We start from the raw sequence: 54,288 nt of genomic DNA on the forward strand, positions 1-54,288 counted from the left end.
GGCGTTCTCGCCCTGGGTGATCGCAGCTACGGTCACTTCTGCGCCTTCGGTCACCAGCTCGACGACTGGCTGCGCCAGCACGGCGCACATGCCCTGTTCGACGCCATCGAGGTCGACAACGCCGATCCCGCTGCACTGCGGCACTGGCAGCAACTGCTCGGACAACTTGCCGGTGGCGCCAGCGAACTGCCCGACTGGAGCCCGGCCGAATATCAGCCGTGGACGCTGCTGCAACGCCGGCACCTCAATCCCGGCAGCCAGGGCGGACCGGTGTACTGGCTGCGCCTGCAGGCGCCTGCCATCGACGGCGTGCGCTGGCAGGCCGGCGACATTGCCGAGATCGGCCCGCAGCACGCGCGGCACAGCGCGCGGGCCTGGCTGGAATCACAGGGTTTCGATCCGCAGACGGTGCTCGAGGACGGCCAGACGCTGCTGGCCCGTGTCGAACGCTCGCACCTGCCCTCACTGGTGCCACCGGGTGATCTGCCCGCCCTGCTGGCGGCCCTGCAGCCGCTGCCGCATCGTGAGTACTCCATCGCTTCGGTGATGGAGGATGGTGCGGTGGAACTGCTGGTGCGCCGGCAGCTGCGTGCCGATGGCACGCCCGGCATCGGCAGTGCCTGGCTGTGCGACCACGCCGTCATCGGCGAGCCGGTACAACTGCGCCTGCGCCGCAACGACAACTTCCACGGTGCCGCCGTTGCGGCGCCGCTGCTGCTGATCGGCAATGGCACGGGCATCGCCGGCCTGCGTGCACACCTGCATGAGCGCGCGGCCGTCGGCGCGCACCGCACCTGGCTGCTGTTCGGCGAGCGCTCGGCCGCGCACGACTTCCATTTCGGTGACGAACTGCGGGCGATGCTGGCGGCCGGCACGCTGCAGCGTCTGGATACGGTGTTCAGCCGTGACGGCGGCAGCCACCGTTACGTGCAGGACCGCCTGCTGGCGGAGGCGGCAACGCTGCGGCAATGGGTCGATGAAGGTGCCACGATCCTGGTCTGCGGCAGCCTGCAGGGCATGGCGCCGGCCGTGGATGCGGTCATCGAGCAGGTGCTGGGTACCGACGGCAAGGAGGCCCTGCTGGTGGCCGGCCGTTACCGCCGTGATGTGTATTAGCCCAGGCAGCGCCCAGCGCATGCGCGGATGATGCCCATCGGCGCATGCGAATCATCAGTCCGCGGCGCTCACCCGTATCGCCAGCAGCTCGCCACTGCCCTGCAGCGCATGTCGCTGGCGCTCGCCGGCCGCCAGCCATGCAGTGTCGCCTGCCTGCATCGGCGGCAAGCCACTGTCCTCGGCAAAGCCGGCCTCACCCGCCAGCAGGTGCAGCGCCCAGGCCACGCCTGGCTCGCAGAAGAAGAACATCGGCCCCACCAGCGGCCGGTGCAGCAGCTCGGCGTGCAACTGCCCGCGCTTCCACATCAGGTTGAAATCATGGGTGGTGCCATCGACCAGTTCGCCGTGCAGTGCCTCCTCGCCGGCAAAGCGCACGCGACCATGCGGCGGCAGCACCTCCGCCACCCGGCCATCGGCGAAGCGCAGGCGCACACCGTTGCCCTGCAGCAGTACCAGTTCGCGCTCCACGCCCGGAAATGCAGAGAACGCGGCATCCTGCTCGATCTCCGCCACGGACAGGCGCAGGGCCCAGTCGTCCCCGTGCGCCGGCAGCCGCAGGATTTCGCGGGTCCAGCCCAGGCCATTGCGCCAGCGTTCGCGGCGGTAATCCAGGCGGGCAATCACCTGGCTCGGAGTCTTCAGCAGCGCATCGATATCCATGCCTGCATTGCACCACGCCACGTGCAATCGCGCATCAGCGCGTGGCGACCGTACCCTGCGCGCCGCACTGGCCACCCAGCAGCTGCGAATGCTTCAGCCAGTCCTGGTCGGGGTAATAGGCGAACACCATCGTGCCACCACGCAACGCGTCGATCAGCGGCCTGGCCACCGACAGCCGCACCGCCGGACACCCCAGGCTGCGGCCCAGCCGACCCTGCAGCTGGGCGGTCGCCGGATTCACGTAGGGGGCGCCATGAATGACGATCGCACGCTCGCGCGCGCGGTCGTTAAAGCCCGGTTCCAGCCCGGCCAGCCGCAATGAGTAGCCGTTGCCGCCCATGTAGGTTTCCTGCGCGGTGAACACACCGAGGCTGGACATGTAACTGCCGTCGCGATTGGAAAAATGCTCGGTCCGGTTCTCACCACTGTTGCGGCCGTGCGCCACCCATTCCTCGAACAACAGCCGCTGGTGCGCCAGGTCGAACACCCACAGGCGCGGCTCGGTGGAGGGCCGCGAATAGTCGATCACGCTCAGGCGTTCGCCGCTGATGCCCAGCTCCGGTCGCAACAGGGCGCAGCGCATGGCCTGCGCCGCCAGCTGCAGCACATGGCGATCGGCCTTCGGCGCGGTACGTGCCAGCAGGGCGGCCAGATCCTCGGCACGGGTCGCGATGGCGGGCGTCTGCGCCAACGCGGGTGCGCTGGCCGAGGTTGCAAGCAGGCCAAGCGTGGCCAGCCGGCACAGGCGGGATGCGGTCATGGACGGGACACAGGACTCAGTTGCCTGTGAGAGTGGACCCTGCCGGCTCGGATTCCAAGACCGGCTGCAGGCCGGATTCAGCCGGGCTTGGGCGCACGGCGGGCAGCGAGGTCACCAGCAGCGTCGTGCCCGGCACCAGCACCTGGTACAGCTGCCGGGCGAAATCGGCCGGCAGCGCCAATGGCAGCGACGGCGTGGCCAACAGGTCCGGGGTCGCCTGCGCACGGTCCTGGCCCAGCAACGGATAGGCCGTCCATTGATGCAGGCGCTGCTTCGCATCGAGCGGGCTGGGAACATCGCTGTAGCCCTGCCCCATCACGAACAGCGTGGTGCCCTGGAAGGCTGGCAGCGCGTCGGCTTTCAGCGGCGATTCGCCAATCATCACGCCGTCGCGCAGGACGTACAGCCGCTGGTCGTGCAGGCTGACCAGGATGCCGACCTGCCCGGCCGGCGCCGCGCTGTCGTTCCACCAGGCCGCCGCCACACTGCCGTCGCCGGTCTCGGGCAGGGCCTCGCCGCGCGCGTTGACCGGCGCCAGTACGGCGGGATAGGCCAACGTCATCGGCGCGCTCTTGGCATCGGCCACCACTACCGTATCGCCGCGCCGGGTCTCGCTGAACAGCTTCTGCGCGAATGCCTGCGGCAGCCGTACGCAGCCGTGCGAGGCCGGATGCCCCGGCAGGCTGCCGCCATGCAGGGCGATGCCGTCCCAGGTCAGCCGCTGCATGTACGGCATCGGTGCGCTGTTATAGAGGTTGGAGCGGTGGTCCTTGTCCTTCTGCAGGATCGTGAACACCCCGGTCGGCGTCTCGTGTCCCGCCTTGCCCGAACTGATCGTGGTCAGCCCGATGGCGATCCCGTTGCGATACACGTAGGCGCGCTGCTCGTCCAGACTGACGACCAGCACGATCGGGCCGGCCGGGGAAATCTCCGGATGCCAGAGGAATTCGCCCGGCTTGAGATCGGTAGGCCCGCGTTCGGCGGCCACCGGCCCGGACGGGTCGGTCGAGTGCGAAGACGGCGGCCCGGCCTGCACGGTCAGCGGCAGTGCCAGGACAAGGGAGAGCATCAGGGACGGACGGTGCAGACGCATCCAGCGGAGGTTCCATTCCATGCGAAGCGGTCACCGTACACCATCGCGCCGTAGCGAACGCGCCAAAAGAGAATGCCCGGCGACACAACCCTGTGTCGTACCGGGCAATCGTCACGTCCTTGTCGGCCTGCTGCCTCCCCCGCGCGTCCTGCGAAGTGGGGGTGGCGTTGCATCCTGCACGCGGCCGCGTCTGTCCTGCTTGTATCTCAGCCCCTTCCACAGGTCTGTGATGCCACCGTCCTGGTGATTGGTGCCGCATCCTGCGACGGTCGGTGAACACAGCCTCCCTGGCGGTGCCCGGTGGACCGGCCTCCTGCGGGTCCCGACGATTCCTGTTGTCAACGCCTTGGTACGGTCCGCACCGGTACCGATCCGGGTACCGGATCCGCGGGCAACAGCCTGTCGCCTACGGTGATCCGCTGTCGATTCCGTTCGACGATCACTGTCCCTATCCCCTTCACCTGCGTCAGATCCTCGACGCGCTTGAAGGGCCCGTGTCTGCGCCGGTGCTCGACGATCGCCGCAGCCTTCCTGGCTCCGACCATCGTCAATCCCTGCTGCAGCGCCTGGACATCGGCCCGGTTGATGTCGATCGGTTCGGCGTCATGCGCCCCTGCGATCCCCATTGCCAGTACCAGTGCCCTCAACACGACTAACCAAGGCACGACGTATAACTCCTTGTGGTTCTGGCCGCCCCGACCGGCAATCCCGTCGGTAGGAACAGTGTCCGTCACCACATACACACAGACTATCGGTTTCGTGGATTTCTAAAAGCCAGCCAAATACCCGACGTGATGTAGGAAAAACCCTACCCCCGGCGCAGGCGTAGAATGGCTGGATCAGCCATGCAACCGGAGTTTCAGATGGACAGCGCCAAGCTCGGCCAATTCGTGAATGACAAGTGGGACAGCGAAATCGTCCCGCAGTTGGTCGACTACATCCGCATTCCCAACAAGTCGCCGATGTTCGACGCCAATTGGGTGCAGAACGGCTACATGGAACAGGCGGTCACCCTGATGGAGACCTGGGCCAAGGCACAGGAGCTGCCGGGCCTGAAGGTCGAAGTGGTCCGCCTGGAAGGCCGTACCCCGCTGATTCTTCTGGAAATTCCCGCCACCGGCAGTGAAACCGGCGACGACACCATCCTGCTCTACGGGCACCTGGACAAGCAGCCGGAAATGACCGGCTGGGACGACGACCTGGGCCCGTGGACCCCGGTCCTGCGTGGCGACAAGCTCTATGGCCGCGGCGGCGCCGACGATGGCTACGCGATCTTCGGTTCGCTGGCCGCCGTGCTGGCCCTGCAGGCCCAGGGCCTGCCGCACGCGCGCTGCGTGGTCCTGATCGAAGCCTGTGAAGAGTCCGGCAGTTACGACCTGCCCGCCTACGTGGACCATCTGGCCGACCGCATCGGCAAGCCGTCGCTGGTGGTCTGCCTGGATTCGGGCTGCGCCAACTACGACCAGCTCTGGTGCACCACGTCGCTGCGCGGTCTCACCGGGGGCAACTTCACCGTCAAGGTGCTCAACGAAGGCGTGCATTCCGGCGATGCCTCCGGCGTGGTGCCGTCCAGCTTCCGCCTGCTGCGCCAGCTGCTGTCGCGCATCGAGGACCAGGACACCGGCCGCATCCTGATCGACGGCATGAACGTGGAAATCCCGGCCGAGCGCCAGGAACAGGCCAAGCGTGCCGCCGAAGTGGTCGATACGGCCATCTTCGAGAAGTTCCCGCTGGTCGATGGCCTGCGCCCGATGAACGAAGACCTCACCGAGCTGGTGCTCAACCGCACCTGGCGCCCGGCGTTGTCGGTCACCGGAATCGGCGGCATGCCGCCGCTGGAATCGGCCGGCAACGTGCTGCGCCCGCAGACCTCGGTGAAGCTGTCGCTGCGCCTGCCGCCCACCGCCGATGGCAAGACCTGCGGCGAGCTGCTGAAAGAAGCGCTGCTGCGCGATCCGCCGAACGGCGCGCAGGTCACCCTGGATCTGGAAAAGGCCTCCACCGGCTGGAATGCCCCGGCCATGGCGCCGTGGCTGACCAAGGCCATCGACGAAGCCAGCCAGACCTTCTTCGGCAAGCCGGCGATGTACATGGGCGAAGGCGGCTCGATTCCGTTCATGGGCATGCTGGGCGAGAAGTTCCCCGGTGCCCAGTTCATGATCACCGGCGTGCTTGGCCCGCACTCGAACGCGCACGGCCCGAACGAGTTCCTGCACATTCCGATGGGCAAGAAGGTCACCGCCTGCGTGTCCAAGGTGATCAGCGAGCACTACGCCGCCAGCCTGCGTGGCGAGACCAGTGGTTCGCCGGTGGCCGCCGACAGCGGCACGCGCCATGGCGACCACGGCTGCTGCTGATCCGGCACACCGTGACGGACGCAGCCCGGCCTTGCTAGGCTGCGTTCTTCTCAAGCGGAACGCACACGCATGAATGGTCTGTTCGGCAGCAGCAGCTGGCTGTACATCCTGCTGGTCGGCTTCTTCGTCGGCCTGCTCGGGCGCTTCTTCATGCCGGGCAACAACCGAATGGGCTGCCTGCTGACCATCGTGCTGGGCATCCTCGGTGCCCTGCTGGCCGGCTGGTTTGGTCAGTACATGGGCTGGTACGCCCCAGGCGAACCGGCTGGATTCCTCGGTGCCGTGGTCGGCGCGGTGGCCGTGCTGGCGATCCTGCGCCTGTTCAGCGGTCGCCGCTGAAACGGCCCCACCTTTCCCTCCTGTCCCCGACGTCGGCGCGCCCAGCGCGCCCGGATATGCCCGCATGACCGAACCCGCCTCCGATCCCCAGCGCAGCGCGCAGCGACTGCAGTGGGCCCGTATCCAGCTTGGCGATGCACAGGCCGTGGTTGAACGTGCCTCGGTCGATGCGGGCATGCGCAGCTACTGGCGCGTCACCGGTACACGCGGCAGCCACATCGTGATGGATGCTCCGCCGGGACTGGAAGACCCCCGCCCCTGGCTGCGCATGCGCGGCCTGCTGCACGACCATGGCCTGCGTGTGCCGGCCCTGCTTGCGCAGGATCTGGACGCCGGCTTCCTGCTGCTGGAGGATCTCGGCGGTCCGACCCTGGCGAGAATCCTCGACGAGCGCAACGCCGATGAATGGTTCGGCCGCGCCATCGATCAGCTGCTGCGCCTGCAGGCGATCCCGGTGCCGGCCGACTTCGGCCAGTTCGGCGAAGCCCTGCTGCAGCGCGATGCCAGCCTGTTCGACGAATGGTTCCTGCAGCGCCATCTCAACCTGCAGCTGGACTGCGGCGAAATCGAGGGCCTGCAGCTGGTCCATCGCCGGTTGATGGACAACGCACTGGGCCAGGCGCAGCTGATGACCCACCGCGACTACATGCCGCGCAATCTGATGCCCGTTGCCGACGGTCCGGCCGTGCTGGATTTCCAGGATCTGGTGCGGGGCCCGATCGCCTACGATGCCGTGAGCCTGTTCAAGGACGCGTTCCTGAGCTGGCCGCTGCAGCGCGTGGACGAGTGGCTCGCGCAGTACCACGCGCGCGCGCGCGCTGCGGGCCTGCCGGTGCCCGACCGTGCGACCTTCCTGCGTGACGCGGACTGGATGGGCATCCAGCGCCACGTGAAGATCCTGGGCCTGTTCTGCCGCCTGCGTTACCGCGACAACAAGGGTCATTACCTGGACGATGCGCCGCGCTTCATCACCTATCTGGACGAAGTACTGCCGCGCTACCGCGAGCTGGCCCCCCTGCGGCAGCTGCTGGACACACGCATCAAGCCGGCGCTGGCCGAGCTCGGCACACCGATGCGCGTGGCCCGATGAAGGCGCTGATCTTCGCCGCCGGCCTGGGCGAACGCATGCGCCCGCTGACCCTGCACACACCCAAGCCGCTGCTCGCAGTGGCCGGCAAGCCGCTGATCGTCTGGCACCTGGAGCGCCTGGCCGCCTGCGGCGTGCGCGATATCGTGGTCAATACCGCGTGGCTGGCGGAACAATTCCCGGCGATGCTCGGCGATGGCAGCCGATGGGGTGTGCGCCTGCACTTCATGCATGAAGGCGATACCCCGCTGGAGACCGGCGGAGGCATTCTCAATGCTCTGCCGGCACTGGGTGAGGATCCGTTCCTGGTGGTCAACGGCGACATCTGGACCGATTTCGATTTCGCCACACTACCGCGCGAGCCGCAGGGCCAGGCGCATCTGGTGCTGGTCGACAACCCCACGCAGCATCCGCACGGTGATTACCGGCTGGACACACAGGGCCTGCTGCACCATGACCGCGAAGGACCGTGCCTGACCTATGCCGGCATCGGCGTGTACCGCCCTTCAATCGTGGCCGACTGGCGCACGGTGATTGGCGATGCGCCGGGCAGCGAGCGGCTGCCGCCGAAGTTCTCGGTGGTGCCACTGCAGAAGCACTTCATGGCGCAGGGGTTGATGACGGGGCAGCACCATCGCGGGCGCTGGACCGACGTCGGCACGGTGGATCGCCTGCGTGCGCTGGATGTTGAGTTGGCGGCGAACGGCTGAGCCCCTCATGGTTGGTCGCGTAGAGCGGATCGCGTGTTCGGCCGGGCGGGTGGGCCATGCAGGGGACGCTGCAAGTACGTCCCTGTAAGCTCGATGGCGCCATCCATGGCGCCAACGCCCCTGCATGGCCCACCCGCCCGGCCTCTGACAGTTTCCTTGCGCGTCCAGCCACGGAAGAAAGAAAGAAAAGCAGAAGCAGGTCGCTTCGCTCACGAAGCGAAAGCGCATCCACGCGTAGCGTGGCTCTACCGTGTCGACCAAGGTCGACACCCACCAACAGCAGTGCAGTACGCAATCCCGGCAGATTGCGGGAACCTGTCGAAGGCGGGGTGGCTCAGGTTGCGGGGGCGTGAGCGCCATGGATGGCGCGACCGAGGCTACATGGACGTACTTGCGCCGTCCCCCGCAACCTGAGCCACCCCGCCTCCCCTGAGGAAGCCAGCGTTTGACGTTGACGTTGCTCCGGCTTCGGCACTGGCTTCGGCGGGTGCAGGGCGGCAGCCCTGCAAAACAAACCCCAACCTCAGTAGCGAGGGCGGCCTTCTTCCAGCACCTGGCGCAGGAACGGCACGGTGATCCGACGCTTGGCCGCCAGCGATTCGCGGTCCAGCCAGTCCAGCAACGTGATCAGTCCGCCCAGCTCGCGCCCGGTGTGCGACAGCAGCCACTCGATCGCGGCCTCGTCGATCGCCAGCCCCCGTCGCAGCGCGCGCTCGCGCAGCACCGCCGCGCGTCCTTCCTCGTCCAGCGGCTGCAGCAGCACCCGCACGCACTGGCCCAGCCGCGAGCGCAGGTCCGGCAGCACCAGTCCGAGTTCGGCCGGCGCCTTCTGCGCCGTATAGAGCACGGTCACGCCGGCAGCGCGCGCACGGTTATGGAAATCGAACAGGGCAATCTCGTCCTCGCGGTTGCCGGCAATCTCGTCCAGTCCGTCCAGCGCGACCAGCTCGCGCGCCTCCAGCCCCTCCAGCGCTGCACGCACACGGCCGGCCGCACTGGCCAGCGGCACATAGGTCGGCAGCCGCCCGGCCTGCTCGGCGCTGGAACACATCGCCAGCGCCTGATGCGTCTTGCCCGTGCCTGCCGCGCCTTCCAGGTAGACCCAGTCGTGGCTGGCACCGACCGCGATCGCGCGCAGCTGCGCCAGCGCACCATCCGGTGCGCCGATGAAGGTCTCCAGGCGCTGGTCCCGCGGGTAGTGCAGGGCCAGCGGCAATTGCGGCACACCCATCACTTCAGGTCGGGGCCCTTGTCGTTCGTGTCGAGGATGATGTGGGGCGGCTCGACCACACCGTCAAGCACGATCGCCGATTTCTCACCCGCGTAAAGATCGCTCTGCCGATAGCGCTGGTGCGCATAGCGCAGCAGCACGTTGGACACGGCAGCCACCGGCAGCGCCAGCAGCATGCCGAGGAAGCCGAACAGCTGGCCGCCGGCCATCACCGCGAAGATCACCGCCACCGGATGCAGGCCGATCTTGTCGCCGACGATGCGCGGCGTCAGTACATAACTCTCCAGCAACTGGCCGACCGTGAACACCACGCCGACCAGTATCAGCAGTTTCAGGTCGAAGCCCTGCGCCTGCACCAGCGCGGCGATGATCGCCATCAGGATGCCGGTGGTCGCGCCCAGGTACGGAATGAAGCTGATCAGGCCCGCGATCATGCCGATCAGCAGCCCCAGCTTCAGCCCCACCAGCGACAGGCCGCCGGCATAGATCACGCCCAGTGCCAGCATCACCAGGAACTGGCCGCGGATGAAGGCCCCCAGCACCTCGTTGGATTCGCGCGCCAGCGCCGTGATGGTGCCGATGTGGTTGCGCGGAATGACCGAGGCGACCCGCTCCACCAGCTTGTCCCAGTCGCGCAGGAAGTAGAACGCCAGGATCGGCAGCAGCAGGATGTTGACCACCCAGGTCACCATCGTGAAGCCCGAGCGCGAGACATATCCCATGAAGGTCTTGGCGAAGCCGCCCGCCTGCTGCCAATGGCTGCGCACCCATTCGATCAGGCGATCCGGGTCCAGCCACTGCATCACCTCCAGGCCGGTCTTCTGCTCGAACCACGGAATGCCGGTCTGCATCAGCCAGGCCTGCGCCTGCGGCACGGCCGCCACCAGGGTGGTGATCTGCTTTTCGATCATCGGCACCAGCACCAGCAGCGCGGCGACGATCACCAGCACCATGGCCACGAACACCAGCACCACGCCGGTCATGCGCGAGCGCCCGGTGGCCTCGATGCGGTCCACCAGCGGATCACCCAGCCAGGCCAGCGCCAGCGCCAGCACGAACGGCGTCAGGATCGGCGCCAGCAGCCACACGATCCAGCCGATCAGGCCGGCAAGCAGGATGTATTTGACCCGGCGCAGGAACTGCGCGATTTCAGCTTCCGGCGTCAGGGTCATCGCAGTCGGTACTCGTTGCTGACCGGCGCCTGCACCGGCACGCCGGTGGTGTCATCGATCGGTGTCGGAAGGGCAGGCAGCGGGGCGTTCGGAACCAGTACGCCGCTGTCACCCAGCATGCGGTTGAAGCCGGCCAGGCCGGTGGTCATTTCGACGGTCAGCTCCAGCCGGCCCGCGCTCGCGTGCAGCGGAGTGACATTGCGCACCACCGGCACGTCGCGCAGGCCTGCGGCCAGTCGCAGGTAGTCATCGGCACTGTTGATGCCGGTGACCACCACCCGGTAGCTGCCCGCCTGGCCGGTGGCCACACCGGCCTTGGCATAACGCTTGACCAGCGCATCGGCCGCGCCATCGGCGCCCGCGGCCATCGCGCGCATGGCGTTGGCATCCTTGCTGGTCCATCTGTTCAGTTCACGGCCATCGTCGACGAACACCCAGTCCGCCTGCCAGCCGCCATTGGCACGGTAGAGCTTGCCGATCAGCTGCATCGGCGGCGAGTAGCGCGAAGAGGCGCGGGCCACGGCGGCGCTGTCCTGGCGCCAGATGGCACCGGCCAGCGCCTGTTCGGCAGCGCCCCCACTGGGCAGGCCCAGCTTGTAGCCGCGCTCGATGGCGCGGTTCAGCAGCGGGCGCGCGGCATTGGCCTGCTGCACGCTGACCAGGCGCGGGCCGCTGCCGTCATCGACGGCCAGCCACAGCACCGGCTTCGGTCGGGGCTGCGGCCACAGCGGCAGGCCCAGCGCGGCGACCAGCGAATCGACGTCATCCTCGCGGAAACGGGCCACCAGCAGGGTCCGGAAACTGGGCGCACCGCTGGCGCTGACGCTCTGGTCCTGCTTGTAGTCGTAGCTGGCCACGTAATCCTTGGCATTGCGCAGGGCCTGCACCACGCCTGGCCGGGACATCACGCTGCGGTCGCCCGACAGCTTGCCCAGCACTACGCTCAGGGCACGTGCCAGCCCGCCATTGCGGTCGGCCTCGGCCTGGCTGTTGACCGGCACTTCGGCCTCGTAGGCCCCACTGGCGGTGGCGACATCCCCCTCGGTGCGCAGGCCGCTCTGGGCCATCGTGGCCACCGGCAGGCTCAACGCAAGAAGCAGGGTGAGAATCAGGCTGCGGCGCATCAGGACATCCATTGGCTCGACGTATCCGGGGGGAATTGTTGCCCGAATACGGCCTGTGCGCCAATGCGGCCTGTTAAAATCGCCCGTTCAACCCCTGCCAGCGCCGACGCCCGTGACCAACACCCCGTCTTCCGCCCCCTCCCCCCTCACCTACCGTGACGCGGGCGTCGACATCGACGCCGGCAACGAGCTGGTCGAGCGGATCAAGCCCCTGGTCAAGCGCAGCTTCCGTCCGGAAGTGATGGGCGGCCTGGGCGGTTTCGGCGCCCTGTTCGACCTGTCCAACAAGTACCGCGAACCGGTGCTGGTGTCGGGTACCGACGGTGTCGGCACCAAGCTGAAGCTGGCCCACCAGCTGAACCGCCACGATACGATCGGCATCGATCTGGTCGCGATGTGCGTGAACGACGTGCTGGTGCAGGGCGCCGAGCCGCTGTTCTTCCTGGACTACTTCGCCACCGGCAAGCTGGACGTGGATACCGCCGCGGCGGTCGTGGGCGGCATCGCCAACGGCTGCACCGAGGCCGGCTGCGCACTGATCGGCGGCGAAACCGCTGAAATGCCCGACATGTATGCCCCGGGCGAGTACGATCTGGCCGGCTTCACCGTGGCCGCGGTGGAAAAGAGCGAACTGAAGGATGGCGCCAGCGTGGCGGCCGGCGATGTGCTGATCGGCATCGCCTCGTCCGGCCCGCACTCCAATGGCTACTCGCTGGTCCGCCGCATCTACGACCGCGCCGGGCGTCCGGCCGATCTTGAGCTGGAAGGCGGCGTGAAGCTGGTCGACGCGCTGATGGCACCGACCCGGTTGTACGTCAAGCCGATCCTGTCGCTGCTGAAGTCGCACGGCGATGCCATCCATGGCATGGCCCACATCACCGGTGGCGGACTGACCGAGAACATCATCCGGGTGGTCCCGGACGGCCTCGGCCTGGACATCCAGGCGGCCTCGTGGACGCTGCCGCCGGTGTTCCAGTGGCTTCAGAAGGAAGGCGCGGTCGCCGACAGCGAAATGTGGCGCACCTTCAACTGCGGCATCGGCTTCGTGCTGATCGTCGCGCCGGACCAGGTCGAGGCGGTGTCCGCCGCGGTCACGGCCCAGGGCCTGGATCACTGGACCATCGGCCAGGTCGTCACCACCGAAGGCGCCGAGCGCGTCCGCATCGCCTGACCCCTGCAGAGGAGCCCGCATGGACGCAATGCCCCCATCCCCTTCGAACCCGGTGCCGCCGCCGCTGCTGACGGCACCCGTATTCGGCCCGCAGGACGCCAGCCATCTGCGGGCGCTGTCCATCGGCCACTACGTGGTTGGTGCGCTCATCGCACTGTTCTCGCTGATCTTCATCATCCACATCGTGCTGGGCGTGAGCGCCCTGACCGGGGCATTGCCGCTGAGCTCGGAGGGGCAGCCCTCATCGCCCGCCGAGCAGCGGATGTTCGGCTGGATGTTCACCATCATCGGCAGCGTGATCGTGGTGGGCGGCGTCACCCTGGGGGCCTTCGTCGCCTACGCCGGGCGCTGCCTGGCGCAGCGCCGCCGTTACGTGCTGTGCCTGGTGGTCGCGGGCCTGTCCTGCCTGTTCACCCCGGTGGGCACGGTGCTGGGGGTGTTCACCCTGATCGCCCTGCTCCGCCCCCAGGTGAAAGCCGTGTTCGACACTCCGTCGGCAAGCGTTTGAGCCGCCTGGGTTGCCGGTAATGAACGCACCCCGCCGCATCGCCGTGCTCGCCTCCGGGCGCGGCAGCAACCTGCAGGCCATCCTGGATGCCATCGCGTCGGGCCGCCTGCCGGCCGACGTGGTGGGCGTGTTCTCCGACCGCCCCGATGCCGCGGCCCTGCAGCGGGTCGATCCTTCCCGGCGCTGGGCGCATGCAGCGAAGGAATTCAGCGATCGTGCCGCCTACGAGCTGGCCCTAGGCGACGCGGTTGCCGCCTCCGCCCCGGACTGGATCGTCTGCGCCGGCTACATGCGCATTCTCGGCGCTGGCTTCGTGCAGCGCTTCAACGGTCGCCTGGTCAACATCCACCCGTCGCTGCTGCCGCTGTACAAGGGCCTGCATACGCACGCCCGGGCGCTGGAAGCCGGCGATGCCGAGCATGGCGCAAGCGTGCATCTGGTGGTGCCGGAGCTGGACGCGGGTACGGTGCTGGCGCAGGCGCGCGTGCCGGTGCTGGCAGGCGACGATGCACAGACCCTTGCCGAGCGCGTGCTGGCGGTGGAACACCCGCTGCTGATCGCCAGCCTGCAGCTGCTGTGCGATGGCCGGCTGGCTGAACGGGAAGGACAGGCGTTCTTCGACGGTCACCCCCTGTTTAGGCCGCTGGCCCTAGATTCCGCCGGAAACCTGAACCGATAACGTTCTGCACACGCCCCGCTGACTGCGGGGCTGGCATCCTGCCCCACTCCTGCGGCCCCTGTCCCCCATGAAGACCACGACGCTGCTGTGCACGCCCCTGCTGTTGTCGCTTGCCGTGTTGCCTGGCGTCGGCTGGGGCCAGGTACAGCCCTCTGCCGAACCGGCAGCTCCGTCGCAGGCCCCGGCCGCACCGGCCGTGCCCATGCTGCCCGCGCTGGCCTGGGAACCGCCGCCGCTGCAACCGTTCACCGCTACCTACCAGGCCTTCTACAAGGGCAAGGAAGCCGGCGATGCCACCATGCAGGTCACCCATACCGGCGGCAACCAGTGGCGGGTGGACATGCAGGTGGTGGGCCGCCGCGGCTTTGCCAGCGTGCTCGGCCTGAACATCGAGCAGAGCACGGTGTTCGAGGAGCGCGGCGGCGTCTATGCGCCGCTGAGCCAAAGCACGGTGCGCAAGGGCCTGTTCCTGGGCAAGAAGGCCGTCGGCACCTATAACTGGCAGGCCGGCACCGCGCAGTGGACCGGCGATGTGAAAAAGGATCGCGCGCAGCCCATTCCGCTGCAGGCCGGCGATCAGAGCGCCCTGCTGATCAACCTGGCGATCATGCGTGATGCCCGCCCGGGCGTGGCCATGCACTACCGCTACGTCGACATGGGCAAGGTGCGCCAGCACGACTACCAGGCCGCGCCGCAGACCGAGAACGTCGAGGTCGGCGACCTGTCCTACAACGCGCTGCGGGTATACCGCAGCAACGGCGGCAACAACGAAACCATTCTCTGGATCGCCAACGGTGTCCCCACCCCGGTGCGCATCCTGCAACGCGAAGATGGCGAAGACCGCGTCGATCTCCGCCTGATCGAATACCAAGGAGTCTGAGCATGAACACCCTGTCCCGCCCCCTGACGTGGATCGCCGCTGCCACCCTGTCGATGGCCAGCCTGCCGGCGATGGCCCTGGAGCCGTTCAAGGCCGACTATCTGGCCAGCTACATGGGCATGCAGGCCAACGGCACCATGACGCTGGCCAGTGAAGGCAGCAACAAGTGGCGCTACAGCCTGCAGGTGAAAAACCAGCTGGCCGACCTGAGCCAGAGCACCGTGTTCGAGGAAGTGCGCGGCCAGCTGCGTCCGCTCAGCAGCCAGGACCGCTCGGCGCTGCTGGTGAAGAAGCGCAACGTGCAGGCCAACTACAACTGGACCAGCAACCAGGCCACCTGGACCGGCGACATCAAGCCGGACCGCGCCGGACCGATCGCCCTGAAGGCTGGCGACATGGATGCGCTGCTGATCAATCTGGCCATCGCCCGCGACCTGGCAGCCGGCAAGCCGTTGACCTACCGCATGGTCGACGAGGGCCGGATCAAGAACATGACCTACCGCGTGATCGGCAAGGAATCGATCACCGTGGGCGGCAAGAGCTACGAGGCGACCAAGGTGTCGCGTGCCGATGGCAACAAGGAGCTGATCGCCTGGATCGTGCCGGAGTTTCCGGTGCCGGCGCGCATGCTGCAGCGGGAAAGCGGCCGCGACGCGCTGGACCTGACCATCCGATCGATGAACTGAGTGCCGGGGTCGGATCCCATCCCCTCGGGGATGGGATCCGACCCCGGGCCCCGCACAAGGAAAACGCCCGCTTGCGCGGGCGTTTTTCATTTCTTCTCTTCGGCCGGTTTGAACTCGGTGCGGCAGTCCACCCGGATCTGCTCACCGCTTCCGCGCCAGACGAACGTGCGGCAATGGCGGTTGCCTTCCTGGCTGTCGTTCACCGACACGGCATAGAACGACTGGATGATCTCGTCACGCGATACCGTGCCGTCACCGTTCCAGTCCATGTCCTTCTGCTCGATGCCGCGGGTGATGGCGATATCGGCGTACCAGGCATACCCCAGCCACGCCAGCACGATCAGCACCAGCGCCAGCAGCGCCTTGCGACGCGGGCTGAATTTTCCGCGAAGGATCATGGCACGCGCCGGATGGTGGCACCGAGCGAAGACAGCTTCTCTTCGATGTTCTCGTAGCCGCGATCGAGGTGGTAGATGCGATCGATGGTGGTATCGCCGCTGGCCATCAGGCCGGCCAGGATCAGCGATGCCGATGCACGCAGGTCGGTGGCCATGACCGGCGCGCCGCTCAGGTGCTCGCTGCCACGCACGATCGCGGTATGGCCTTCGACCTGGATGTCCGCGCCCAGGCGCAGCAGCTCGTTGACGTGCATGAAACGGTTCTCGAAGATCGTTTCGTTGATCACGCCGACGCCGTCGGCCACGCAGTTGAGCGCCATGAACTGCGCCTGCATGTCGGTCGGGAATGCCGGATACGGCGCGGTGGTCAGGTTCACCGCCTTCGGCCGCTTGCCCTGCATGTCCAGGGTGATGCTGTCCTCGGTGGTCTCGATCCGGGCACCCGCCTCGACCAGCTTGGACAGCACCGCGTCCATGGTGTTCGGACGCGCACGGTTGACCGTGACCTTGCCGCCGGTCATCGCGGCGGCCACCAGGAAGGTGCCGGTCTCGATGCGGTCGGGCAGCACTTCATGACGGCCACCGGAGAGGCGCTCCACGCCTTCGATCACCAGGCGGGCGGTGCCGAGGCCTTCGATCTTCGCACCCAGAGCGATCAGGCAATGGGCCAGATCGGTCACCTCCGGCTCCATCGCGCAGTTGTCGAGGATGGTGGTGCCTTCGGCCAGCACCGCGCCCATCAGCACGTTCTCGGTCCCGGTCACGCTCACCATGTCGAAGGTGAAGTGGCCACCCTTCAAGCGCTTGGCCGAAGCCTTGATGAATCCGTTCTCGACCACGATGTCGGCACCAAGCGCCTGCAGGCCCTTGATGTGCTGGTCGACCGGACGCGAGCCGATGGCACAGCCACCGGGCAGCGACACTTCGGCCGCACCGAAACGGGCCAGCAGCGGACCCAGCACCAGGATCGACGCACGCATGGTCTTGACCAGTTCGTACGGCGCCACATGCTGGTTCACCGCACGCGGGTCGACCACGATCGCGCTGCCGCGCGACAGCGTGCCCTGGTCGATGGTGACCTTGGCGCCCAGTTCGCCCAGCAGCTTCACCGTGGTGACCACATCGTGCAGGTGGGGCACGTTGGTGATCTCCACCGGCTCATCGGCCAGCAGGGTCGCGCAGAGGATGGGGAGGACGGCGTTCTTGGCGCCGGAGATGCTCACTTCACCGTGCAGCGCAGCGCCGCCGGTCACAACGATCTTGGCCATGGGGTTCGGGATCTTCTGCGGTTCAGCCGGCTTCGGCCGGGGTCACGGTTTTCAGCGCCAGCGCGTGGATCGCGCCGCCCATCAGGTCGCCCAGCGTGGCATAGACCATGCGATGGCGGGCCAGCGGCATCTTGCCGGCAAAGGCGTCGCAGACCACGGTCGCTTCGAAATGCACGCCATCGTCGCCCCGCACATCGGCGCGGGCGCCAGGCAGGCCGGTTTCGATCAGGTTGCGGATGGTGTCGGCGTCCAACGGGCTTTCCTAATAAAATGAACCCTCATTCTACTTCCGCTGCGTGGCGTCCGCATGGCCGAGTCCCTCCCGCCCCCCCGTTCCGTCGAGCCGGCCGCCCTGGTGGCCAGCGGCCGCCGCGTGTTCGAGATCGAGCAGCAGGCACTGCAGGCGGTCGCCGAGCGCCTGGGCGAGCCCTTCCAGAAGGCCTGCCAGGTGATCCTGGGCAGCCGCGGGCGGGTGGTCGCCACCGGGATGGGCAAGTCAGGCCATGTGGCGCGCAAGATCGCCGCAACCCTGGCGTCCACCGGTACCCCGGCGTTCTACGTGCACCCGGGCGAGGCCGGCCATGGCGACCTGGGCATGATCACCGAAGCCGACGTGGTACTGGCCCTGTCCTATTCGGGCGAATCGGACGAAGTGCTGATGCTGCTGCCGGTGCTCAAGCGCCAGGGCAACGTGCTGATCTCCATGACCGGCCGCCCGCAGTCCAGCCTGGCGACCGCCGCCGACGTCCACCTGGACGTCAGCGTGCCGGCCGAGGCCTGCCCGCTGGCGCTGGCTCCGACCTCGAGCACCACCGCCTCGCTGGCGATGGGCGACGCGCTGGCGGTGGCCCTGCTGGATGCGCGCGGCTTCACCGCTGACGATTTCGCCCGCTCGCATCCGGCCGGCAGCCTTGGCCGTCGCCTGCTGCTGCATATCACCGACGTCATGCATACCGGTGCCGATCTGCCCAAGGTCGATGCCGGCGCCAGCCTCAGCGAGGCCCTGGTGGAGATGAGCCGCAAGCGCCTGGGCATGACCGCCGTGGTCGATGCCGAGGGCGTGCTGATCGGCCTGTTCACCGACGGTGACCTGCGCCGGGCACTGGACAGTGCGCTGGACGTGCGCACGGCAAAGATCGCCGATGTGATGACGCGCAACCCCCGCACCATCGGAGCCGACCAGCTGGCGGTGGAGGCCGCCCGCCAGATGGAAACCCAGCAGATCAACGGCCTGATCGTGGTCGATGACCAGGGCCGCGCCGTCGGCGCCCTGAACATTCATGACCTGTTGCGGGCCCGGGTGGTTTAACCGACAGTCCGTAGACCCCATTCAGTCTGTAACCCCACACCTGCCCTGATCGAGTTCAACGTCCTGATGCCCTGGTCCCCCCTGCCCGCCTTCCCCGCCCACCTGCATGCCGCTGCGGCGCGGATCCGCATGGCCTGCTTCGACGTGGACGGCACCCTCACCGACGGTCGGCTGTACTACGACCAGGACGGCAACGAGAGCAAGGCGTATTTCGTGCAGGATGGCCTGGGCCTGAAACTGCTGCAGCAGCACGGCATCCACCCCGTGCTGATCACCGCGCGCAACAGCCAGTCCGCGCTCAGGCGCGGTGCCGATCTCGGCATTGATACCCACATCGCCGTGGGCGACAAGCTGGCCAGCGTGCTGGCTCTGTGTGCCCAGCGCGGCATCGGCCTGGAACAGGTCGCCTTCCTTGGCGATGACCTGCCGGATCTGGCGCCCCTGGGTGCGGTCGGCCTGGCCGTGGCGCCGGCCAATGCCCATCCGTGGATCGCCGAACGCGTGCACTGGCAGACCCGTTCCGAAGGCGGGCGCGGCGCGGCGCGTGAGCTGTGCGACGTTCTGCTGGCCGCGCAGGGTCATGTCGCGTCGGTCCTGGCGAGGTACGGCGCATGAACGCACCGACCGTGAACTGGCGCACCGTGCTAGGCATCGGCCTGCTGCTGGCGGCCCTGCTCAGCAGCTGGGCCGCGCTGCGCAACCGCGACAAGGGCCCGGCCCAGAGCGGCCAGGAAGTCGGCGTGGATTACATCCTGCACGACTTCCAGATCGTCGCCCTGGACGAGCAGGGCAAGGAATCGACCACCCTGCGCGCGCCGCGGCTGGAGCGGCAGCGCGGCGACCAGACCATCAACATCGCCACGCCACTGTTCGAGATGCCCGACAAGGACGGCAGGCACTGGACACTGCGCGCGGAGACCGGCTGGCTGAGCGCCAAGGGTGACGAACTGAAGCTGCGCGGCAAGGTGGCGGGTGACAGTCCGGCTGCCCCGGGCATCGTGCCGACCACCTTCCGCACCGACCACCTGGACGTGTTCCCCAAGGAGAGCCGGGCCCGGACCGACGCCCTGGTGACCATGACCCGCCCCGGCATGGAGCAGTCCGGCGTCGGGTTCGAGGTGGATTCGAAGAACAACACGTATCATTTCCTCAGCCAGTCCAAGGGTCGCTACACGCCCAGACGCTGATTCCGCCGCCCGGCCCGCGACGTCCCTGGACAGGCGCGGCGCCGGCAGCCCCCACCCGCTGCTGCCCTCCTGACCGGGCAGCCACCACCGGCAGAACGGACCCCGATGAAGATCCCCTTTGCAGCCATGCTCGCACTCAGTCTTCTTGTCCCCGCCCTCGCGCAGGCGAAGTCGACCGACCGCAACGAGCCCATGAACATCGATGCCGGTGCACAGAACGGCATGCTCACCGGCGACGGCAAAACCGTGCTGTCGCAGGGCGTGATCATCACCCAGGGCACGCTGGACCTGCGCTCGTCCGAAGCGGAGATCTATCTCAAGGACGGCGAGCCGGTGCGTGTGGTGTTCACGGGCAAGCAGGCGAAGTTGAAGCAGCAGCTTGATGACGGCACCTGGATGGATGCGCTCGCCGACCGCATCGACTACGACATCAAGACCGAGATCATCACCCTCACCGGCAACTACAAGGTCACCAGCGCGCGCGGCACCAACGCCGGCCAGCGCATGGTCTACAACACCCGTACCGGCGAGATGAACTCCGGCGGCGACGGCAGCCGCGTGCGCACCGTTATCCCGCCCAAGAACAAGACGCCTGCCGCCACCACCACGCCGGCGCAGCCGGCCGGGAGCCGGAAGTAATGCTCGTCGCCAAGGGCCTGCGCAAGCGCTACAAGCAACGTGAGGTCGTCAAGGACTTCGGGCTCACCCTCGAAGCGGGCGAAGTGGTCGGCCTGCTCGGCCCCAACGGTGCCGGCAAGACCACCTGCTTCTACATGATCGTCGGCCTGGTTGCCGCCGATGCCGGCAGCATCGTGCTCGATGGCAAGGACATCACCGGCGATCCGATGTACACCCGTGCCAAGCAGGGCGTGGGCTACCTGCCGCAGGAGCCTTCGGTGTTCCGCAAGCTGACCGTGGCCGACAACATCCGCCTGGTGCTGGAACTGCGCGAGGATCTGGACTCGGCCGGCCGCGAGCGCGAGTTGAGCAGCCTGCTGGACGAACTGCAGCTGGGCCATGTGTCCGAACAGCTTGGCGCCAGCCTGTCCGGCGGCGAGCGCCGCCGCTGCGAAATCGCCCGCGCGCTGGCGGCGCAACCCCGGCTGATCCTGCTCGACGAACCGTTTGCCGGTGTCGATCCGATCTCGGTCGGCGAGATCCAGCGCATCGTCACCCACCTCAAGCAGCGCGGCATCGGTGTGCTGATCACCGACCACAACGTGCGCGAGACCTTGGGAATCTGCGACCGCGCGTATATCCTCGCCGAGGGCACCGTACTGGCCCAGGGTTCGCCGGAATCGATCCTGGACAATGCCGACGTACGTCGCGTCTACCTTGGGGACTCGTTCAAGCTGTGACCGCAGCTGCCGGGTTCCATTCCCCCTCTTCGGCACAGGCATGAAGACTCGGCTGCAGACATCGTTGGGACAGCAGCTGGTGCTCACGCCCCAGCTGCAGCAGGCGATCAAGCTGCTGCAGATGTCCAGCACCGAGCTGGAACTGGAGATCGCCCAGGCGGTGGAGAGCAATCCGCTGCTGGACTGGGCCGAAGGCAACGAGAGCGATGCCGCTGCCGGCGACGATGGCAACGGCGATGACGCCCCGCCCGAACGCACCGACGCCGGCCAGGAGGACGACTGGGCATCGGCCGAACCGGACTGGAGCACCGCCGGCAGCGGCGGCAGCTTCGACGACGATGACGACAGCGGCAGCGCGGCCGAACGCGTGGCCGAAACCGAGACCCTGGCCGACCACCTGCTGTGGCAGCTGCACCTGTCGCATCTGTCCGCACGCGATCGCAGCATCGGGGCTGCCCTGATCGACGCCCTGGACGACGATGGCTACCTGCGCGAACCGCTGTCCACCATCGCCGAGACCCTGCTGCCGGCGATCCACGCCGGCGAGGACGAGATCCTCACCGTACTGCACCAGATCCAGCGCTTCGATCCGGTCGGAGTAGCGGCACGCAGCTTGGGCGAATGCCTCCAGCTGCAACTGGACGTACTGGCGGCCGACACACCTGGCCTTGCCCTGGCACGCCAGGTCGCTGCCGGGCCGCTGGAGCGGCTGCCGCGCAGCGGCGTGGTTGGGCTGGCGCACGAACTCCGGCAGCCCCTGGCCGATGTCGAGACCGCCGTGGCCCTGCTGCGGTCGCTGGACCCGCGCCCAGGCACCCAGATCGCGCCGCTGTCGCCGGACACCTACGTGGTGCCGGACGTAGTCGTCTGGCGGCAGAACGGCGTGTGGCGCGCCGCGCTGGCCGGCCATGCCGGGCCGAAGGTGGTCATCCACCGCGGTTACGAACAGATGATCCGCCGCTGCGGTGAGGCCGACGCCGGCTACCTGCGCGCCCAGCTGCAGGAGGCGCGCTGGCTGCTGAAAGGTCTGCAGCAGCGTGGCGAGACCCTGCTGCGGGTGGTGCGCTGCCTGATCCTGCAGCAGTCCGGCTTCCTGGAGTTCGGCGAACAGGCACTGCGCCCGCTCACCCTGCGTGAGATCGCCGCCGAACTGGGCCTGCACGAATCCACCATTTCGCGGGCGATCGCCCGCAAGCATGTCCGGACCCCACGCGGCACCCTGCCGCTGCGCGCCTTCTTCGCGTCGGGCATCGATACCGAAGGCGGCGGTGAGGCATCCAGCACCGCCATCCAGGCAATGATCCGGCGCCTGATCGATGACGAAAACCCGCGCAAGCCCCTTTCTGACGCCAAGCTGGCTGACCTGCTCAAATCGTCGGGAATTCCAGTGGCGCGACGCACCGTGGCGAAGTATCGTGAAGCCATGAACATTTCCGCCTCGCACGAAAGGGTCAGAATCGCTTGACGCACCGCCGCGCCCGGCGGAGAGGTTCATTGGCACATCCGAACACAGGAGAAACCCGATGCGCATCGAAACGTTTGGCAAAGACGTCGAAGTCACCCCGGCCCTGCAGTCCTATGTAGAGGAGAAGCTGGCCCGGATCGGAAAGCACTTCGACCAGCACTGCGAAGCGCGGGTGACCCTCAAGCTGCAGAAGACCGAACACCACGTCGACGCCAGCCTCAACATTCCCGGCCAGACCCTGCACGCCGAGGCCGGCGGCCAGACCATGTATGCCGCGATCGACCTGCTGGCGGACAAGCTTGACCGCCTGGTGATCAAGCACAAGGAGAAAAAACAGCAGCACGCACCGCTGCCGGTGGGTGACAATGGCGGCTGATCGCCACCGTTCCCCGCAGACATGCCCCTGACTGACCTCCTGGCGGCCGTGCAGACCCAGCTCTGCACGGCCACCGACCGCGACAGCGTCCTCAAGGCCGCGGCCGGGTTGCTGGCCTGCCGCCAGGCCAATGCCGAACAGATCTATCTGAACCTGTGCCAGCGTGAGGCGCTGGGCAGCACCGCGATCGGTTGCGGCATCGCCATTCCGCATGGCCGCGCGCCGACCCTGGACCGCCCACGCGGCGCCCTGCTGCGACTGGAGACCCCCGTCGACTTCGGGGGCGACGAGCCGGTCGACCTGGTGTTCGCGATGGCCGTTCCGGCCCACTACACCCATCAGCACCTGATGCTGCTGTCCGAACTGGCCGAACTGTTCTCCGCCCCCGCCATCCGCGAGGCGCTGCGCGCCGCCGGCGACGCGCGGGCACTGCGTCAGGCCCTGGATCTCACGCCCCCGGCGAGTGCCGCATGAATACCAGCATCACCGCACGCGAACTGTTCGAACAGCAGCGCGAACGCCTGGGCCTGCGCTGGGTGGCGGGAAAATCCGGCGAGAAGCGCGAGCTCGAGGCCGGCAACACCGTCTCCCGCCGGCCCTCGCTGGCGGGCTACCTCAATGCGATCTACCCCAACAAGGTGCAGATCCTGGGCACCGAGGAACTGTCCTGGCTGGACGCGCTGGAACCGCGCCAGCGCTGGGAGACGATCGAAAAGCTCATGCAGTCGCACCCGCTGGCGCTGGTGATTACCCGCAACCAGCCCTGTCCGGAAGACCTGCGCGCGGCCGCCGACGAGTCGGGCACGCCGCTGTGGGTATCTCCCAAGCGCGGCCACGAACTGCTCAATCATCTGTCCTACCACCTGGCACGCACGCTGGCGCCGCGCGTGATCCTGCACGGCGTGTTCATGGAGATCTACTCCATCGGCGTGCTGATCACCGGCGAAGCCGGGTCGGGCAAGAGCGAGCTGGCGCTGGAACTGCTCAGCCGTGGCCACCGCCTGGTGGCCGATGATGCACCTGAATTCACCCAGATCGCGCCGGACGTGCTCGACGGCACCTGCCCGGAACTGCTGCAGGACCTGCTGGAAGTACGCGGCCTGGGCGTGCTGAACGTGCGCGAGATGTTCGGCGACACGGCTGTAAAGAAGAACAAGTACCTTCGGCTGATCGTCCACCTGACCAAGCCGATGACCGAGCCCACTCCACATGGCTACGAACGCCTGACCGGCGATTCCGGTACCCGCCATGTGCTGGACCTGGACGTGCCGCTGATCACGCTGCCGGTGATGCCCGGCCGCAACCTGGCCGTGCTGACCGAGGCGGCCACCCGCCTGCATATCCTGCGGACCAAGGGCATCGACCCGGCCGCGATGTTCATCGCGCGCCACAGCAACCTGCTGGAACGGCGAACACCCTGATTTCCCTGGCCTTCGAAGAGTCTGTCCATGAGCACCGCTGCCCCCACCGCCCCGACCCTGATCATCGTCAGCGGCCTGTCCGGCTCGGGTAAATCCGTCGCCCTGAAGACGTTCGAGGACCAGGACTACTACTGCTCGGACAACCTGCCGATCCAGCTGCTGCCGGACTTCGTGCGCAGCCTGCTGGCCCACCATGACGGCGCCGCGCCGCGCCGGCTGGCGGTCGGCATCGACGTGCGTGGCCAGGCTGACCTGAGCCAGCTGGCCAACTGGCGGCAACTGGCCACCGATGCTGGCGTGGAAACAAAGGTGCTGTTCTTTGAAGCCAGCGACGAGGCGGTGCTCAAGCGCTATGCCGACACCCGTCGCCGCCATCCACTCAGCCAGCTCGGTCTGTCGCTGCCGGAAGCGATCGCCCGCGAGCGCGAACTGATCGCACCGCTGCGCCAGGAGGCCGACGCGATCATCGACACCAGCGCGCTCAACGTGCACCAGCTGCGCCGCCGGATCATCACCGAGTTCACGCTGGACCATGCAACCCGCCTGTCGCTGCTGTTCGAATCGTTCGCCTACAAGCGTGGCGTGCCGGCCGAAGCGGATTTCGTCTTCGATGCGCGGGTGCTGCCCAATCCGCACTGGGATCCCGAGCTGCGTGCGCTCAGTGGCCGCGAGCCGGGCGTGCGCGACTACCTGGAAGCCCAGCCGGACGTGCAGTGCTACCTCGCACAGCTGATGGGTTTTCTCGACACCTGGCTGCCGAAGCTGGGCGACGGCACACGCAGCTACGTGACCGTGGCCTTCGGCTGCACCGGCGGCAAGCACCGCTCGGTCTATCTGGCCGAACGGATGGCCCGGCATGCCCGCGAAATGGGCTGGGAAGACGTGGCCACCTATCACCGCGAGCAGGATTGAGAGGCCCGGCCGGGGTGCGCCCGACCGCCCCGCGGAGAGGCGGGATGGGCCGGCAGGCGGGGGACGCTGAATACGGGACACAGTGCCCCTCATCTGCGGCTATCGCCAATTCACCTTGACCTGTTAACGTGCAGTAATGACCTGTGGCATTCTCCTCGTAACACATCCCGGGGTCGGCGCCGCCCTGCTTGACGTGGCGACCCGGCTCCTGCGGCAGCTGCCGTTGAAGACCGAAGCTTTCGAAGTACCGTTCGACGCAGACCTGGATGCTCTGCTCCCCCTCGCCTCGGCCGCGCTGCGGCGGGTTGATGGTGGAGAAGGCGTGCTGATCCTGACCGACCTGTACGGCGCCAGCCCCGCCAACCTTGCCGGGCAGCTGGCCCGGCTGGGGACCCCGGTTCGCCGGGTGTCGGCGCTGAGCCTGCCGATGTTGCTGCGGGTGATGAATTATCCGGAACAGGGACTGGATCAACTGCCCGCCACCGCTGCGGCGGGTACCCGTAATGGAGCGATAGTCGACGATGCTTGAACGAGAACTCACCGTCAGCAACCGCCTGGGCCTGCATGCCCGGGCCACCGCCAAGCTGGTGCAGACCCTGGCACCGTTCCGGTGCAACGTGACCATGGCTGCCAAGGGCCGCGAGATCAACGCCAAGAGCATCATGGGCGTGATGCTGCTCGCTGCCGGCCAGGGCACCCCGGTCACCGTGCGCATCAGTGGCGAAGACGAAGCCGCCGCGATGGACGCGGTGGTCGACCTGTTCGAACGCCGCTTCGACGAGGACAGCTGATCGTGCCGCGCGCCCGCGCCGGCCAGCTCCCTTCCGGCCAACGGCCGGTCCAGCTGCTGGCTGGTCATGGCGCTGCGCGGGGTTCGGCGATGGGGCGTGCACGCGTGCGCCTGCCGCATGCGCTGGACGTTGCCGAACAGCGCGTGGCACCGCAGCAGATCGAAACCGAGCTGACGCGCCTGCATCACGCCGTGGATGCCGCGCGCGCGGAGATGCATGAGCTTCGGCAGCGCCTGCACGGCGCACTGAACCAGGAAGTAGGCGAATTCCTCGATCTGCACGCGCTGCTGCTGGACGACCCGGAGCTGCTGTTCGGCCTGGATGAGCTGATCCGCAGCGGCCCGTACAGCGCCGGATACGCCCTGCGCCTGCAGCGCGACCGCCTGGCCAAGGTCTTCGATGGCATGGACGATGCCTACCTGAAGAGCCGCATGGACGATCTGGATCATGTGATCGGCCGCATTCACGCCTTCCTGCAGCCGGAGCGCGCGCCGGTGATGAAGGGGCTGGCCGGCGAGATCCTGGTCTGCGACAACATCGCGCCGTCCGAGCTGGCACAGCTGCAGGCACAGGGCGTCGTGGGCATCGTCACCGCCGCCGGCAGCGCGCTGTCGCACAGCGCCATCCTCGCCCGCAGTCTGCACCTGCCACTGATCGTCAACGTTCCGCAGCTGCTCAGCCGCGTTGCCGATGGCGACGTGCTGATCGTCGATGGCGCCGACGGCAGCATCACCGTCAACCCGCAGGCCGACAACCTGCGTGACTATCGCGCACGACTGAAGGAACACGCCCGCGAGCAGCGGGAGCTCGGACGCCTGCGCAGCAAACCCAGCCGTACCCGCGACCAGGTCGACATCGCCCTGCTGGCCAACGCCGAATCGCTGGAGGACGTAACCCAGGCCCACGCCCTCGGCGCGCAGGGACTGGGTCTGTACCGCACGGAATTCCTGTTCCTGCAGCGCAACGAACTGCCGGACGAGGAAGAACAGTTCCGGACCTACCGCGACGCCGCGCTGGGCATGAGCGGGCGGCCGGTGACCATCCGCACCCTCGATCTGGGTGCGGACAAAGCGGATCGCACCGGCCTGACCCTGAGCAACGAAGAGAACCCGGCGCTTGGCCTGCGGGGCGTGCGCCTGTCGCTGGCACGGCCGAAAGTGGCCGACACCCAGCTGCGGGCGATTCTGCGTGCCTCGGCCTATGGCAAGCTGCGGGTGCTGGTGCCCATGATCAGCACGCGCGAAGAGCTGCTGGCCGTGCGCCGGCGCATGCTCAAGCTGTCCGAACAACTGCGCGCGGAAGGGCACATGGTGGCCGACCACGTGCCGCTGGGGGCGATGATCGAAGTACCCGCCGCTGCTCTGGCGCTGGAGAGCTTCATCGACCTGGTCGACTTCCTGTCGATCGGCACCAATGACCTAGTGCAGTACCTGCTCGCGGCCGACCGCAACAACGAGGCGCTGGGCGAACTCTACTCGCCGCTGCACCCGGCGGTGCTGCGCCTGCTGCAGATGGTGATCGAGACCGGCGCACGCCATCGTGTGCCGGTGGCGGTGTGCGGCGAGATCGCGGGGGACGCACGCATGGCGCCGCTGCTGCTGGCACTGGGCCTGACCGAGTTCAGCCTGCATCCGGGCACGCTGCTGGAAGTCCGCCGCGCGATCCGCGAGGCCGACCTGGCATCCCTGCGCGCCCGCGCTCCGAAGCTGCTGGCCGCGCGGGACCGTCGCGGCATCGAGCGCTGGCTGGCACTGGTGGCCGATACGCCCTGACGGCCGCGCTGCGCGCTCGCCGGGCATGGCCCGGCGCTACCACCCCACGCATCCCGCTCGCCGGGCATGGCCCGGCGCACCACCGCGTGTACCTTCCCGGTAGCGCCGGGCCATGCCCGGCGGAATTCATGGACCCCGCTGGCCGCAGACACCGGGGTATGCGTTGAAACATCCCCTTGCGATAATGACGCGCTGAACACCCTTGTTGCCGCATCCTTGCCAGGATCGCGGCTTTTCTTATCCCGCGGGAGCTGCGATGGCTGAAGCTGTACGCCACGACAAGACTGCGCGCCAACTGCGGATGCTGTCCGATGCACTGGACAGTGGCCGGCTGGGACCGGTGCGTCGCCTGGTCAATACTCTGGCCCCCGCCGAGATCGGCAACCTGCTCGAATCGCTGCCGCCGGGAAAGCGCGAAGTCGTGTGGGGCCTGGTCGATCCGGAAGATGACGGCGAGGTGCTGGTCCACGTCGGCGACGACGTGCGCGAGAGCCTGCTCGCGGACATGGACCCGGACGAGATCATCGCCGCGGTCGAAGACCTGGACATCGACGACCTGGCCGATCTGGTCGAGGACCTGCCGGACACGGTCATCGACGAAGTCCTCAAGTCGATGGACCGCGAGAACCGCGAGCGCCTCGAGCAGGTCCTGTCCTACCCCGAGGACAGCGCTGGCCGCCTGATGAACCCGGACGTGGTGACCGTGCGCGCCGACGTCAACGTCGACGTGGTGCTGCGCTACCTGCGCCTGCGCGGCGAACTGCCGGACCATACCGACCACCTGTTCGTGGTCAGCCGCCGCCATCAGTATCTTGGCCGTGTCTCGCTTGCAGCGCTGGTCACCCATGAAGACACCACGCCGATCAACCGGTTGATCGACGACGAACAGCCGGCGATCGATGTCGGCGAGAGCGACCAGGAGGTCGCCCGCCAGTTCTCCGACCATGACTGGATTTCCGCGCCGGTGGTGGACGACAACAACATTCTGGTCGGCCGCATCACCATCGATGACGTGGTCGACATCATCCGTGGCCAGGCCGAGCACCAGGCGCTGGGCGCCGCCGGCCTGGACGAGGACGAGGATCTGTTCAGCCCGGTGTGGCGCGCGATGCGCCGTCGCCTGATGTGGCTGTCGGTGAACCTGTGTACCGCCTTCCTCGCCTCCAGCGTGGTCGGTCACTTCGAAGGCACGATCGACAAGCTGGTGGCGCTGGCGGTGCTCATGCCCATCGTCGCCGGCCTCGGCGGCAACGCAGGCACGCAGGTGCTGGCGTTGATGGTGCGCGGCCTGGCGCTGGGCCAGGTGGGCGCATCCAATGCACGCACCCTGCTGTGGAAGGAAGTGCGGGTGGCACTGCTCAACGGCCTGTTGCTGGGTTCCGTGCTGGGCCTGATCGTGCTGGCCTGGTTCCATTCGCCGGGGTTGTCGGCGGTGATCGCCATCGCGCTGACCTTCAACCTGCTGTTCGCCGCGCTGGCCGGTGTGCTGGTGCCGCTGACCCTGAAACGTTTCGGCTTCGATCCGGCCTTGGCCAGCGGTATTTTCCTGACCGCCGTGACCGATTCGATGGGCTTCTTCACCTTCCTCGGCCTGGCCACCCTGGTGCTGCTGCACTGACCGACCTGCGCCCTGCCCCCGGTCGGGGCGCGGGGCCCATTCCCACTGGAACACCCCATGGCAACCACGATCGAAAACTACTTCCAGCCGGGTTGGCGCGACCAGCTGCATACCTGTGCCGCGTGCGAATGGAAGGGCAGTTCGCGGGCAATGGTGATGGAGCTGGACGAGGACGCCACCGAGTACGACTGCCCGGTGTGCGAGAACCCGCTGCTGGTGGTGCTGCACCCGGATCTGGCACAGGTACGGGCCGCCGCCGCCGAAGGCAACGCTGAAGCGCAGGAGCAGCTGGACATCGTCGCCAGCGCCCCCCGGCCCGAGTGACGCGCTGCACGATGCTGGCCAGGCGCGACTGGACTACCATGAAAACGATTCCAGATCAGGAAACGCGCTCATGGTTCGTCTGCTTGCACGCTGGTTGCCGCTGCTGCTGGTCCTGATGGTAGGAGGCTGCGCCAGCACCGCCGAACGGACGCACGGACGCTTCGAGGCGCGTGCGGTGAAGGTGGATGGCCGGACGGCCTATTACCAGGTGTTCATTCCCGCGGGCCTGCAGCCGCGTGGTCCGGCGCAGCAGGGTGCCGCGCCGGTCGATGTGCCCGTCATCCTGTTCCTGCACGGCTCTGGCGAGCGTGGCGGCGATGGCGTGAAGCAGACTCACGCCGGGCTCGGCCCCTACCTGCGCGACCACCGCGACTTCCCGGCGCTGGTGGTGTTCCCACAGGTTCCCGGGCACGAGGAATGGAGCGGCCGCAACAACCGGGTGGCCCTGGCCGCACTCGACGCCACCCTCGCCGAGTTCGGTGCCGACCCGGCCCGGCAGTACCTGACCGGCATGTCGATGGGCGGCTACGGCAGCTGGAACATCGCACTGGATGACCCGCGCCGTTTCGCGGCGATCGTGCCGGTCTGCGGTGCGGTGCTGGCCCCCCGCGCGGTGCGGCCGACCCTGTTCGTGGAGCAGGTCGCCAACGAAGCCGATCCGTATGCCGCGATTGCACAGCGCCTGCGGCACACGCCGATCTGGATCTTCCATGGTGCGCTTGACGATGTGGTGCCACCAGACGACGACCGCCGCCTGCACGCCGCATTCCAGGCCACCGGCGCCGCCGACGTACGCTACACCGAGTATCCGCAAGGTAACCACAACGCCTGGGATGCCACCTACGCCGATGCGGCGATGTGGACGTGGTTGTTCAAGCAGAAGCGCTGAGCCATAGCTTCGGTAGTTGCCAACCTTGGTTGGCACTGGCCTACCTGAAACCAACCCATTCCCCGATGTTCACTGGAAGCAGGCCCGTCCATGCTTGCTCCATGCAGAACACACGTCTCCTGCTCGGTCGTCGCTCCAGCATCGGCCTCAGCTATATCCTCACCACCGTCGTCCATGACCGCGCGCCGCTCTTCACCAACGCCGCAGCGGCCGCCTTGGCAGTCCGCGAATTCCAGCGACTGGATCAGGAAGGCTTCACCCGCTCGATTGCGTACGTGGTCATGCCCGACCACATCCACTGGCTGGTCGAACTACGTGCGGGAACGCTGGAAACCGTCATGAAGCGTTTCAAGTCGCGCACCGCCCAGCAGGTAAACCGGTTGCTGGGGCGAGTCGGGCGCTTCTGGCAGGCCTGCTATCACGATCATGCGATCCGCTCTGACGAATCGTTGCACCGGCATGCGATGTATCTGATGGGAAATCCGATCAGGGCCGGGCTGACGACGCGGCTTGGGCAATATCCCCATGCATGGTGCGAATGGGAGCTTGGCGCTTCGTGTGATCCGCTCGACAACTTGGGCGCGGATGGATAGTGCCAACCAAGGTTGGCACCTGCCAAAGCGGGGTTCAGCCCAGCAGGGTTTCCAGCACGGCCATGCGCACGGCGACGCCGTTGGCGACCTGGCGCAGCACCCACGACTGTGGGCCATCGGCCACATCGTCGGTCACTTCCACGCCGCGGTTGATCGGGCCGGGGTGCAGCACCGCGGCGTCCTTGCCGGCGCGGGCCAGGCGTTCGCGGGTCAGGCCGTACTGGTCGTGATACTGCTCCAGCGACGGCACCAGCCCTTCTTCCATGCGCTCGCGCTGCAGGCGCAGCATCATCAGTGCGTCGACCCCTTCCAGCATCGCGTCGAAATCCTCGCCCACCACGCAGCCCTTCAGGGTTTCGTCGTCCGGCAGCAGCGACTGCGGGCCACACACGCGGATCTCGCCCACGCCCAGCGTGCGCAGTGCGTGCAGGTCGGTGCGGGCGACGCGCGAGTGCTTCACGTCGCCGACGATCAACACCTTCAGCTTCGAGAAATCCGGGCCCTTGGCCTGGCGCAGGGTCAGCATGTCCAGCAGGCCCTGGGTGGGGTGCGAACTGCGTCCATCGCCGGCGTTGACGAGGGCGGTGCCCTCGCCCGCCGCTTCGGCCAGTGCCGCCACGGCACCATCATCGGGATGGCGCACCACGAAACCGCGCACGCCCATCGCTTCCAGGTTGCGCAGCGTGTCGCAGGCGGTTTCGCCCTTGCGCGTGGACGAGGTCGACGCATCGAAGTTCAGCACGTCGGCGCCCAGGCGCTGCGCGGCCAGCTGGAACGAACTGCGCGTGCGGGTGGACGGTTCGAAGAACAGCGTGCACACCGCGGAACCGGCCAGCACGTGCCGCTTGTTGCCGACGCGGCCGACCGCCGCGTCGCGGATCTGCCCCGCGCGGTCGAGCAGCTGCAGCAGGGTGTCGCGGGGCAGGCCCTCAAGAGTCAGCAGGTGGCGCAGGCGGCCGGAGGCATCGAGTTGCTGGGCGGTCATGGCGGGAATCGTGCAGTCAGGGAATGGGAGTGGCGTCGTCCGGCGAGGACAGCCAGCGGTCGATGATCACCGCCGCAGCCACCGCATCGAGCGCGGCCGCATCACGGCGGCGCTTGCGCCCTTCGGCGCGCTCGACGGCGAAGCGGCGGGCGGCTTCCACCGAGCTTGAGCGCTCGTCGATCATCACCACCGGCAGCTTGAATCGTTCCCGCAGCTGGCGGGCGAAGCCCTGCGCGCGCTTGCGGTTGGGTTGGTCCTGGCCGTCGAGCGTCAGCGGATCGCCGACCACCAGGCCATCGGGCTTCCATTCCTTGATGAGGCGTTCGATCGCCGCCCAGTCCGGGCCGTTGCCGTGCACGTCGACCACGGCCACGGCACGCGCGTGCGCGGCGAAGGCACTGCCGATGGCCACACCGATCCGTCGCGCGCCGACATCGAAGCCGAGCACGGTGCCATCGCGACGGAGGGCGGCCGGCTCAGACATGGCCGCTGTAATCGGTGAGCCGGAACAGATCCACGCCGATGCGCGAGGCCGCGCCCTGCCAGCGCTGCTCCAGCGGCAGCTGGAACACCAGTTCGGCGTCGGCCGGCACGGTCAGCCAGCTGTTCTCGGAAAGCTCGCTTTCCAGCTGCCCAGCGCCCCATCCGGCGCAGCCAAGGGTCACCACGGCATTGGCCGGGCCTTCGCCGCGGGCCATTGCTTCGAGAATGTCGCGCGACGTGGTCAGGTACAGGCCTTCGCCCACCGTCAGGCTGGAATCCCAGGGCCGCGCATCGTCGTGGATGACGAACCCGCGCTCGGGATGTACCGGCCCGCCGTTGAGCACCATGCGCGCCTGCAGGTCGCCATCGCTGGTGGCGATGTCCATCTGCGACAGCACCTCGCCCAGCGTGTACTCGGACGGCTGGTTGACCAGCACGCCCATCGCCCCGTTCTCGTCGTGCTGGCAGATCAGCGCGACGCTGCGGGCAAAGGTCGCGTCGAGCAGCGACGGCAGCGCGACGAGCAGGTGATCGGCAAGGGAAGTGGGAGTTGCGGGCATGCCGCCATTCTAGCCGCTGGCCGCCCCCGATGCCTGCACCTGCCGGTCACGGCGCGCATAATGACCACCCCGTACCGCAGGAGTTCGCCTTGTCCGGATATTGCCTGATCGCCCCCGGCCACCCGGTGCACGACTACTACCACGCGCACGAGTACGGCTTCCCGCAGCGCGACGAACGCGAGCTGTTCGAGCGGCTGGTGCTGGAGATCAACCAGGCCGGCCTGAGCTGGGAGACCATCCTGAAGAAGCGGGAAGGATTCCGCGCGGCCTACGATGCCTTCGACGTGGACCGGGTCGCGGCCTATGCCGAGCAGGACATCGAGCGCCTGCTCTCGGACCCGGGCATCATCCGCAATCGCCTGAAGGTGCTTGCCGCGATCCACAACGCACAGGTGATCCAGCAGCTGCGTGCGGACCACGGCAGCTTCGCCGCCTGGCTGGACGCGCATCACCCACGCAGCAAGGCTGACTGGGTGAAGCTGTTCAAGAAGACCTTCCGCTTCACCGGCGGCGAGATCACCGGCGAATTCCTGATGAGCCTGGGCTACCTGCCGGGTGCGCACGCCGCAGACTGCCCGGTGCATGCGCGGCTGCTGAAGCTGTCACCGCCCTGGCTGCAGGCCGTCGCCCGCTGAACCGGACCCGCCGGGCATGGCCCGGCGCTACCACCCGCTGATCTGCATCCGCCGGGCATGGCGCGGCGCTACCACGTACCAGTTCCGGTAGCGCCGGGCCATGCCCGGCGAACGCGGAAGGCGCGCTTACACGCCCATGTAACGGCCGGGCCGGTGGTTGAACATCAGCACCAGGCTGAGCACCACCGCGCCGATCGCCGAATACATCACCTTGGACGGCGAAAGCACGAAGAACGCGGCGATCATCAGACAGGCATCGTAGGACATCTGCACCTTGCCGGCGCTCCAGCCACGGGTGCGCTGCAGGTAGACCGCCAGGATGCCAATGCCGCCCAGGCTGGCGCGGTGGCGGATGAAGAACAGGATGCCCAGCCCCGACAGCGCGCCGCCGACGATCGCCGAGTACAGCGGATGGATATGCGAGAAATCGATCCAGCGCGGCAGCAGATCGGTCAGTACGCCGCAGGCGGTAACCGCGGCAAAGGTCTTCAGGGTGAACTCCCAGCCCATGCGCCGCAGCGCCACCCAGTAGAAGGGCAGATTGACCAGCACGAACACCAGCCCGAAGTTCCAGCCCATGGAGTAGTGCAGCAGGAAGGCCATGCCGGCCATGCCGCCGATCATCAGCCCGCCCTTGGCAAAGATGGCCAGGCCCAGCGAGGCCACCATCGTCGCCAGCACCATGCCCTGCACGTCCTCGGCTACCGAGTGGCGCAGCGCTTTCTCGTCGGCGGTGGTACCGGCGCTGTCCGGCGGCGGAGTCAACGGACCGGCGGTGACCAGGTGGCCGTCAGCGTCGTCGCACGGCGCGGGGCCATGGGAAGGATGGGACATGCGGGTGGGGGGACAGCGGGGGGAGGCGGTATTAGACACGATCCACATGACAGTTGCAGATGAAATCGTTCAGCTGGATGCGCCGCCCTGCCTGAGGGCTCCCCGGAAAGCATCAGCCTGCGCGGCAGCGGGCAGCGGCGGCGCCGTATCATTCCCGCATGCCGCGCGAAAACCTCAACGACCTGCAGGCCTTTGTCCACGTCGCCCGCGAGGGCAGCTTCACCCGCGCGGCCGCCCAGCTGGGTGTCTCCCAGTCCGCGCTCAGCCATGCCATGCGCGGCCTCGAAGAGCGGCTCGGGGTGCGCCTGCTGACCCGAACCACCCGCAGCGTCTCCACCACCGAGGCTGGCGCCCGCCTGCTCGCCACGCTGGCACCACGCCTGGCCGAGATCGAGCACGAACTGGCCGCGTTGGCCGAGTACCGCGACCGCCCCGCCGGGACCATCCGCATCAACGCCACCGGCCACGCCGCTGAGTATCTGGCGTGGCCGCGGCTGGCCCCCCTGCTGCAGCGCTTCCCCGACCTGAAGATCGAATTGACCACCGACTATGGCCTGGCCGACATCGTCGCCGAGCGCTATGACATCGGCATCCGCCTCGGCGAGCGCCTGGCACGCGACATGATCGCCGTGCCCATCAGCCCCCCGCTGCGGATGCGCGTGGTCGGTGCCCCGGGTTACTTCCGTCAGCACGCCGCCCCCGCGCATCCGCACGACCTGGCCAGCCACAACTGCATCACCCTGCGCCTGCCCACCCATGGCGGACTGATGCCATGGGACTTCGGCCAGGATGGCCACGAACTGAGCGTGCGCGTGAGCGGGCAGTGGACCTTCAACACGATGGGCATGACCCGCAGCGCAGCACTGGCCGGCAGCGGGCTGGCCTGGCTGCCGGAAGACCAGGTCCTGCCGATGCTGGACGATGGGCGCCTGCAATCGGTGCTGGACGACTGGTGCCCGCCGTTCGATGGCTACTACGCGTACTACCCCTCGCGCCACCACGTGACCCTGGCGATGCGCACTGTGCTCGATGCCCTGCGCGGGCCGATGATGGACAGATGAGTGCGGGCCCAAGGCCCGCACCCACCACGATCAGCCCTTGACCTGCGCCGCACGCTGGGCGTTGTAGCGCTCGCCGACGATCGACACTTCATCCAGCGCCTGCGCGATGCGCTGCCGTTCTTCGCTCGACAGCTGCAGGTCCACCGCTCCCAGGTTCTCTTCCAGGCGATGCACCTTGGTGGTACCCGGAATCGGCACGATCCAGTCCGCCTGCGCCAGCAGCCAGGCCAATGCCACCTGTGCCGGGGTGGCACCGCGGGCGGCGGCAATGGCGCCGATCCGGTCCACCAGCGCCTGGTTCGCCCGGCGCGCTTCGACTTCAAACCGCGGCACGGTGTTGCGGAAGTCGTCGGCCTCGAACGTGGTCTCTGCATTGATCGTACCGGTCAGGAAGCCCCGGCCCAGCGGACTGAACGGTACGAAGCCGATGCCCAGCTCCTGCAGGATCGGCAGCAGTTCGCGCTCCGGCTCGCGCCACCACAGCGAGTACTCGCTCTGCACCGCAGCCACCGGCTGCACGGCATGTGCGCGGCGCACGGTGGCGGCACTCGCTTCGGAGAGCCCGAAGTGGCCGACCTTGCCTTCGGCAATCAGGTCGCGCACGGTACCGGCGACGTCCTCGATCGGCACGTTGGGATCGACACGGTGCTGGTAGAAAAGATCGATGTGGTCGGTACGCAGGCGCTTGAGGCTGGCTTCGGCCACGGCACGGATGTTCTCCGGGCGGCTGTCCAGCCCGGTATCGGCCTGGGCATTGCGGAAACCGAACTTGGTGGCGATCACCAGCCGGTCCCGATGCGGCGCCAGCGCCCTGCCCAGCAGTGCCTCGTTGGTGTACGGGCCATACACCTCGGCCGTGTCGAAGAAGGTAACCCCGCGCTCCACGGCTGCGTGCAGCAGCGCGACGCCCTGCTCCAGTTCCACGGGCTTGCCGTAGCTGTGGCTCAGGCCCATGCAGCCCAGGCCGAGGGCGGAAACCTTCAGGCCGCTGCGGCCGAGTTCACGTGTCTGCATTGTCATGCTCCAGAGGGGGAGCGCTGACGATACGCCTGCGGCGCCATCGGATTGAACCGGCTGCGCCGCAGTCGGTCATGACTGGATTTCATGAATCCGGCCGTCCCGGTGATCTTCCGCGGCGCCGGGCGACGCCCGGCTGCCGTCCTCTGCCGCTTCAGCGGATCTCGGAGATTTCCACGCCGTCCAGGCCCTGCGACAGGGTGCGCGCGTCACCGCCCTGGCTCAGCTTGATGCGCAGCCGCACTTCGTTCTGCGAATCGGCATACCGCAGCGCATCCTCGTAGCTGATCTCACCGGCCTGGTACAACTCGAACAGGCTCTGGTCGAAGGTCTTCATGCCCAACTGGACCGATTCCTTCATCACTTCCTTCAGCTTGTGGATCTCGCCGTCGCGGATGTAGTCCTGCACCAGCGGCGTGCCCAGCAGGATCTCCATCGCAACCTTGCGCGAGCGGCCATCCGGGGACGGCACCAGCTGCTGGGCGACCACGCCCTTGAGGTTCAGCGACAGGTCCATCAGCAGCTGGTTGCGGCGGTCTTCCGGGAAGAAGTTGATGATGCGGTCCATCGCCTGGTTGGCGTTGTTGGCGTGCAGGGTCGCCAGCACCAGGTGGCCGGTTTCGGCGAAGGCGATGGCGTGGTCCATGCCTTCGCGGGTACGCACCTCACCAATCATGATCACGTCCGGCGCCTGGCGCAGCGTGTTCTTCAGCGCGGCCTCCCAGCTGTCGGTATCGATGCCCACTTCGCGCTGGGTGATGATGCAGCCCTCGTGCTTGTGCACGAACTCGATCGGATCCTCGATGGTGATGATGTGGCCGGTGGAATTCTGGTTGCGATAACCGATCATCGCTGCCAGCGACGTCGACTTGCCGGTACCGGTCGCACCGACGAACAGGATGATGCCGCGCTTGGTCATCGCCAGCGTCTTGATGATCGGCGGCAGGCTCAGTTCTTCCACGGTCGGGATGCGCGTCTCGATGCGACGCAGCACCATGCCCACCTGGTTGCGCTGATAGAAGCAGCTCACGCGGAAACGGCCGACACCGGACAGGCCGATGGCGAAGTTGCATTCGTGGGTCTTCTCGAACTCTTCGCGCTGTGCCGGCGTCATCACGTTCAGCACCAGGTCGCGGCTCTGCTGCGGCGTCAGGGGTATCTGCGTGATCGGCGCGATCTTGCCATTGACCTTCATCGCCGGCGGCATGCCTGCGGTGATGAACAGGTCCGAGGCGCGCTGGTGCGCCATCAGCTTGAGGAAGGAGGTGAAATCGATGGTGGTGGCGGTGGTGTTCACGGCAGGCTCCCAGGAGGCATGTGCCAGGCTTCAGTCGATGGTCGGAACATCGCGGAGTCGCCGGCGCGGTCGCGCGCCGGGGCCCGCTTCTGCCTTGCCTTACTCGAACAGTCGCTTGTCCTTGGCGTACTCGCGCGCCTGGTTGCGGGTGATCAGGCTGCGCTTGACCAGGTCCTGCAGGTGCTGGTCGAGCGTCATCATGCCCTGCTGCTGACCGGTCTGGATCGCCGAGTACATCTGCGCCACCTTGTCTTCGCGGATCAGATTGCGGATGGCCGGCGTGCCCACCATGATCTCCCACGCTGCGGTACGGCCGCCGCCCACCTTCTTCAACAGTGCCTGCGAGATCACCGCGCGCAGCGACTCGGACAGCATCGAGCGCACCATCGGCTTCTCGCCGGCCGGGAACACGTCGATGATGCGGTCGATGGTCTTGGCCGCCGAACTGGTGTGCAGGGTGCCGAACACCAGGTGGCCGGTCTCCGCGGCGGTCAGTGCCAGGCGGATGGTTTCCAGGTCGCGCAGTTCGCCGACCAGGATGATGTCCGGGTCTTCTCGCAGTGCCGAGCGCAGTGCCTCGTTGAAGCCATGCGTATCACGGTGTACTTCGCGCTGGTTGATCAGGCACTTCTGCGAGGTGTGCACGAACTCGATCGGATCCTCGACAGTGAGGATGTGGCCGTATTCGCTCTTGTTGATGTAGTCGATCATCGCGGCCAGCGTGGTCGACTTGCCCGAACCGGTCGGGCCGGTCACCAGGATCAGGCCCTGCGGCTGCTGGATCAGTTCGCGGAAGATCGGCGGGCAGGCCAGATCCTCCAGCGTCAGAACCTCCGACGGAATGGTACGGAACACCGCGCCCGCACCCCGGTTCTGGTTGAACGCATTCACGCGGAAACGTGCCAGCGACGGGATCTCGAACGAGAAGTCCACTTCGAGGAATTCCTCGTAGTCGCGGCGCTGCTTGTCGGACATGATGTCGTACACCAGCGCATGGACCTGCTTGTGGTCCAGTGCCGGGATGTTGATGCGGCGAACGTCGCCGTCCACGCGGATCATCGGCGGCAGGCCTGCGGACAGGTGCAGGTCGGACGCTTTGTTCTTTACGGAAAACGCCAACAGCTCGGCGATATCCATGAGCGGCTACTCCCCAATAACGGCTTCGACTGGAAGGATCTTTCCCCGGGCGGCAGTATAGCCTCCTGATCGATTGGAACGCGTTACGTGGCCACTGCCCTGCCCCAGATCCTGAGCACCCTGCACGCTGCGGCGGAGGCCGCCGGACGTGCGCCGCCGCGCCTGCTGGCGGTCTCCAAGACCCAACCGGCCGAGGCCGTGGCCGCCCTTGCTGCACAGGGCCAGCGCGCCTTCGGCGAAAACTACGTGCAGGAGGCGCTGGCCAAGATGCAGGCGCTGCAGCACCTGGACCTGGAATGGCACCTGATCGGCCATCTTCAGTCCAACAAGGCCGAAGCGGTGGCCACGCATTTCGACTGGGTGCAGAGCGTGGACCGTCCCAAGCTGGTGACCGCGCTGGCCCGCCATCGACCGGCGGCGCGCGGAGCACTGAACGTGCTGATCCAGGTCAACATCGATGATGAATCAAGCAAGCACGGCTGCGCGCCAGAGAACGTCCAGGCCCTGGCCGAGGCCATCGCCGCCGAGCCTGGCCTGCAGTTGCGGGGTCTGATGGCGATCCCGGCGCCGTGGCCGGAGGCGGAACGCCGCCGCGACGCATTCGTGCGCATGCGCACACTTTTCCAGACACTGGCCGACCGCTTCCCGCAGGTCGATACCCTTTCGATGGGCATGAGCAGCGACTACACCGAGGCCATCGCCGAAGGCGCCACCCTGGTGCGCATCGGCACCGCCCTGTTCGGCGCCCGTCCGCGGCCGGCCTGACATTCCGAGGAGACTTCCATGGCAGCAGATTCCATCACCTTCATCGGCGGCGGCAACATGGCACGCAGCCTGATCGCCGGCCTGATCCGCCAGGGCGTGCCTGCCGCGCGCATCCACGTGGCCGAGCCGGTCGCCGCCGTGCGCGATGCGCTTGCCGGCGACTTCGGCGTGCATACCCACGACAGCGCCAGCGCGGCCGCCGCGCAGGGCCAGACCTGGCTGCTGGCGGTCAAGCCACAGGTACTGCGCGACGTCTGCCAGTCGCTGCAGCCGCTGGCGCAGGACAACCGACCGCTGGTGGTCTCGATCGCCGCCGGCATCACCAGCACGCAGCTGCAGCGCTGGCTGGGCGGCACGTTGCCGGTGGTGCGCGCGATGCCCAACACGCCCGCGCTGCTCGGTGCCGGCGTCACCGGCCTGTACGCAACACCGGCAGTGGATGCACCGCAGCGGGCCCAGGCCGAGCACCTGCTGGCCAGTGCCGGACGCACGGTATGGATCGACAGCGAGCCGTTGATGGATTCGGTCACCGCTGTCTCCGGCAGCGGTCCGGCCTATGTGTTCCTGCTCGCCGAAGCGATGGAAGCGGCAGGCATCGCCCAGGGTCTGCCCGCCGACGCCGCACGCACGCTGGTGGTGCAGACGCTGCTGGGCGCCTCACGCATGCTCGATGAAGCGGGCGAAAGTCCCACCGAGCTGCGCCGCCGCGTGACCTCGCCCAACGGCACCACCCAGGCTGCGATCGAAAGCTTCCAGGCCGGCGGCTTCGAGGCACTGGTGGATGCCGCGCTGCGCGCCGCACAGGTGCGCGGCCAGGAACTGTCAGCGGCAAACGACTGATTCCTTGGGGTCAGATCCCTCTGCCGGGGCAAAGGGATCTGACCCCATCTCCCCCGATGCTCATTGCCCCAACGTGGTCATGACGAAGTCGACGAAGCACTGCAGGCGCGGGCGCGGGCGACGGTCCGGCAGATAGATCAGGTGCATCGGCCGCGGCGCCGGCAGATGGTCGCGCAGCAGCGGTTTCAGCCGGCCCGCAGCGATCTCAGTGGCCAGCAGCGCCGTCGGTTGCAGAATCAATCCGGCACCCGCCACGGCAGCCTCGCGCAGCGCGAAGCCGTCATTGCTGGTGAGCCGTGCCTCCCAGTCCACATGCTCGCCACTGGCCAGCTGCCAACCGTGCCCGCCACGCCACGCCAGGTGGCTCAGGCAATCGTGCCCCTGCAGATCCGCGGGCGTCCGCGGCGTGCCTCGACGGCGAAGGTACGACGGCGCTGCGCACAGGCTCATCGCATAGGGGGGCAGCGGACGCGCCACGATGTCCGCCGAGGGCAGCGGACCGACCCGGATCGCCGCGTCGAAGCCGTCTTCGATCAGGTCCACCCGGCGATTGCTCAGATCCAGTTCGATGTTCAGCAGCGGCTGTGCACGCAGCAGTTCGGCCAACCGGGGCGCCAGCACGCAGCTGCCCCAGGTGGTGGGAGCACTGACCCGCAACACACCGCGCGGCTGCAGCTGCAGGCCGGCCACGTCCGCCTCGGCCTGCTGCACCTGTTCCAGCACCTGCCGGCAACCGGCCAGATAGGCGCTGCCCGCTTCGGTCAGGCGCTGCCGCCGCGTGTTCCGCTGCAACAGCGCGGTGCCGAGGTGGCTTTCCAGCTGCTGGATGTACTTGCCCACCATCACCGCAGACACCTGCAGGTGCTCGGCGGCAGCGGCGAAACTCCCGCGCTCGGCCACGGCGACGAAGGCCTGCATGCAGCGCAGCATGTCCATTGCTAAGTCCTGATTAGTAATCAGCGAATCATACGCGGCTTACCAAACCGCGTCGTCACGGCGCAGACTGCGCTTCATCTCCCCAAAGCAAGGAACCGTCATGAAGATTCTTCTCGTGGGCGCCACCGGCACGCTCGGCCAGGCCGTCGCGCGCCAGCTCGGCCAGCAGCACCAGATCCTGGACGCAGGGCGCAGCAGCGGCACGCTGCGCGTCGATCTGACCGACGATGCCAGTGTCAACGAACTGTTTGCCCGCACCGGCGCGGTCGATGCGGTGATTTCCACCGCAGGCAAACTGCATTTTGGTCCTCTACGTGAAATGACGCCCGAACGGTTCAACGTCGGCCTGCAGGACAAGCTGCTCGGTCAGGTACGGCTGGCACTGGCCGCCCAGCATCACCTCACCGCCGGTGGCTCGATCACCCTGACCAGCGGCATCGTCAGCGCCCAGCCGATCCGCGACGGCGTCAATGCAACCTCGGTGAACGCCGCGCTGGAAGGATTCGTGCGCGCAGCGGCCCTGGAGCTGCTGCCCCGCGGGCTGCGCATCAATGTCGTCAGCCCGAATGTGCTGGTCGAATCAATGGATGCCTACGCGCCCTACTTCCCCGGCTTTGAAGCGGTGACCGCCCAGCGCGCGGCACTGGCGTACCAGCGCGCGGTGGAAGGCATCCTGAGCGGTGAAACGATCACCGTCTGGTGATGCATGATCCAGCCTGGCGTGCCCTCCGATGTGCCGGGGCCTCAGCCCCAGCGCATCGGACCGTCACCCCGTTCCCCGAGGACATCGTCGGGGTTGGCCAGCCGGCAGCGCTTCAGTGACAGGCAGCCGCAACCGATGCACCCGGTCAGCTCGTCGCGCAGCAGCTGCAGCATGTGGATGCGCTCATCCAGCTCGGTCCGCCAGCGTGCGGACAGCGTGGCCCAGTCGGCCTTGGTCGGTGCCCTGCCCTGCGGCAGGCTTTCGAAAGCGCGCGCCACCGCCTCCAGCGGCATGCCCACGCGCTGTGCAACGCGTATCACCGCCAGCCGGCGCAGCACGTCGCGGCTGAAGCGGCGCTGGTTGCCCGAGGTACGCAGGCTGCTGATCAGGCCCTTGCGCTCATAGAAGTGCAGTGCGGATACGGCCACGCCGCTGCGCTGCGACACCTCACCCACACTCAGTTCCTGCGACACCATTGCTTGACCTCAACTATAGTTCAGGTGTCATGCTGCGGTCTTCGCCGCCGGATGACAAGCGCGGCCTCCCAGACTTTCCGCATGACCCCGACTCCACCTGCTGCCGACGCCGCCCCTCCTGCCGAAACCTCCATCCTCTCCGCGCGCTATCGTGCGACCACCCTCGGCATGGTCGCCCTGGTTTCGCTGCACGCCTTCGAAGCGCTGGCGGTGGCCGCAGCCATGCCCACCGTCGCCGCCGCGCTTGACGGGCTTCGCCTGTACGCGCTGGCCTTCGGCGGAACCCTCGCCACCAGCGTCATCGGCATGACACTCGCTGGCCTCTGGGCCGACCGGCACGGGCCCGCGCGGCCGCTGTGGTGGGGCCTGGCGTGCTTCGTACTGGGCCTGCTGCTGGCCGGCCTGGCCACGCACATGGGGATACTGGTGGCCGGGCGGCTGCTGCAGGGCCTGGGCGCGGGCGCGATCTCGGTCTCGCTGTATGTGATGGTCGGCCGTACCTACCCCGAATCGCTGCGGCCGAAGGTGTTCGCAGCATTCTCCGCTGGCTGGGTGGTGCCGTCGATGATCGGCCCGGCTGCGAGCGGGCTCATCGTGCAGCACCTGGGCTGGCGGTGGGTGTTCCTGGCCGTGCCGCTGCTGGCGCTACCCGCTGCATTGCTGCTGCGACCTGCACTGTCACGCCTGCAGCCCTCGCCTGCGGGCGACAGCGGCAATCGCAGCCGGGTGGTGCGCTGGGCCAGCGGCGCGTCGCTGGCAGCGCTGCTGCTGTATCTCGGCGGGCAGCAGCAAGGGATGGCGGCAGTGCTGTGCATCGCTGTGGCGATGCTTGCGCTGCTGTTCTGCGTGCAGCGGCTGCTGCCTGCCGGCACCTTGCGCCTGCATCGCGGCCTGCCCAGTGTGATCGCCCTGCGCGGCATCGCCGCTGCGGCATTCTTCGCCTGCGAGGCCTACCTGCCACTGCTGCTGCAGCGCGAGCGCGGGCTGTCACCCAGCGGGGCCGGCGCGGTGTTGAGCCTGGGGGCATTGGGCTGGTTCGCCGGGTCGTGGCTGCAGGGCCACCAGCGCAATGGCTGGTCACGCCAGCAGCTGCTGCGCGCGGGAACGCCGCTGATGGCGATCGGTATCGCGGCCACGCTGGCGGTGCTGTTCCGCACGGTACCGCTGCCGGTGGCTCTGATCGGCTGGACGCTGACCGGCTTCGGCATGGGCATGATCTACGCCAGTCTTTCGGTACTGACCCTGTCCCTTTCGGCACCGCACGAACAGGGAGCCAACACCTCGGCGCTGCAGTTGAGCGAGGCGCTGGCGGTCACCACCGCACTGGCCGTCTCCGGCGCGCTGTTTGCCCTGTTCGTGGACGACAGGCCGCACATCGGCTACGTGCTGTGCCTGGCGATCACCCTGGGCCTGGCTCTGCTGTCCACGCTGATTGCACGCCGGGTGTAACGCCACCGGTTGATTCGGCCGGGCGTGGCCCGGCGATCAGTGCGGTCATGGCGTGGCCGCCGCGTCCACGTCATCGATGTCCCGGTGCAGGATGCGGCGCACCTCCAGCACGGCCTGCGGCGATTCCTGCACGCTGTGTCCGGAGATGATGACCTTCTCCGACAGCGCCCCCGGCAGGTGCGCGCTCCAATACGGCACCAGCCCATCGTCGGATTTCTCCAACGGCAGTTCCGGTTTGCGCTGGGCGATGATCGAGTGGTACTTCAGGCCCGCTTCGATCGGCAGCTGTGCGGCCGCCTTCACGAACGGATCGCTGGCCTTGAGGTTGTCGATGCTGTTGGGAATCTTCGGCTTGGCGGTGCCGTCAACCTGCTGCTCGGCCTGCGCCAGCGCCAGGAACACATCCTCGAATTTGCCCAGGATGGTCAGCGGCAGGCGCACCAGGCGGCCGATCAGGCGGCCAACCCTGTTGCCGGCGATGTCGGTGCCCTGATGCGGGGCGGCGATGAAGATCGCCCGTTCCACATTCGGCTGCGCCTTGAAGTGCAGCAGCGGGCCCAGCTTGTTCTGCACCCGCTTCAGTCGTTCACCCTTCAGGTCATAGTTGGCCAGCAGGTCGTTCCACAGCACGTCGCCCGAGTCGCTCACCAGCAGGCGGGCCAGCACGCCGCCCATGCTGTGACCGATGTAGACCATGTCCTTCGATGCGCGCGTGCTGCCATCCGGGTCGAAATGCTTCAGCGTGTCGTTGAATGCAGTAGCGATCTCATAGCGGTTCAGCGCGATCGGCGCGTTGGTCGGGTAATACGCCTGCCACACCTGGAACTGCTGGCGCAGCTCGGGATCGCCCATGATCTCGTTGGCCAGGTTCACCCACGCTTCCGGGCTGCTGGCCAAGCCATGCAGCATGAAGATGATGCGGCGGTTCGGATCCCACGGCTGCATCAGGTAGATGTGCGGCTCACCGATACCCTCGCTCATGCCGAACAGCGTGCGCAGCGATTGCCGGGCGAAGCCACTCTGCGCCAGCCACAGGCCGTAGGCGGCAGTGAAGTTGCCGGCCAGCGGCACCTGCTCGCCGTGCAGGGTGATGCGCTCGGTCGCTTCGGGCGAATAGGCGTCCAGCTCGACCCGGCGGGTACGCATCACGTCCTCCAGCGTGCTGCCCTCGAAGCGCAGCAGCGCGGTGACGTTGATCGAGGACATCTCGCTGAACTCCGGCACCGCATCATCATGGCGATGGCGGCGACCACGACGCGCATCGCTGTCGTCGTCCTGCCCGCCGTCCGCCTTCGGGCCATCTGCGGAGACCGCCGGAGTGACCAGCTTCGGCGGGTCCATCACCATCACCAGCTCCGCACCGAAACCGTCGCGTCGATAGGTACTGCGCAGGCCGACGAAGCTGACCGTGCCAGCGGGTACCAGCTGCGCCGGAATGCTCTTCAGGGCCAGCTGCTGGTAGTTGGAGGCCAGCGACCAGCTGCCGACCGTGATCGGCTTCGTATAGTCCTCGCCGGCGAGCGCGGCGGCGCGCGCCCGCACGAACAGAACCACCGCGGCCTTCTCGGCTGCATAGTTGTAGTAGTCGCGCACCTGCGTCTGCCGGTCCTCGAACGCCCGATCGGACGGCGAACGGCCGCTGTAGAACAGGTAGGCGTAGGCATAGCGCGCCGCTTCCAGCCATGCGTCCAGTGCGGCATCGCTCATCGGTGGATCGCCCGCCGCCGTCTTCTTCGGGGTCAGCGCCAGCGCTGCCTTCACCCACAGCTCCGACAACGCGGACAGCCGCTGTTCGACGTTGAGATCGTCGGTCATCAACAGCGTGCTGCGACAGACCACGAAGTCCTTCTCGCACTGCGACTCATCCAGCCCGGCTGCACTCAGCGTTTCCCGGGCCGCCGGGCTGAGCTTGCCGGTGTTGAGCACATCGGCACGCTTGTTGACCAGCGAGTCACTGGATTTCACCTGCTTGACGGTGACCATCGCGCAGCCGCTGCCGGCCAGCAGCATGAAGATCGCCAGCGACGCCGGCAGCACGCGCTGCCAGCGGGAAAGTATGGACATGAGCATCACTGCGGGTCCTGCTCGGTGCCGGGCACGCCCTGGCGGATCACGGTGGAAAAGTTGCCGCCGTCACCCAGGTCCAGCGCGCGCTGGGTGATCCGGCCCTTGGCATGCAGCACTGCGTACGGCACCCCCGGCGTCAATGCCCCGACCTCCTGCGCGTACTCGGCCAGATAGCCGGACAGCAGCAGGCGGTAGTCCAGCGGCAGCCGCGGCGCGATATGCCTGGCCAGATCGAAGACGATGGTGGTGCAGTTGCTGGTCAGCGTGTTGTAGAAGCCGGGCTTCGCATCCAGCTCGCGCGCCTGCGCGATGTAGGCAGCGAACAGTTCCTTCAACTGTGCGCGGTCCATGCCATGCAGGCGGTACAGATAGACATCCTCGCCACGCGCGTTGGTACGCGTGCGGATGATGTCGGTCTCTTCGGAGGCCACCAGGGTCATCTCGAACTTGCGGAAGAATCCCCCCAGTGCCGAGAACGATTCCCCGCGTTCCTTGCGGATCTCCAGCGAGAACACGACATGGCGGCCATCGTCGAAGCCGAACGAGATCAGCGTGTGGGCGATCGCCGGCCCCATCCAGTACGAAAGCACCAGGTCGGCCGAACGCAGCTGGTCCAGGTCGTACGTGCGGCGCACCCAGCGCGCGTCATAGTCGGTTTCGCTGCGCCAGGTGAAATCGCGCACGTTGTCCAGCACCACATGCCGCCCATCGAAGGAGACCACGTGCAGGCGTTGCGCTACGTCATCGGCCCAGACGCGATCCTGGCGCGGGGTCAGCAGCATCCACCACCCCAGCGCCAGGGCCAGCGCCACGCCGAAGGCCATGCCGAGCCGTCGCGTGCCATGGCCACGGGCAACCCGCCAGGACGCCCACAGGGCGGACAGCACCCACAGTACCGCCACGGCCGACGCCAGCCAGCCCGGCCCCGGCAGCTGATAGAGCAGCAGGCCAGCCACCCACAGTGCCAGCAGTGCCATCACACTTCCTGTCATCCAACGTCCTGCGGCTTTCACTGGCGTCCTGTCGTGGTCCCGGGGGCGCATAGTTAGCCACAAGCGGGTTCGCCCTGGCATCTACGGCCCGTTCAGGCTGCTGGGTGCACCGTCTGCAACGCGGTTTTCCACATACCGTTCCCTCTTCCAGGAGCATCGATGGGCATTACCTCCGTGGCCGGTGTTGCGGTCCAACCCCAGCACAGCGCCCGCTGTCATTGCGGTACGGTCGAACTGCTGCTGGACCTGCCGGACGGCATCGTCGACCCGCGCCGCTGCGACTGTTCGATGTGCCGCCGCCGCGGCGCCATCGCCGCCAGCGTCGCCCTCGCAGGGCTGCAGGTGGTACGAGGGCGGGACCATCTGCGGCTGTACCAGTTCAACACGCATGTGGCCGAGCACTACTTCTGCGATGTGTGCGGCATCTACACCCACCACCGTCGGCGTTCGAACCCCGACCAGTACGGCTACAACGTCGCCTGCCTGGAGGGCATCGATCCCTTCGCGCTGGGCGTGATTCCGGTCAGCGATGGCGTGAACCATCCGGCCGACCGCCCGGCCTAGTGCCGGGTACGGCGTGTCGGCGCGGTGACCTTCTGCCAGGGCGCCATGCCGCTGCGGCCGGCCCGCGCGGGGCGTTTGCGCCAGGGCCGGCGTGGCGCGGGCTCCGCTTGAACGGGGCGCGGCGGAGGCCCGGGCCGGCGTGCAGTCCAGAGATGATCAAGCAGCCACATGGTCGGTCTCCGTGGGGGCGGGGACGATCAAGCGTGGACGCTGGCCTGCATAGCCGGCGTGAGGCATCGACGACACCACGATGACAGGCGGCGAAGCCCTGCGCGCGCACCACGCCGCAGCCGCATCGCGGACTGGGCGGCACCTCTTGACGCCTGCGCTACAGTGATAATTCCCCTCCTGCTGCAGGTGCCCCCGGATGCCTTCGTTCTCCGATGCCCAGGCTGCGGCCCGCTATCACGAGGGACCGCTGCGGCAGGTACCTGGATTCCTCGGTCTGCAACAGATGGCCCACCTGCTGCTGGCCGAGCACGTGCCCGAGCACGGCCACGTGCTGGTGCTCGGCGCCGGTGGCGGCCTCGAGCTGAAGGCCTTCGCTGACGCCCACCCGCACTGGCGCATGCTCGGAGTCGATCCGGCCGGCCCGATGCTGGCGCTGGCCCGCGAAACGCTCGGCACACGGATGAACCACGTGGAGCTGCTGGAGGGCTACATCGAGGATGCCCCGGCCACGATCTTCGATGGCGCCACCTGCCTGCTGACCCTGCACTTCCTCGATATCGACCAGCGCCGGCATACCCTGCGCGAACTGCGCAGGCGGCTGCGTCCGGGCGCGCCATTGGTGGTGGCCCACCACAGCGTCCCGCAGGAGCCGGAGGCGAAGCTGCGCTGGTTGAGGCGCTACGCGGCCTTCGGCGAGGCCTCCGGCATTGCCCGTGCGGATGCACAGCGCGCGATCACCGCCATCGCCGAGCGCCTGCCGCTGCTGTCACCTGAACAGGAGGTGGAGGTGCTGCAGGAGGCAGGCTTCAAGGACATCGAGCTGTTCTACGCCGGATTCACCTTCAAGGGCTGGGTCGCCTACGCGGCGTGATGAACCTGCAGAGCCGGCGCTCGCCCGGCCAAGCCTCGTACCTCGCACTTTTCCAGGGCCGTCCGGGAGAAGGGGCTCCCGTGCGTCGACCCGAATGCATGTTGTTGCATGTTCATGCACGAATATGCACACTTACCCCATGAACGCCGATTCCAGCCCCCTCCCCGCCGAACGTACCCGGCAGATCCTCGAAGAACTGCGCCAGCAGGGCCGCGTGATCGCTGCGGAACTGGCGCGCCGCTATGCCGTCTCCGAAGATTCGATCCGCCGCGACCTGCGTGAACTGGCCGCCCAAGGCCTGTGCCAGCGCGTGTACGGCGGCGCCGTGCTGCCGCCGCCGAAGGAGCGCCCGCTGCGCGAGCGCCTGACCCGCGATCGTGGCGACAAGGCCGAACTGGCCGCGCGCGTCTGTGCCCTGCTGCAACCTGGGCAGGTGGTGCTGCTCGATGCCGGTTCGACCAACCTGGCCATCGCCCAGCAGTTGCCGCCCGAACTGGCACTGACGGTGATTACCAACGCGCCGCAGATCGCCACCGCCGCCAGCGTGCATGAAGGCACTTCCGTGCAGCTGATCGGCGGCCGCCTGGCCAGCGGCGGCGGGGCGGTCGGTGCTGAAGCACTGGCCCAGGTGCAGCGCCTGCGCGCCGACGTGTACCTGCCCGGCCCGTGCGCGGTGGACGGCGACACTGGTGTGTGGGCGATGGATGCCGAAGAAGCCACATTGAAGCGCGCCATGGTGGCCTGCAGCAGCCGCGTCATTGTCGCCGCCACCACCGAAAAACTCGGTGCCCGTGGCCACTGGCAGATCGCCGGCCTCGACGAGATCGACGACCTGGTGCTGACCACATCAGCCCCGCCCGCACTGGCAGCCCGCTTCCTCGCTGCCGGTATTGCGGTGCACCCCACCCCGCCCTGACCGAACCGCCCATGTCCGTTGCCTACCGCGCGCGTGCCGAACAGCACGCGACCCGCGCTGCATTCTTCATTCCCGGTTTCGCCACGGCACTGTGGGCGACGCTGGTACCGTTCGCCAAGGCACGCGCGGACCTCAACGACGCCACGCTCGGCCTGGTGCTGCTCTGCCTGGGTGCCGGTTCGCTGCTGGCGATGCCAGTGGCGGGCGTTCTGGCCGCGCGGCTGGGCTGCCGCCGGGTGATGGTGGCCAGTACGCTGTTGATCTGCCTCACCGTGCCGGGCCTGGCCCTGGCCGGTTCAGCGTGGCTGCTGGGCCTGGTGCTGTTCGTGTTCGGTGCCGCGGTAGGCGCGATGGACTGCACGATGAACGTGCAGGCCGTGGTGGTCGAGCGCGAAGCGCGACGTGTGATGATGTCCGGCTTCCACGCCTTCTTCAGCATCGGCGGCTTCCTGGGCGCGGCAATGATGACCGTGCTGCTGTCCCTGCAGCTGCCACCGCTGGCGTCGGTGCTGATCGGCGTGGCCGCGATGCTGCTGGCGATGCTGCTGTCGGCGTCGTACTGGCACCGCGAGCGCATGCCGCAGGACACGCCGATGCTGGCCATGCCGCACGGCATCGTGCTGTTCATCGGCGTGCTGGCCTTCGTCGCGTTCCTCGGCGAAGGCGCGATGCTGGACTGGAGCGCGGTCTTTCTCAGTGACGTGCGCAGCGTCGATGCGCGCATGGCTGGCATCGGCTATGTGATCTTCACCCTGACCATGACCGTGGCCCGCCTGCTCGGCGATGCACTGGTGGCGCGGGTGGGACGCGAACGCGCCATCGTGTTCGGTGGCCTGCTCGCGGCCAGTGGCGTGCTGGTGCTGACGCTTGTCACGCCCTGGCAGGTCTCACTGGCCGGTTATGTGCTGGTCGGCCTCGGCTGCGCCAACATCGCGCCGGCGCTGTTCTCTCTGGCCGGCCACCAGACCCGCATGCCCGGCGCGCTGGCGATCACCGCCGTGTCCACGCTGGGCTTTGCCGGCATTCTTGCCGGCCCGGCACTCATCGGCTTCGCCGCCAATCATTTCGGCCTGATCGCTGCATTCATCGGTGTGGCCATCGCGCTGCTGCTGGTGGCGGTGTCCACGCGCTGGCTGCGGGTGTAGCGCGCGGCATCAACGGCGCCGACGCCGGACCTTCATCCGCAATCGCCGGTAACCGATCACCGTAGCCGTCGCGCACAGCGCGGTGCCGGCGGTGCTCAACAGCAGCAGCACGCCCAGCCGGGCCGTCTCCTGCCGCAGCATCGCCGGCAGGTCCCAACTGTGCAGGAAGTAGAACAGCCAGCGCCCGACGCGCTCACGATGCCCCAGGGTCAGCAGTGGATCGCCGCTGGCCAGATCGAAGTAGACGCGCGTCGCCTCGGCATCACCGAAGTCCGCCACCGCCACCGGAAGGCGGCGCACCGCCGCGCCGTTCATCGCCTCCGGCGCACGTGGATAGAAATAGGCATCCGCTGCATGCAGTAGTGCGAACCGATGCATCGGCGCGGCAGACATCGCCTGCGCCTTCTGCTGCAGCCATGCCACCGGCAGCAGCTGCATCATCCGGAGATGCCCTTCGTCTGCGGATACGATGCGCGTATCGCCCTGCCCGTCCAGCAACAGCGCGAACAGCTCACCGCCGATGCGCCGCCACTGGATCTCCACCGGCATGAACAGCCCACCATGGGCCGCAGCCAGCAGCGCTGCCGGTTCGCCCAGTGGGCCATTCACTGCCACCGCACCGCCGCGATACTGCGACGTGTCGATCGCCGCGCGCGTACTGCTGAACACGCCCAGCGGATTCATCGACATCAGCCCGCTGAAGATCCAGGTGAACACGAACGCGGCAGCCATCAGGCCGATCAGATGATGCCAGCGCATCCACGGCTCGACGTACGGCGTCTTCGCACCGGAACGATAGTGGCCAGCGAAGCGCCAGCGCCACACCCCCACCACGATGCCGCTCACCGCCACCACCGTGCACAGTGCGGACAGCACGATCACCACCCACGTCCACACCGGGTCCACCGACTGCATGCGCAGGAAGTACAGCCAGTGCAGCCAAGCGCCCACATAGTTCCAGCGCTGCTGCACATGCGGTGCATCCAGCACCACCTCGCCGGTGCGCGAAGACACATAGAGGTCACCCGGCCGCGCACCGCCCACCTCGACCCGGTACAGCGGCCGATGCGCATCCAGCGCACGCGAATGCGTCCAGCGGTCCTCATCCACGCGCATCGCACCCACGAATGCCGGGCCGCCGGCAAACTGCGCCGCCGAAGCTTCGGCGCGCTGTGCCGATACCGGCAGCAGGACCTGCCCGGTGCGCGCCGACCAGGCTCCCACGTGGCTGCCACTACGCACCACATAGGCGGGCTCGCCACGCAGCGTGGTCAGCGCCACGCTTTCCGGCTCAGCCTGCACGGCCGCTGGCAACGCCGACAGTCCCAGCAGCCCATGCGCGTCGCCCAGCACCGGCAACGCCGCCAGCCGCTCGCCGGGCGTCAGCTTCGGGTAGCCGACGAACAGCATCACCATGCCGCTGACAAACCACAGCAGCATCAACAGACATCCACCGATGCCCAGCCAGCGGTGCACCAGGTAGGTCCAGCGCTTGGCAGTGGATCGCAGCGACATGGCGTGCGTCCTCAGAAGCGGTGATCGAGGGTGAACTCGACGCGGCGATCCGCGCCCAGCAGCCACTGCGTGCTGGTGTAGTACGCCGTGGCGTAGTACGCCTTGTCGAACACGTTGAACACACGGGCTGTCACCCGCGTGCGCGGTGCCGCCTGCCAGGTCAGCGCCAGATCGGTGGTGCCGTAGCCCGGCAGCTCCAGGGTGTTGGCGTTGTCGGCGTAGCGCTTGCCGACGTAACGCACACCTGCGGCCGCGCTCCAGTCGGGCAGGAACTGCCAGCTCACCCATACATTGGCCAGCCGCTCTGCCACGTTCGGCGGCACATTGCCATCGCGCGAGACCAACACAGCCGGCGAACCGGTGGTTTCCAGGAAATCCTCGAACTCGGCCTTCAGAACCGTCGCGTTGGCATCGAGCGTCCATTGCGGCGCGAAATTCCAGTTCAAGGACGCCTCGATTCCGCGCGAAGTCTGCGCGCCCACCTGCACCCGACGATCCGGCAGCAGCGGATCACGGCTGAGCAGCCCGGTCTTGCGGATCCGGTACGCCGCCAGCGTCCACTCGCCACCGTCGAAGGCCTGCTTCAGGCCGACTTCGACCTGACGCCCCTTGGCCAGGTCGAAGGCACCGTTGGCCGGGCTGATCATCAACAGGCCGCTGACCGGGTCGGCCGCCTGCGAATACTGCGCGTACAGGCTCAGCGTCGGCTGCAGCGCGAATACCGTGCCTGCTCGCCAGCCGGTGCTGCTGTAGGTCTTCGAGAATGCCCTCTGGCCGCTGATCAGATCGGTACGATCGATGCGCGCGCGATCGTGGCGCAGCCCGCCCAGTACCGACCAGCGCTCGCTCAGGGCCAGCCGGTCTTCCACGAACAGAGCGTACTGCTCGGCACTGTTGCGGTAGCGCGGCAGGTTCGGCGCATCGCTGGCAAACTGCCCCGGCACCGGATGGAACGGATCGACCGGGCCGGAGCTGCCGGCATAGGTGTTGTTGGTGTGCTTGAAGTGCGCGCGGTTGGCATCCATCCCCAGCGCGAAACTGTTGGCAAGACCGCCCACCTCACCCTGCACGCGCAGCGTCGAGGTCAGCCCGGTCTGGTCCTGGTTGTGGGTGATCTCGGTATTGCCCGAGCGATCGATCAAGCCGGTAGCGCGGTTGTAGACATAGGCCTCGGCATTGCGCCAATCGCGCTGGCTGTCGATCTGGTAGAGGCGCGTGCGCCATTCCACGTTCGCATTCGGTGTCCACAGCGCATCAAGCTGGGTCCAGCGGTCGCGGTAGCGGATCTCGCTGTCGTCCACGTTGTAGTTGCGGTGGCGCAGCGCTTCCAGCTGGCGGCCCTCGACCAGCGGCGTGCCGAAGTAGCGCATCGGCTGCTGGTAGCCCTGCGCATGGGTGAGCGTCAGCTGCAGGTCGGTACGCGGCTGCCACAGCAATGCCCCGGAGAAAGTCGCGTCACTGTTGCGACCACGGTCCACCCAGCCGCCGCTGTAGTTGCCGCTCACATCCAGCCGGTAGGCCAGCTCGGGCGTCAGCGCGCCACCGCTGCCGAAGCCCAGGCGCGCGGTGTCCTCGCTGCCCACCGTCACACTGATCTCGTTCTCGATGGCACCGC

General features: G+C 67.6%; 60 protein-coding genes (2 of these 60 only partly in view). 37 read left to right on the top strand and 23 right to left on the bottom strand.

Going from position 1 to position 54,288, the window contains the following annotated elements:
• A protein-coding gene (locus AC5P5M_RS13095) for a sulfite reductase subunit alpha (RefSeq protein ID WP_065182426.1) crosses the window boundary here: on the top strand, positions 1-1,116 show its 3' portion. Its footprint begins 489 nt before the window's first position; only the last 1,116 of its 1,605 coding nucleotides appear in the window; its start codon lies off the left edge, out of view; it ends in the stop codon at positions 1,114-1,116.
• Positions 1,117-1,170: 54 nt separating this feature from the next.
• Here AC5P5M_RS13095 and AC5P5M_RS13100 read toward each other — a convergent pair whose 3' ends face one another.
• From AC5P5M_RS13100 to AC5P5M_RS13115, 4 genes are all read right to left on the bottom strand, one after another.
• Positions 1,171-1,776, bottom strand: a complete 606-nt coding sequence (locus AC5P5M_RS13100; protein WP_065174542.1) for a HutD/Ves family protein — start codon at positions 1,774-1,776, stop codon at positions 1,171-1,173.
• A gap of 34 nt (positions 1,777-1,810) precedes the next feature.
• Positions 1,811-2,536, bottom strand: coding sequence for a murein L,D-transpeptidase catalytic domain family protein (locus AC5P5M_RS13105; RefSeq protein WP_053516633.1), 726 nt, complete (start codon positions 2,534-2,536; stop codon positions 1,811-1,813).
• A 16-nt stretch (positions 2,537-2,552) separates the two neighbouring features.
• A complete protein-coding gene (locus tag AC5P5M_RS13110) occupies positions 2,553-3,629 on the bottom strand; it encodes a L,D-transpeptidase (RefSeq protein WP_111185995.1) in 1,077 nt (358 codons plus the stop codon).
• A gap of 338 nt (positions 3,630-3,967) precedes the next feature.
• Positions 3,968-4,294, bottom strand: a complete 327-nt coding sequence (locus AC5P5M_RS13115; RefSeq protein ID WP_495206009.1) for a ComEA family DNA-binding protein — start codon at positions 4,292-4,294, stop codon at positions 3,968-3,970.
• Between the two features lie 198 nt (positions 4,295-4,492).
• On the opposite strand from AC5P5M_RS13115, the gene AC5P5M_RS13120 reads away from it, so the two are divergent.
• The 4 genes from AC5P5M_RS13120 (at position 4,493) to murU (ending at position 8,122) form a co-directional block, all read left to right on the top strand.
• Positions 4,493-5,986 (top strand): M20 family metallopeptidase, encoded by a 1,494-nt coding sequence (locus AC5P5M_RS13120; protein ID WP_053516630.1) that lies wholly within the window; start codon positions 4,493-4,495, stop codon positions 5,984-5,986.
• A 69-nt stretch (positions 5,987-6,055) separates the two neighbouring features.
• Positions 6,056-6,325, top strand: coding sequence for a GlsB/YeaQ/YmgE family stress response membrane protein (locus tag AC5P5M_RS13125; protein WP_053516629.1), 270 nt, complete (start codon positions 6,056-6,058; stop codon positions 6,323-6,325).
• Between the two features lie 64 nt (positions 6,326-6,389).
• Positions 6,390-7,415 carry an aminoglycoside phosphotransferase family protein gene (locus tag AC5P5M_RS13130; protein WP_495206010.1) on the top strand — a complete coding sequence of 342 codons (1,026 nt, stop codon included), beginning with the start codon at positions 6,390-6,392 and terminating at the stop codon, positions 7,413-7,415.
• Positions 7,412-8,122, top strand: coding sequence for an N-acetylmuramate alpha-1-phosphate uridylyltransferase MurU (murU, locus tag AC5P5M_RS13135; protein WP_180875373.1), 711 nt, complete (start codon positions 7,412-7,414; stop codon positions 8,120-8,122). Before AC5P5M_RS13130 ends, murU begins: the two co-directional genes overlap by 4 nt.
• A gap of 523 nt (positions 8,123-8,645) precedes the next feature.
• Here the strand turns inward: murU and hda are convergent.
• The 3 genes from hda to AC5P5M_RS13150 are packed head-to-tail and all read right to left on the bottom strand — an operon-like array spanning position 8,646 to position 11,649.
• Complete coding sequence (gene hda / locus AC5P5M_RS13140; RefSeq protein WP_065182429.1) at positions 8,646-9,353, bottom strand: DnaA regulatory inactivator Hda; 708 nt, start codon at positions 9,351-9,353, stop codon at positions 8,646-8,648.
• Positions 9,353-10,525, bottom strand: coding sequence for an AI-2E family transporter (locus AC5P5M_RS13145; RefSeq protein WP_065174539.1), 1,173 nt, complete (start codon positions 10,523-10,525; stop codon positions 9,353-9,355). The genes hda and AC5P5M_RS13145 overlap by 1 nt, the downstream gene beginning before the upstream one ends.
• Positions 10,522-11,649: a DUF2066 domain-containing protein gene (locus tag AC5P5M_RS13150; RefSeq protein ID WP_227255408.1), complete on the bottom strand. Its 1,128-nt coding sequence runs from the start codon at positions 11,647-11,649 to the stop codon at positions 10,522-10,524. The genes AC5P5M_RS13145 and AC5P5M_RS13150 overlap by 4 nt, the downstream gene beginning before the upstream one ends.
• 112 nt (positions 11,650-11,761) lie before the next feature.
• Here AC5P5M_RS13150 and purM point away from each other — a divergent pair, with 112 nt between their 5' ends.
• The 5 genes from purM (at position 11,762) to AC5P5M_RS13175 (ending at position 15,573) form a co-directional block, all read left to right on the top strand.
• Positions 11,762-12,820, top strand: coding sequence for a phosphoribosylformylglycinamidine cyclo-ligase (purM, locus tag AC5P5M_RS13155; protein ID WP_053519430.1), 1,059 nt, complete (start codon positions 11,762-11,764; stop codon positions 12,818-12,820).
• 19 nt (positions 12,821-12,839) lie between these two features.
• Complete coding sequence (locus tag AC5P5M_RS13160) at positions 12,840-13,328, top strand: hypothetical protein (protein WP_053519429.1); 489 nt, start codon at positions 12,840-12,842, stop codon at positions 13,326-13,328.
• Positions 13,329-13,347: 19 nt separating this feature from the next.
• Positions 13,348-14,007, top strand: a complete 660-nt coding sequence (gene purN, locus AC5P5M_RS13165) for a phosphoribosylglycinamide formyltransferase (protein WP_495206011.1) — start codon at positions 13,348-13,350, stop codon at positions 14,005-14,007.
• A gap of 67 nt (positions 14,008-14,074) precedes the next feature.
• The gene (locus AC5P5M_RS13170) at positions 14,075-14,887 is read left to right on the top strand and encodes a DUF3108 domain-containing protein (RefSeq protein WP_283219526.1); all 813 of its coding nucleotides are present in this window, start codon (positions 14,075-14,077) and stop codon (positions 14,885-14,887) included.
• A 2-nt stretch (positions 14,888-14,889) separates the two neighbouring features.
• The gene (locus AC5P5M_RS13175) at positions 14,890-15,573 is read left to right on the top strand and encodes a DUF3108 domain-containing protein (protein ID WP_053519426.1); all 684 of its coding nucleotides are present in this window, start codon (positions 14,890-14,892) and stop codon (positions 15,571-15,573) included.
• 86 nt (positions 15,574-15,659) lie between these two features.
• Here the strand turns inward: AC5P5M_RS13175 and AC5P5M_RS13180 are convergent, their stop codons facing one another.
• From AC5P5M_RS13180 to AC5P5M_RS13190, 3 genes are read right to left on the bottom strand one after another with little or no spacing between them, the layout of a single operon-like run.
• A complete protein-coding gene (locus AC5P5M_RS13180) occupies positions 15,660-15,971 on the bottom strand; it encodes a hypothetical protein (protein WP_053519425.1) in 312 nt (103 codons plus the stop codon).
• Positions 15,968-17,239, bottom strand: coding sequence for a UDP-N-acetylglucosamine 1-carboxyvinyltransferase (gene murA / locus AC5P5M_RS13185; RefSeq protein ID WP_053519424.1), 1,272 nt, complete (start codon positions 17,237-17,239; stop codon positions 15,968-15,970). Before murA ends, AC5P5M_RS13180 begins: the two co-directional genes overlap by 4 nt.
• A 22-nt stretch (positions 17,240-17,261) precedes the next feature.
• Positions 17,262-17,492, bottom strand: a complete 231-nt coding sequence (locus AC5P5M_RS13190) for a BolA family protein (protein WP_053519423.1) — start codon at positions 17,490-17,492, stop codon at positions 17,262-17,264.
• A 54-nt stretch (positions 17,493-17,546) separates the two neighbouring features.
• Here AC5P5M_RS13190 and AC5P5M_RS13195 point away from each other — a divergent pair, with 54 nt between their 5' ends.
• The 17 genes from AC5P5M_RS13195 (at position 17,547) to AC5P5M_RS13275 (ending at position 31,254) form a co-directional block, all read left to right on the top strand.
• Positions 17,547-18,548 carry a KpsF/GutQ family sugar-phosphate isomerase gene (locus AC5P5M_RS13195; protein ID WP_065174535.1) on the top strand — a complete coding sequence of 334 codons (1,002 nt, stop codon included), beginning with the start codon at positions 17,547-17,549 and terminating at the stop codon, positions 18,546-18,548.
• Between the two features lie 66 nt (positions 18,549-18,614).
• A complete protein-coding gene (locus AC5P5M_RS13200; protein WP_495206012.1) occupies positions 18,615-19,163 on the top strand; it encodes a KdsC family phosphatase in 549 nt (182 codons plus the stop codon).
• Positions 19,160-19,735, top strand: a complete 576-nt coding sequence (gene lptC / locus AC5P5M_RS13205; protein ID WP_495206013.1) for an LPS export ABC transporter periplasmic protein LptC — start codon at positions 19,160-19,162, stop codon at positions 19,733-19,735. Before AC5P5M_RS13200 ends, lptC begins: the two co-directional genes overlap by 4 nt.
• 105 nt (positions 19,736-19,840) lie before the next feature.
• Positions 19,841-20,374 carry a lipopolysaccharide transport periplasmic protein LptA gene (gene lptA / locus AC5P5M_RS13210; RefSeq protein WP_065174534.1) on the top strand — a complete coding sequence of 178 codons (534 nt, stop codon included), beginning with the start codon at positions 19,841-19,843 and terminating at the stop codon, positions 20,372-20,374.
• Positions 20,374-21,093 (top strand): LPS export ABC transporter ATP-binding protein, encoded by a 720-nt coding sequence (lptB, locus tag AC5P5M_RS13215; protein ID WP_065174533.1) that lies wholly within the window; start codon positions 20,374-20,376, stop codon positions 21,091-21,093. Before lptA ends, lptB begins: the two co-directional genes overlap by 1 nt.
• Before the next feature lie 40 nt (positions 21,094-21,133).
• The gene (locus tag AC5P5M_RS13220) at positions 21,134-22,558 is read left to right on the top strand and encodes an RNA polymerase factor sigma-54 (RefSeq protein ID WP_283219525.1); all 1,425 of its coding nucleotides are present in this window, start codon (positions 21,134-21,136) and stop codon (positions 22,556-22,558) included.
• A gap of 58 nt (positions 22,559-22,616) precedes the next feature.
• Positions 22,617-22,934 (top strand): ribosome hibernation-promoting factor, HPF/YfiA family, encoded by a 318-nt coding sequence (gene hpf, locus AC5P5M_RS13225; RefSeq protein WP_005415556.1) that lies wholly within the window; start codon positions 22,617-22,619, stop codon positions 22,932-22,934.
• A gap of 21 nt (positions 22,935-22,955) precedes the next feature.
• On the top strand, positions 22,956-23,408 hold the full coding sequence (locus AC5P5M_RS13230; protein ID WP_053519416.1) for a PTS sugar transporter subunit IIA: 453 nt from the start codon (positions 22,956-22,958) through the stop codon (positions 23,406-23,408).
• The gene (gene hprK / locus AC5P5M_RS13235; protein WP_053519415.1) at positions 23,405-24,355 is read left to right on the top strand and encodes an HPr(Ser) kinase/phosphatase; all 951 of its coding nucleotides are present in this window, start codon (positions 23,405-23,407) and stop codon (positions 24,353-24,355) included. The genes AC5P5M_RS13230 and hprK overlap by 4 nt, the downstream gene beginning before the upstream one ends.
• A gap of 27 nt (positions 24,356-24,382) precedes the next feature.
• Positions 24,383-25,267, top strand: a complete 885-nt coding sequence (gene rapZ, locus AC5P5M_RS13240; protein WP_053519414.1) for an RNase adapter RapZ — start codon at positions 24,383-24,385, stop codon at positions 25,265-25,267.
• A 136-nt stretch (positions 25,268-25,403) separates the two neighbouring features.
• Positions 25,404-25,796, top strand: a complete 393-nt coding sequence (locus AC5P5M_RS13245; RefSeq protein ID WP_053519413.1) for a PTS sugar transporter subunit IIA — start codon at positions 25,404-25,406, stop codon at positions 25,794-25,796.
• Complete coding sequence (locus AC5P5M_RS13250) at positions 25,789-26,058, top strand: HPr family phosphocarrier protein (protein ID WP_053519412.1); 270 nt, start codon at positions 25,789-25,791, stop codon at positions 26,056-26,058. The genes AC5P5M_RS13245 and AC5P5M_RS13250 overlap by 8 nt, the downstream gene beginning before the upstream one ends.
• Before the next feature lie 2 nt (positions 26,059-26,060).
• On the top strand, positions 26,061-27,830 hold the full coding sequence (ptsP, locus tag AC5P5M_RS13255; RefSeq protein ID WP_065174530.1) for a phosphoenolpyruvate--protein phosphotransferase: 1,770 nt from the start codon (positions 26,061-26,063) through the stop codon (positions 27,828-27,830).
• 256 nt (positions 27,831-28,086) lie between these two features.
• Positions 28,087-29,448, top strand: coding sequence for a magnesium transporter (gene mgtE / locus AC5P5M_RS13260; protein ID WP_053519410.1), 1,362 nt, complete (start codon positions 28,087-28,089; stop codon positions 29,446-29,448).
• A 57-nt stretch (positions 29,449-29,505) separates the two neighbouring features.
• Positions 29,506-29,772 carry a hypothetical protein gene (locus AC5P5M_RS13265; protein WP_053519409.1) on the top strand — a complete coding sequence of 89 codons (267 nt, stop codon included), beginning with the start codon at positions 29,506-29,508 and terminating at the stop codon, positions 29,770-29,772.
• Positions 29,773-29,842: 70 nt separating this feature from the next.
• Complete coding sequence (locus AC5P5M_RS13270) at positions 29,843-30,661, top strand: carboxylesterase family protein (RefSeq protein ID WP_128989757.1); 819 nt, start codon at positions 29,843-29,845, stop codon at positions 30,659-30,661.
• 101 nt (positions 30,662-30,762) lie between these two features.
• Positions 30,763-31,254 carry an REP-associated tyrosine transposase gene (locus AC5P5M_RS13275; protein ID WP_065174527.1) on the top strand — a complete coding sequence of 164 codons (492 nt, stop codon included), beginning with the start codon at positions 30,763-30,765 and terminating at the stop codon, positions 31,252-31,254.
• A 34-nt stretch (positions 31,255-31,288) separates the two neighbouring features.
• Here the strand turns inward: AC5P5M_RS13275 and AC5P5M_RS13280 are convergent, their stop codons facing one another.
• The 3 genes from AC5P5M_RS13280 to AC5P5M_RS13290 are packed head-to-tail and all read right to left on the bottom strand — an operon-like array spanning position 31,289 to position 33,282.
• Positions 31,289-32,239, bottom strand: coding sequence for an aspartate carbamoyltransferase catalytic subunit (locus AC5P5M_RS13280; RefSeq protein WP_065174526.1), 951 nt, complete (start codon positions 32,237-32,239; stop codon positions 31,289-31,291).
• A 16-nt stretch (positions 32,240-32,255) separates the two neighbouring features.
• Complete coding sequence (gene ruvX / locus AC5P5M_RS13285) at positions 32,256-32,723, bottom strand: Holliday junction resolvase RuvX (RefSeq protein ID WP_053519401.1); 468 nt, start codon at positions 32,721-32,723, stop codon at positions 32,256-32,258.
• Positions 32,716-33,282, bottom strand: coding sequence for a YqgE/AlgH family protein (locus AC5P5M_RS13290; RefSeq protein WP_053519399.1), 567 nt, complete (start codon positions 33,280-33,282; stop codon positions 32,716-32,718). Before AC5P5M_RS13290 ends, ruvX begins: the two co-directional genes overlap by 8 nt.
• An 89-nt stretch (positions 33,283-33,371) precedes the next feature.
• Here AC5P5M_RS13290 and AC5P5M_RS13295 point away from each other — a divergent pair, with 89 nt between their 5' ends.
• Positions 33,372-33,917 carry a DNA-3-methyladenine glycosylase I gene (locus tag AC5P5M_RS13295; RefSeq protein WP_053519397.1) on the top strand — a complete coding sequence of 182 codons (546 nt, stop codon included), beginning with the start codon at positions 33,372-33,374 and terminating at the stop codon, positions 33,915-33,917.
• A gap of 126 nt (positions 33,918-34,043) precedes the next feature.
• Here AC5P5M_RS13295 and AC5P5M_RS13300 read toward each other — a convergent pair whose 3' ends face one another.
• Entirely contained in the window at positions 34,044-34,751 is a 708-nt protein-coding gene (locus tag AC5P5M_RS13300) for a YitT family protein (protein ID WP_053519265.1), read from the bottom strand.
• 158 nt (positions 34,752-34,909) lie between these two features.
• Here AC5P5M_RS13300 and AC5P5M_RS13305 point away from each other — a divergent pair, with 158 nt between their 5' ends.
• Positions 34,910-35,812, top strand: coding sequence for a LysR family transcriptional regulator (locus AC5P5M_RS13305; RefSeq protein WP_053519263.1), 903 nt, complete (start codon positions 34,910-34,912; stop codon positions 35,810-35,812).
• A gap of 30 nt (positions 35,813-35,842) precedes the next feature.
• On the opposite strand, the gene AC5P5M_RS13310 is transcribed toward AC5P5M_RS13305, so the two are convergent.
• The 3 genes from AC5P5M_RS13310 to AC5P5M_RS13320 all read right to left on the bottom strand — a co-directional run bounded on the left by AC5P5M_RS13310 (position 35,843) and on the right by AC5P5M_RS13320 (position 39,263).
• Positions 35,843-36,826: an aldo/keto reductase gene (locus AC5P5M_RS13310; protein ID WP_461288235.1), complete on the bottom strand. Its 984-nt coding sequence runs from the start codon at positions 36,824-36,826 to the stop codon at positions 35,843-35,845.
• Between the two features lie 157 nt (positions 36,827-36,983).
• Positions 36,984-38,126 carry a PilT/PilU family type 4a pilus ATPase gene (locus tag AC5P5M_RS13315; RefSeq protein WP_461288234.1) on the bottom strand — a complete coding sequence of 381 codons (1,143 nt, stop codon included), beginning with the start codon at positions 38,124-38,126 and terminating at the stop codon, positions 36,984-36,986.
• 99 nt (positions 38,127-38,225) lie between these two features.
• Positions 38,226-39,263, bottom strand: a complete 1,038-nt coding sequence (locus AC5P5M_RS13320) for a type IV pilus twitching motility protein PilT (RefSeq protein ID WP_053519259.1) — start codon at positions 39,261-39,263, stop codon at positions 38,226-38,228.
• 87 nt (positions 39,264-39,350) lie between these two features.
• Here AC5P5M_RS13320 and AC5P5M_RS13325 point away from each other — a divergent pair, with 87 nt between their 5' ends.
• Together AC5P5M_RS13325 and proC are read left to right on the top strand one after the other, a co-directional pair.
• The gene (locus AC5P5M_RS13325; RefSeq protein WP_461288233.1) at positions 39,351-40,028 is read left to right on the top strand and encodes a YggS family pyridoxal phosphate-dependent enzyme; all 678 of its coding nucleotides are present in this window, start codon (positions 39,351-39,353) and stop codon (positions 40,026-40,028) included.
• Positions 40,029-40,046: 18 nt separating this feature from the next.
• Positions 40,047-40,868, top strand: coding sequence for a pyrroline-5-carboxylate reductase (gene proC, locus AC5P5M_RS13330; RefSeq protein WP_495206014.1), 822 nt, complete (start codon positions 40,047-40,049; stop codon positions 40,866-40,868).
• Positions 40,869-40,928: 60 nt separating this feature from the next.
• Here proC and AC5P5M_RS13335 read toward each other — a convergent pair whose 3' ends face one another.
• On the bottom strand, positions 40,929-41,804 hold the full coding sequence (locus AC5P5M_RS13335; protein WP_111187135.1) for a LysR family transcriptional regulator: 876 nt from the start codon (positions 41,802-41,804) through the stop codon (positions 40,929-40,931).
• A 100-nt stretch (positions 41,805-41,904) separates the two neighbouring features.
• Between AC5P5M_RS13335 and AC5P5M_RS13340 the strand changes: the two genes are divergently transcribed.
• The gene (locus AC5P5M_RS13340; protein ID WP_065175971.1) at positions 41,905-42,507 is read left to right on the top strand and encodes a short chain dehydrogenase; all 603 of its coding nucleotides are present in this window, start codon (positions 41,905-41,907) and stop codon (positions 42,505-42,507) included.
• A 41-nt stretch (positions 42,508-42,548) separates the two neighbouring features.
• On the opposite strand, the gene soxR is transcribed toward AC5P5M_RS13340, so the two are convergent.
• Entirely contained in the window at positions 42,549-42,983 is a 435-nt protein-coding gene (gene soxR, locus AC5P5M_RS13345) for a redox-sensitive transcriptional activator SoxR (RefSeq protein WP_253118890.1), read from the bottom strand.
• 81 nt (positions 42,984-43,064) lie between these two features.
• Here soxR and AC5P5M_RS13350 point away from each other — a divergent pair, with 81 nt between their 5' ends.
• Positions 43,065-44,432, top strand: a complete 1,368-nt coding sequence (locus AC5P5M_RS13350; protein WP_461290019.1) for an MFS transporter — start codon at positions 43,065-43,067, stop codon at positions 44,430-44,432.
• A gap of 45 nt (positions 44,433-44,477) precedes the next feature.
• Here AC5P5M_RS13350 and AC5P5M_RS13355 read toward each other — a convergent pair whose 3' ends face one another.
• Positions 44,478-46,502: an esterase/lipase family protein gene (locus AC5P5M_RS13355; protein WP_495206015.1), complete on the bottom strand. Its 2,025-nt coding sequence runs from the start codon at positions 46,500-46,502 to the stop codon at positions 44,478-44,480.
• Positions 46,502-47,476 (bottom strand): Lnb N-terminal periplasmic domain-containing protein, encoded by a 975-nt coding sequence (locus AC5P5M_RS13360; protein ID WP_053519243.1) that lies wholly within the window; start codon positions 47,474-47,476, stop codon positions 46,502-46,504. Before AC5P5M_RS13360 ends, AC5P5M_RS13355 begins: the two co-directional genes overlap by 1 nt.
• Before the next feature lie 174 nt (positions 47,477-47,650).
• On the opposite strand from AC5P5M_RS13360, the gene AC5P5M_RS13365 reads away from it, so the two are divergent.
• The 4 genes from AC5P5M_RS13365 (at position 47,651) to AC5P5M_RS13380 (ending at position 51,158) form a co-directional block, all read left to right on the top strand.
• On the top strand, positions 47,651-48,055 hold the full coding sequence (locus tag AC5P5M_RS13365; RefSeq protein ID WP_053519241.1) for a GFA family protein: 405 nt from the start codon (positions 47,651-47,653) through the stop codon (positions 48,053-48,055).
• Between the two features lie 367 nt (positions 48,056-48,422).
• On the top strand, positions 48,423-49,097 hold the full coding sequence (locus AC5P5M_RS13370) for a methyltransferase domain-containing protein (RefSeq protein WP_461290017.1): 675 nt from the start codon (positions 48,423-48,425) through the stop codon (positions 49,095-49,097).
• A 139-nt stretch (positions 49,098-49,236) separates the two neighbouring features.
• Positions 49,237-50,013, top strand: coding sequence for a DeoR/GlpR family DNA-binding transcription regulator (locus tag AC5P5M_RS13375; RefSeq protein WP_065175969.1), 777 nt, complete (start codon positions 49,237-49,239; stop codon positions 50,011-50,013).
• A gap of 11 nt (positions 50,014-50,024) precedes the next feature.
• Complete coding sequence (locus AC5P5M_RS13380) at positions 50,025-51,158, top strand: MFS transporter (RefSeq protein WP_164152194.1); 1,134 nt, start codon at positions 50,025-50,027, stop codon at positions 51,156-51,158.
• Positions 51,159-51,167: 9 nt separating this feature from the next.
• Here AC5P5M_RS13380 and AC5P5M_RS13385 read toward each other — a convergent pair whose 3' ends face one another.
• Complete coding sequence (locus AC5P5M_RS13385; RefSeq protein WP_495206016.1) at positions 51,168-52,673, bottom strand: PepSY domain-containing protein; 1,506 nt, start codon at positions 52,671-52,673, stop codon at positions 51,168-51,170.
• 11 nt (positions 52,674-52,684) lie between these two features.
• Positions 52,685-54,288: the 3' portion of a TonB-dependent receptor gene (locus AC5P5M_RS13390; protein WP_495206017.1), read on the bottom strand. It continues 532 nt past the right edge of the window; the window shows 1,604 of its 2,136 coding nt (coding positions 533-2,136); its start codon lies beyond the right edge, outside the window — the gene reads right to left on this strand; it ends in the stop codon at positions 52,685-52,687.

The organism is Stenotrophomonas sp. YJH_SMC_106-19 (assembly GCF_059368375.1).

Bases quoted from the DNA above. Each gene is read 5' to 3' on its own strand.
- AC5P5M_RS13100 (WP_065174542.1), bottom strand. From the start codon at position 1,776: ATGGATATCGATGCGCTGCTGAAGACTCCGAGCCAGGTGATTGCCCGC.
- AC5P5M_RS13105 (WP_053516633.1), bottom strand. From the start codon at position 2,536: ATGACCGCATCCCGCCTGTGCCGGCTGGCCACGCTTGGCCTGCTTGCA.
- AC5P5M_RS13110 (WP_111185995.1), bottom strand. From the start codon at position 3,629: ATGCGTCTGCACCGTCCGTCCCTGATGCTCTCCCTTGTCCTGGCACTG.
- AC5P5M_RS13120 (WP_053516630.1), top strand. From the start codon at position 4,493: ATGGACAGCGCCAAGCTCGGCCAATTCGTGAATGACAAGTGGGACAGC.
- AC5P5M_RS13125 (WP_053516629.1), top strand. From the start codon at position 6,056: ATGAATGGTCTGTTCGGCAGCAGCAGCTGGCTGTACATCCTGCTGGTC.
- AC5P5M_RS13130 (WP_495206010.1), top strand. From the start codon at position 6,390: ATGACCGAACCCGCCTCCGATCCCCAGCGCAGCGCGCAGCGACTGCAG.
- murU (WP_180875373.1), top strand. From the start codon at position 7,412: ATGAAGGCGCTGATCTTCGCCGCCGGCCTGGGCGAACGCATGCGCCCG.
- hda (WP_065182429.1), bottom strand. From the start codon at position 9,353: ATGGGTGTGCCGCAATTGCCGCTGGCCCTGCACTACCCGCGGGACCAG.
- AC5P5M_RS13145 (WP_065174539.1), bottom strand. From the start codon at position 10,525: ATGACCCTGACGCCGGAAGCTGAAATCGCGCAGTTCCTGCGCCGGGTC.
- AC5P5M_RS13150 (WP_227255408.1), bottom strand. From the start codon at position 11,649: ATGCGCCGCAGCCTGATTCTCACCCTGCTTCTTGCGTTGAGCCTGCCG.
- AC5P5M_RS13160 (WP_053519429.1), top strand. From the start codon at position 12,840: ATGGACGCAATGCCCCCATCCCCTTCGAACCCGGTGCCGCCGCCGCTG.
- purN (WP_495206011.1), top strand. From the start codon at position 13,348: ATGAACGCACCCCGCCGCATCGCCGTGCTCGCCTCCGGGCGCGGCAGC.
- AC5P5M_RS13170 (WP_283219526.1), top strand. From the start codon at position 14,075: ATGAAGACCACGACGCTGCTGTGCACGCCCCTGCTGTTGTCGCTTGCC.
- AC5P5M_RS13175 (WP_053519426.1), top strand. From the start codon at position 14,890: ATGAACACCCTGTCCCGCCCCCTGACGTGGATCGCCGCTGCCACCCTG.
- AC5P5M_RS13180 (WP_053519425.1), bottom strand. From the start codon at position 15,971: ATGATCCTTCGCGGAAAATTCAGCCCGCGTCGCAAGGCGCTGCTGGCG.
- murA (WP_053519424.1), bottom strand. From the start codon at position 17,239: ATGGCCAAGATCGTTGTGACCGGCGGCGCTGCGCTGCACGGTGAAGTG.
- AC5P5M_RS13195 (WP_065174535.1), top strand. From the start codon at position 17,547: ATGGCCGAGTCCCTCCCGCCCCCCCGTTCCGTCGAGCCGGCCGCCCTG.
- AC5P5M_RS13200 (WP_495206012.1), top strand. From the start codon at position 18,615: ATGCCCTGGTCCCCCCTGCCCGCCTTCCCCGCCCACCTGCATGCCGCT.
- lptC (WP_495206013.1), top strand. From the start codon at position 19,160: ATGAACGCACCGACCGTGAACTGGCGCACCGTGCTAGGCATCGGCCTG.
- lptA (WP_065174534.1), top strand. From the start codon at position 19,841: ATGAAGATCCCCTTTGCAGCCATGCTCGCACTCAGTCTTCTTGTCCCC.
- lptB (WP_065174533.1), top strand. From the start codon at position 20,374: ATGCTCGTCGCCAAGGGCCTGCGCAAGCGCTACAAGCAACGTGAGGTC.
- AC5P5M_RS13220 (WP_283219525.1), top strand. From the start codon at position 21,134: ATGAAGACTCGGCTGCAGACATCGTTGGGACAGCAGCTGGTGCTCACG.
- hpf (WP_005415556.1), top strand. From the start codon at position 22,617: ATGCGCATCGAAACGTTTGGCAAAGACGTCGAAGTCACCCCGGCCCTG.
- AC5P5M_RS13230 (WP_053519416.1), top strand. From the start codon at position 22,956: ATGCCCCTGACTGACCTCCTGGCGGCCGTGCAGACCCAGCTCTGCACG.
- hprK (WP_053519415.1), top strand. From the start codon at position 23,405: ATGAATACCAGCATCACCGCACGCGAACTGTTCGAACAGCAGCGCGAA.
- rapZ (WP_053519414.1), top strand. From the start codon at position 24,383: ATGAGCACCGCTGCCCCCACCGCCCCGACCCTGATCATCGTCAGCGGC.
- AC5P5M_RS13245 (WP_053519413.1), top strand. From the start codon at position 25,404: ATGACCTGTGGCATTCTCCTCGTAACACATCCCGGGGTCGGCGCCGCC.
- AC5P5M_RS13250 (WP_053519412.1), top strand. From the start codon at position 25,789: ATGCTTGAACGAGAACTCACCGTCAGCAACCGCCTGGGCCTGCATGCC.
- mgtE (WP_053519410.1), top strand. From the start codon at position 28,087: ATGGCTGAAGCTGTACGCCACGACAAGACTGCGCGCCAACTGCGGATG.
- AC5P5M_RS13265 (WP_053519409.1), top strand. From the start codon at position 29,506: ATGGCAACCACGATCGAAAACTACTTCCAGCCGGGTTGGCGCGACCAG.
- AC5P5M_RS13270 (WP_128989757.1), top strand. From the start codon at position 29,843: ATGGTTCGTCTGCTTGCACGCTGGTTGCCGCTGCTGCTGGTCCTGATG.
- AC5P5M_RS13275 (WP_065174527.1), top strand. From the start codon at position 30,763: ATGCAGAACACACGTCTCCTGCTCGGTCGTCGCTCCAGCATCGGCCTC.
- AC5P5M_RS13280 (WP_065174526.1), bottom strand. From the start codon at position 32,239: ATGACCGCCCAGCAACTCGATGCCTCCGGCCGCCTGCGCCACCTGCTG.
- ruvX (WP_053519401.1), bottom strand. From the start codon at position 32,723: ATGTCTGAGCCGGCCGCCCTCCGTCGCGATGGCACCGTGCTCGGCTTC.
- AC5P5M_RS13290 (WP_053519399.1), bottom strand. From the start codon at position 33,282: ATGCCCGCAACTCCCACTTCCCTTGCCGATCACCTGCTCGTCGCGCTG.
- AC5P5M_RS13300 (WP_053519265.1), bottom strand. From the start codon at position 34,751: ATGTCCCATCCTTCCCATGGCCCCGCGCCGTGCGACGACGCTGACGGC.
- AC5P5M_RS13305 (WP_053519263.1), top strand. From the start codon at position 34,910: ATGCCGCGCGAAAACCTCAACGACCTGCAGGCCTTTGTCCACGTCGCC.
- AC5P5M_RS13310 (WP_461288235.1), bottom strand. From the start codon at position 36,826: ATGCAGACACGTGAACTCGGCCGCAGCGGCCTGAAGGTTTCCGCCCTC.
- AC5P5M_RS13320 (WP_053519259.1), bottom strand. From the start codon at position 39,263: ATGGATATCGCCGAGCTGTTGGCGTTTTCCGTAAAGAACAAAGCGTCC.
- proC (WP_495206014.1), top strand. From the start codon at position 40,047: ATGGCAGCAGATTCCATCACCTTCATCGGCGGCGGCAACATGGCACGC.
- AC5P5M_RS13335 (WP_111187135.1), bottom strand. From the start codon at position 41,804: ATGGACATGCTGCGCTGCATGCAGGCCTTCGTCGCCGTGGCCGAGCGC.
- AC5P5M_RS13340 (WP_065175971.1), top strand. From the start codon at position 41,905: ATGAAGATTCTTCTCGTGGGCGCCACCGGCACGCTCGGCCAGGCCGTC.
- soxR (WP_253118890.1), bottom strand. From the start codon at position 42,983: ATGGTGTCGCAGGAACTGAGTGTGGGTGAGGTGTCGCAGCGCAGCGGC.
- AC5P5M_RS13350 (WP_461290019.1), top strand. From the start codon at position 43,065: ATGACCCCGACTCCACCTGCTGCCGACGCCGCCCCTCCTGCCGAAACC.
- AC5P5M_RS13355 (WP_495206015.1), bottom strand. From the start codon at position 46,502: ATGCTCATGTCCATACTTTCCCGCTGGCAGCGCGTGCTGCCGGCGTCG.
- AC5P5M_RS13360 (WP_053519243.1), bottom strand. From the start codon at position 47,476: ATGGCACTGCTGGCACTGTGGGTGGCTGGCCTGCTGCTCTATCAGCTG.
- AC5P5M_RS13365 (WP_053519241.1), top strand. From the start codon at position 47,651: ATGGGCATTACCTCCGTGGCCGGTGTTGCGGTCCAACCCCAGCACAGC.
- AC5P5M_RS13370 (WP_461290017.1), top strand. From the start codon at position 48,423: ATGCCTTCGTTCTCCGATGCCCAGGCTGCGGCCCGCTATCACGAGGGA.
- AC5P5M_RS13375 (WP_065175969.1), top strand. From the start codon at position 49,237: ATGAACGCCGATTCCAGCCCCCTCCCCGCCGAACGTACCCGGCAGATC.
- AC5P5M_RS13380 (WP_164152194.1), top strand. From the start codon at position 50,025: ATGTCCGTTGCCTACCGCGCGCGTGCCGAACAGCACGCGACCCGCGCT.
- AC5P5M_RS13385 (WP_495206016.1), bottom strand. From the start codon at position 52,673: ATGTCGCTGCGATCCACTGCCAAGCGCTGGACCTACCTGGTGCACCGC.